The following is a 57,671-nucleotide window of genomic DNA, read 5'->3' on the forward strand; positions in this document are numbered from 1 at the left end:
GGTTAAAGAGGCGGAAGATGTTCGTCGCAGATGGACCTATTAATGAACCCGTAACATCATACAGAAGGGCTGCCGTATGCCACAATCAATCGGCGGCCTTTATGATTGGCAATGGCAATCGTTATCGGAACAAGTTCTTATCCCAAGTCAAGGACTTGTTCCGATTATGGATTAGATGATGATCTAAATCCTCATCCTTTATTTTTCGAGTACCTTAGTATCCTGTTGTACATCGTTTTGTTCTTCAAGGTATTAAAGATGCTCTTGTCAGGCTGGGTATTAATCTCTAAGACCCAGGGGTTCATTTTATTATCAATGGCTATATCAACTCCGAATGCTCGTTTACTTCTATATTTTTTACCAAGAACAATGCTTGCATCTTTCCCTAGTCTCTCCATTCTATGAATGTACTGCTTCCTTGATTCGTCCTTCAAATGTGATTTGAGTAAGGTATCTATAGGTAAGGGAGTTCCTCCAGAATGATAATTGGTTACTATTTTATTACGCTTCGCTTGTCTTCCAATAATCCCCGTAACCTCCAATGTTCCTTTTCCATTCTTTTGTACCATAACTCTAATATCGAACGGACGATCATTGTGTTTTAACAGTTCAATTCCTTGTTGAACAATATATTTATCCTTAATTAGAATTCTTTGAATTCGTGTATATAAGTCATTTAATGAGCTAAACATACGTGAATTCGAACCGGTATGCAAAATAAGACTACTTTTGCCTTTAGTGATTTTATATATCCCATGACCGCCTGTTCCCTCATCGGGTTTTAAGAAAACTGATTTATACAATCTCAGCATTATTTTAATGTTAGACAAAGTTGCTTTTCGGGTGTCTGGCAAGAATACGCTTATCAATTTATACTTCTTCATGAATTCGTGCTTTCCCAATTTCCCCATTCTATATTTTACCTTCTTCACACGTTCTACCTCCAATTACTTTGCAGAAGTCACTTGGATCATTTTGTAAGTGATAAAGTATTCGCTTCTATCTAAGAATTGACCGGCCTCCTTTATTCACATACATACGCTACAGACTTTACTCAGGACTGTGCGGATACCTATTTGTTTGCGTGTCATAGGCAATATCCGCCACTTTTTCTAGTGATCAATATAAAATAAACAGATGACAAAAGTGGGTAGATGAATGGCTAGCATTAGGGGATCGAAATCTTGAAGGCTTGGAAGACGAGACGGGGGACGTACACGTATGTCAAAGTCCGGGGGGACCCTGTCGACCACGAGTGCATTGCAGCGGAAGTTGGGTATCCGGAGCAAGCCAACCTTGGTTAGGCAAATGAATCTATCAAAACCAGCATGGCAGCCTTGTATTTTTACAAGACTGCCTTTTTCTTGCGAGGAAAATGTAATTCGAAACGCGTACCCATACCGGAACTGGATTCGATACGAATCGTTCCACCGTGGGCATCAACGATCCATTTGGCAATAGAAAGTCCAAGACCGGTTCCTCCGTCGATTCGGGAACGCGACTTGTCTCCGCGGTAAAAGCGATCGAACAGATAGGGGATCTCTTCCTTCGGTATACCTCTGCCTGTATCTAAAACAACAACCGATATGTGATGAGCGGAAGCTTTGCCAGTTACTTCAATTTTTCCGTTAGATGGTGTATATTTCAACGCATTATCTAGAAGGATGACAAGCAGTTGGCGGATACGACTTTCATCTCCCCAAAACTGCAACTGCTCCTGAAGCGTCACATCAATGTCAATTTCTTTAGTAACTGCGAGCAGACGGAATTGCTTCGTCAAATCCAACAATATGGTATCCAGCGACAGCAAGGAGCATTGCAGCTCAAGTTGCTTGGAATCGGACCGGGCTAGCGTCAACAAATCTTCGAGCAACTTGCCCATGCGTTTGCTTTCTTTCAGAATAACGGCAATATTGTCGCTTTCCCTTTCAATCGAATGACCGGGATGGTGGAGCAGCAGCTCAGTATGCGCGCGAATGATCGAAACCGGCGTTCGGAGCTCGTGCGACGCGTCTGCAACGAATTGTTGCTGCTTGTCCCAGGCTTTACGGATCGGTATCCATGCTCGACCTGCAAGGAAAAAACCAGCGACAATCGAGATGAGCACGCCAGAGCAAACACCGGTGATGATGTCCAACAGCAGGGAATGGAGTGTGCTCTCATCGTCCTCGAGACTGGTGAGAACTGCGAGCGATTCGATCTCTCCCCAAGGTGCTTGCGGAACTGGTGCAAGATAAACGCGGTAATGTTTCCCTCCGACATCAAGCGTTTCATAAGAAAACGAACCTTTACGATAGAAAAGACGGTCGATCTGGGCTTGTGTGAAAACATGAGACGGCGACTGACCTTCAATTCGTCCTTCGGCATCCCGGAAAATGTAGGTTAGTCGGTCATCTTGCTCCAAAAGGGGATGGTTCTGCCTTAGAATCGCTGACGCGTCGCGAGCGGAATCGACCTGCTTGGCCGCATTCCGTAGCATCTCGTCCGTTTCCGAATACAATCTATATCGCATGTGCAAATAGAGGACGGAACTGAGCACAACTAGGATGAGGAAGAGCACAGCGGCATTCAGTACAACTAACCTAATGCGGACGTTATTGAACATCATGTTCTCCTTTTAGCATGAACCCAATTCCCCGTATCGTTCGTACACACTGCTCGGATCCGGTGACGGCCAGTTTTTTGCGTAGGTGATGTATGTAAACGTCAACCGCCGAGATGCCGGCATTCGAATCGAATCCCCATATCCTATCAAATATTTGCTCACGCGTAAGAATTCGGTCTTTGTTGCAAACCATAAATTCCAACAACTCGTATTCGGTAGACGTAAGGGAGAGCGGCGTTTGTCCGATAAAAGCCTCACGCGTAGCCGGCGAAAGACGGTACTGGCCGTAAACCAAATCTCCCTCAGACCTGATCGTACCGCGTCGCCGCAGAACGGATCTCGAGCGCGCCAGAAGCTCCTCGACAGCGAACGGCTTCGTGATATAGTCGTCTGCGCCGGCATCTAATCCTACCACTCGGTCTTTGACCGCGTCTTTGGCCGTGAGCAGGATGATCGGAACCGTCTGACCATCGCTGCGCAGCTTTCTAACGATTTCGATGCCGTCCATACCTGGCAGCATGACATCGAGCACAATTAAATCATAAATTTCCTGCTGCGCCAGGAAATAGCCGTCGTCACCCGTTTCCGCCGTGTCGGTCTGGAACGATTCGCTTTCGAAAATACTGCGGATTGCGCCGAGCAAGGATGGATCGTCTTCCACCGCGAGAACTCGCATACCTTTTGTCAGCTCCCTTAAAATCTTATTTTCAAGTATTAGTTTACGTCTTGTTTTTTAAAAAAACTTTAAGCTTGCATCTTTATAATATGTCCTAAAGTGATCAAAGTGAAGATAAGAAACCTTACCCGAAGGAGGCCAAACGATGGCGAAAATGAACAAAAAGTGGGTGGCGTTGTGTTCGACGGCCATTGTTGCTGTCTATACCGCTGGTTATTGGACGACAGAGGCCGAAAAGCCGAACGAGTTGACGTCTCCGATTCCCCATGTCCAGGCGGCTAATAGCAATTCGGTATCAAGCCCGATATCCTCAAAGTATAACGACGGAACCTATACCGGAACCGGGAGCAATCGTCGCGGCACGATTCAGGTAAAGGTCGCCATCACGAACGACCAAATTACGGATGTCGAGATTAGTGACTTCGCTATGCACTATACGATCGATGATATTGCCGGAATGCCGAATGAGGTACTGCGAATTCAAACCGCAGACGTAAAAAACGTCTCCGGTGCGACCTACAGCACTCGTGCGTTCTCGGACGCCGTGCAGGATGCGTTGAACCTGGCGCTTCGATCTTGAGGGAGCTCCGATGAAAAAAACTAAATTATACATGGACACGGTTGTCCAAATCGAAGCTCACAGCGAAGACACGATGACGGGGGAAGAACTCGATTTTCAGATCGGAAGGGCGTTTGATGCCTTTCGGCAGGTTGAACAAGCGTGTAGTCGTTTCAATCCTCAAAGTGAATTGATGCAAGCATGTCGCAGGGCTGGGAAAGCGACGATAGTTAGCCCTTATTTGTTTGAACCTCTCAGATTCGCGCTGGAGATGGCAAAATGGACGGATGGTTCATTCGATCCCTCCATCGGTGTGCTACTAGAGAAGAGGGGGTTCAACCGCCATTATTTGACTGGCAAGAGGATGAACAGCGATGCTGACGACTCCGCCACTTATAGAGATATCGAGTTAGACGAAGTGAACCGCACCATATGTTTGCATAAACCGCTCATTCTGGATCTAGGCGCTACCGCCAAAGGCTTTGCCATCGACTTGGCGGCAAGCGAACTCATCGGTTGTACCGGATTCGTAGTGAACGCGGGCGGTGATTTGTATGCAGGCGGGACGGACGAACAAGGCGATAACTGGACAATCGGCATACGTGACCCGATGAAGGTAAACGGCCTCTTGCAATCGCTCTACATTTCCGGCGCCGCGGTGTGTACATCTGGTAGCTATGAAAGAAGAAGTGAGACGCTCGAGGGTGAGCATCATATCGTTCACCCCGCGACAGGGAGATCGCCGAACGAATGGATTAGTTGCAGTGTGATCGCTCCTTACGCCATGATGGCGGACGCTTTTTCTACAGCGGCGTTTGCGATGGGTGGGGAAGAAGGGGTTGCATTAATCACCGAGGCCGATCTGCAAGGCTTGATCTTGGACTCGAATTCACAAATCTTGAGGATCGGAGGAATTTAACATGAAAGCGAGTCAATGGATCAAATCACCCAAAGCTTATGTTCTTATTGCCATCACTTTATGCCTTTTGGTCATTTCCTTAGTGTCGCACAACATAAGCAGCCTCGAAAATGTAGCAATCGCGGTTGGTACTGCAGTTGTTGTTGACCTCTTTTTTTCACTCATCAAAAAGCGGAAACGCATACTGCCGGACGGCGCAGCCATTACGGGACTGATCGTTGCTCTGATTTTAAGCACGAATACTGTTTGGACCATTATTGCGAGTACTGCAGCTCTTGCGATCATCTCTAAGCATTTGCTCATTTATAAGAAAAAAACCATTTTTAATCCAGCGGCTTTTGGACTGTTCCTGTCCATTCCGATCTTTCACACGGAACAAAGCTGGTGGGGAGCCTTTGGTGACCTTTCCGGCTGGTATATGCCACTGCTGCTGATCGGCGGATACGTCGTAATCAATCGCGTAAATAAGTATCCGCAGGTGTTCGCATTCCTCATGACGACGTTCGCGATATTGCTGGCTATGGCGTACTTCCATATTGGCGACGCCTTCGACGCACTCCGGTCGCCGTTCATTAACGCAACCTTGTTCTTCAGTTTCTTCATGCTGACGGATCCTCCGACTTCACCAGCCAAGCCCGTGGGGCAAATCGTGTTCGGAATGCTTGCCGCTGTGGTCGGCACTGCCGTCTACGGGTTTTACGGCGGACTGATGTATCTGTTTATCGGTCTATTCGCCGGCAATCTATATCATTTGCTCCGGGTACGCTTCTCATCGAAAGGAGCCGTGAAGACACGTTCTCCGGAGACAAATCAGCGCCGAATGACGGTTTGATTTTGAACAATATTAAGACCAGAAAATCAAGGGGGAGATCAATTGATGAATGATATTCTGAATCACATGCATCCTATTCTTGTCCACTTTCCGATCGTACTGATTACCATCGGCTTGCTGTATGATTTGACCATATCTATCCGCCGGCGCGCACTACCACTTAATCAGGGGATATGGATTTGGATTATAGCCGCTTTATCCGCATGGCTATCTGTGGCTACTGGGCCCGAAGAAGATGCTCGTGGCAATACTTCACTCTTGGAGATCCATAGTACGCTAGCGGATGTCACAGCATGGCTTACCACCATTCTCGTAGTGATTAGGTTATTCATGATGCTTCGAGGCAAACAATCCTTTGTCAAATTCTCTCTTGTCATTTATCTAGCGTTTGCCGTCGCGTCATGCGCATTAGTTTTGGGTACGGGATATTATGGCGGCAAAATGGTCTACGATAACGGTATCGGGGTGAAGGTAAACGGAACTTTAGTTAATCCCCCGAAGGGACACGATTGATGGCTCGCTTTTAATATGACTAGATACAAGCAACTTTTCTGAATGTTAGGAACAGACATGGGCAGATGCTCATATACTTTCTATAAACTAACGTTTGGAGGAGACAAACTTGTATCAAATACCTTCTTACTGGGGAATTTCATACTATATGCGAGCCGAATTTGTACCGATCTGGAACACAGGATTTCCGGAAGCAGTACAAATGATAAAGGAAGCGGTACAAGGCGAGCGTAACGATGAGCTGTTCTACGATGAATTGATCAACCTGGCTCCCACAAAAGAACAGGTGGCCATCATCGAAAGCATTCGTAACGATGAGCGTGGCCACAATAAAATGTTCAGAGAGATGTATCGGGCTTTGACGGGACAAGAAATTTCAGGCATCAGTAATGAACAATATGAAAAGGTGCACTCCTATACAGAAGGTCTACAGCGCGCTTTGATGGGGGAGTTGGAAGCGGTAGAGCGATACCGTAACATCTGGTTTGGATTGCCTGCTGGGATCTATAAAGATACGGTGTACGGTATCATATTGGATGAGCTTAAACACGCTGCCAAATACAATTACCTGATTACGTTGAATCTCAAATAGTTTTTACCGAAAGCTTATTTCTTGGATCGAATGACTTCTTCAATCGCTTGCTTCATTAATGCCCCTGCCCGGTTCCAAGATAACTGAAGCATATCCTTTCTGCCTTGGCGTCCTTTTTGTTTGCAAAGTCCGGGATTTTGGTACGCTTTCCTCATGAGTTTTTTTAAGCTGCCCAGATTCGGCTCCGCCCATAGTTGTCCCTTTTGCGCGAACAGGTTGCTAAATTTTTTCGAGATGGCTCTGTTCATGCTGCTTGACGGGCTCCGAAGCTGGTATGGAATCAGGAACGAGTTGCTAGGAGTAAGAAAATCCATTTGCCCGCCCCAACTTGTAGTGATGACCGGTACGCCGCTCGCAAGCGCTTCTAGAAAAGGCAATCCAACCCCCTCGCCACGAGTCGGGAGGACGAAAACATCGCCGAGCGTATACAACCCTTTTAGCTGGCTTTCGCTAAGCTTTCGGCCGATAATGATAACGGGGGCCGTATCTTTTTGAATACCCAGTCTTTTTTTGTATTGCGATATTTTCGCCTGGATCCATCTTTCGTTCTCATGTGCCGCATATCCGTTTGTTTTGATCACAAGCACGACGTTATCTTTAGAGGAAAACTCTTCCCAATATGCCCGTAGCAGGCCCTCCGGATTTTTGCGATGCTGGAAGCCAAATACGGACACGAACGTAAACCTGCCTGCCGTACCCGGCAAAGACATCTTCTTATTGTTCGGATGAAACTCCTTTGTATTTACGCCATGAGGAATGATAAAAATCGGGACTTTCACGCCGCTGTTCCTTAGTGTTCTTTTATTATGCCTAGAGGGTACGCAAACGGCATCAAATTTGTTCATATGTGGAAGCCAGCCCTTGGGGAGCTTGCTTGTTTCCCAAACGGTATTCAAAATTATGAGATCATATATGCTGCGCTCTTTTTTCCATTGAATGCTGCTGGGAATGTGGTGATAGATCAGCACCTTTTTGCCTTGGGCACCGTTTTTGCGATGGCTTGGTGCTCCTATACTAACGGATATGCCCTGCCGCTTTAGTGATTGGGCATACGCTCTTGTGGCACGGCCAAGACCACTTGCTTTGTGTGCAGGTCCCTTCCAGACGACATGATAGGGTTTCATTTGAATTCCTTCTTCAAAGCTCCTGTCTCAATCGCTTGGATTAACACATCCATTGGATTTGTCATTTGCTCATCTCCATATATCTAATATATGGATTATCGTATGCCGGAGGAATGAAACCGGATGGGTGTAGTGAGCGTGAAAAACACACAAAAGTAAAGGTTTGTAACTGAAGAAGTGTGGAATAATTTAAAGGATTATTTCTCAAAAAATACTTAGATGAATATTAAGACAATATGCTACACGCAGGTGTTACAACTCCATAAACCTATAAGTACTGTGATAATAATAAAAAGTGCCACATTAGAGTGTATTCATTCTATGTGGTACTTTTTTTATTTGCCGGACAAAAAAACGCATTTCACGGGTTTATTTAATCACATGAAGTAATTGACGAATAATTACAAAAACGATATCCTAGTATAAAGGAGGGATTCCATAAATAAACAAATGAAAATTTAATATATGATCTGTATTGATGAACAGCTCTCTGTAGAATGCATCATTTGTCGACAACCAAAAACGTGAACTTGCCCCCGCAATACTTCTTCATTATCATCTCAATTGTATATTATTATATAAATAGGAATGATATACCATCAGGAGGAATTCGAAAATGACTGAAGCTCACGATAATAACAAAGGAATTCAAACTATTGCTAAAGGGGTCAAAATTAACACTGTTGCTTTCTATCAGCCCGATCATAAGGTTGATAATCAGTACTATATCGACCGTTACGATGCTTTAGGTGTCGATGTTCGAGGACTAATTAAAGCTCTCGGTAAAGATGTTCGATATATTGTTGATAATGAAGATGAGAATGCTGTAACTATGGCTATTATTGCTGCTAAATCTGCTCTGGATAAGGCAGGGCTCCTTGCTGAAGATATTGATATGATTCTTTTCGTATCTCAAACTCCTGAGTATCTTATTCCTACAAATGCTCTTAAGATTCATGCAGCTATCGGTGGTAAGCTTACAACATCCTGCTTCGACTTGAACGGTAACTGCTCTGGCATTCTTGTTGCCGTCGAACAAGCAAGTAGAAATATCATCGCTAATAACTATATTAATCGTGTACTGGTTGTAGGAGCCGACTACATTTCAACTCATAGTTTTGGGGAACCTATCTTCGATAGTAACTTTGCTGATTCCGCACTTGCTGTTATTGTTGAGCGAGCAGAAGGAACCGGGTTTATCGATTCTGAGTATCAAACAGACACATCTGTAATTGATAATGCGCTATTCCCTGCAAATGGGCTTTCCAGTTGGGGTAAACCTGAGGAGGGTCCCCGGATGAAGTTTAAAACGTTCGATACCAGCGCACCTGTGAAAATCGCTGTGTCTTCAATCGAAAGGTTGCTCGAGCGTAATGGACTGACAAAAGATGATATAGCTAGTTACTATTTATCTCAATTCGCTCCTGGCAACATCGAAGGTGTTGTCGAAGGTTTGGGCATTGATAAGGATAAAGCTCTATACATAGGCGACAAATACGGGTATACAGCAACTAACAGTCCCTTCACCGCTCTGTACGAGGCTATTGAAACTGGTAAAGTTTCTCGTGGCGACTATATTATCCTGTGGACAGTTGGTGCAGGCTGGCAGAACGTAAGCCTCCTGTTCCAGTACTAACATTTTTTTCATCATGCAGAAACAGGTTATAAAGAAAACATACACACACATCGGAGGTTATTAACATTATGACAACAGTTTTCAAAACAGATAGTGCTACGGTCTCATGGAATGAGAAAGCTAAGGCGGTTCATGTTGAATTCAACACTTATGTACATAGTGACCAACTACGTGCCATCTGTGATAAAGCTATGGAGCTTCAGCAAGAAAAGGGAGCACAACGGATGATTTCTGACAATCGCAAACTCAGCGTCATCAGTCAAGAAGATCAAAAATGGATCAGCACCGTACATAATCAACGTGTTCAGGATTCTGGTATCAAATTTGTAGCTATCATTATGCCAGAGAAGACCCTCGGAAAAATGAGCATGAAGCGCGTTGTTGCTTCCTCAGTAGCATTTGACGACATCAAAACTGTCTTTGAATCCTTCGAAAGTGTTGAAGAGGCTGAAGAGTGGTTGAATTCCTAATATCATGGATTGTAATCAGCAATGACAGTGTTCGCAACCTAAGGAGTAGACGCTCCAGTTCGAGAGATTGCGGATAAGGCGTTGCGTTTCCATGCGAACCTCTAACACCTCTCTGGCGCAACGTATGGCCATAAGCTGGAGGAGCCCGATTAAGAATATATAAAAGATCAGCGTTACCCTATAAAGTGGTAACGCTGATCTTTTATATTCGTTTACAAATACAAACCAATATTTTTATATGGTCTTTTAAGAGGAGGCCGGATATTGGAAATCGACTCTCAATAACATAATTGTTGCACACCTTTGAACCACACGGATTCAATTGACAAGGAATTCGAGATGTTAGTTGTCGGGTCCCCCTTTACTAATATAAGGTCAGCGCGTGAACCTTCGGTAATGCGGCCGCGATCACTAAGTCCAAAGCAACGGGCAGGTTTCGCGGTAGCCGACTGGAGCGCCTCAATCGGGGTAAACCCGGCCTTCACCAGTAATTGCATCTCATGGTGGACACTGGCTCCATGAGCAAGGCCGCCAAGGTTTGGAACGGGAACCGGTGCAACATCTGTCCCTACCAGAATATCAACTCCGGCACGGTGAAGGTCCATTACATTCTTAAAGCTGTTTTCCATATTTCCCTGGGGGAACGTATTGAAATTTGAGTTCAAAATATCGATCCAATCGGGACTTAATTTGGAATGAACACGTGGATCATTCGCCAATTCCGCTGCCGGATTCCCAATAATCGATGAATTCAAGACCAAGCACGGTATAACAAAAGCGCCTGATTCTGCTATGGATTTCACTAATTCGGACGTATTATCAGGTCTATCGATAAACAAGTGTCCCAAACCGTCGACTCCAAAATCGATGGCTTCTTTCGATGAAAGAGCTGTCAAGACGTGGGCAATGACCAGCTTATCCCATTTGTGAGCTTCTGTCACAGCTGTTTTTAAAATCTCGTCGCTTAGGAGAGGAAGACCAGGTGCACCCATGACTGTTCCTTCTTCAATCATGATTTTAATATAGTCGGCACCATTCTCCACTTGGGTACGCACGTGTTTAATTGCTTCCTCCAGCGTCGTCACTTGCGGGATTTCTTCGTGATCGTGAGCGTATCCAGCCAGCATCGCTTGCCGATCTTCCTCGGATAACTTCTCTAGTTCTTTTAGAATGAATTCAGGTATCTCATCTCCATCCGGCAATAATTCATCGGGATGTCCGCCCGGAGCAGTGATAGCTGTACCAGCAGAAAGAACGTCTGCAACATCATTCACATTTTTCAACTGAATCTCGCGTCCTCTTCTAGTAAAATCTCCGTTCATTTCAAGTTCTGTTGTAACGCCGAATTTTAAGGCATCTCGTAACCCCCCGATTGAAGTGTGCACATGTGCATCAATCAGACCAGGAATCAGAGTCCCATTGTTTCCATCGATAATTGTTGCATCGGCAGGGATGTCTCCGCCCACTGAAATAATAGATTCCCCTTTAATGACAATATGTCTAGGCGCAATAATTTGATCTCCATTAAAGATGCGTACATTTGTAATCGCAGTGACTTGTTCTAACACGGTATTTTGAATTGCCTTTTCCATTTAAATTCCTCCAAGTGATTTGTTTTATCAATTTGAATCGTAACTGTTAGTTACCTAACTGTCAATAAACTAATATTCATTTGACAAGCCTATAGGATCCCCTGTATAGTTTTGTTACTTACAATTAGATTGCTAACAATTATAGGAGGGACGATCATGCAATCCCGAAAGGATTCGCCTTATTTGGATTTATTTCAGATTATCGGTCTTAAGTTAAAAAAGAGAGCGGACGAGAGTATAAAAGAGTTCGGTTTAAACGCTCAGCAAGGAAAAGTAATTGATTATATATACCAAAATCAAGATAATCAGATTATTCAAAAAGACCTTGCAGATCGGTTTCATCTACGTGGGGCCAGCATTACAAGCATGCTTCAAGGTCTTGAACAAAAAGGGTTTATTGAGCGCAAAATCCCGGCCAATAATGAACGGCAAAAAAATATATATGTTATGCCAAAAGGGATTGAACTGATTAATGACTTTCAAGACTCATTCCAAAAGGTCGAAGAAGAAATCGTTCAAGTCCTTACCGAGGAGGAGAAGCAAGTCTTAATGAAGTTGTTGCTGAAAATCAATGAGCGCATATAGACAAGACTATCAATTATCGAGTATTAACACTTGCAACACGAACAATCGTCTATCCAAATTGAGTTCGCGCCTCCGTTAGCATCCTCCATTATTACCGTTTGTAGAAAAAGTCAGGAGAAACTTACTGCACTACAATAGGAAAGGCATTAACTGATGGGAATAATCACTTGGGATGACTGGCCACCGACATAAAGGGTCTGCTCCGCAATTTTAGACTCCACCTGCTCTGACCATACACCCGGATAATTGGTGTGGATCGAATATTGAGGAAAGTCTGAGGAAGCGATATCGATACGAATCCGTGAGCCCGTGCTGAATTTCCAGGTAATATCCCATAGATCAATGACAGCTTCTACCTTCGTCTGCGGAGTATAGGTCATCCGTGAAGGAGTCTGGCTGTTTCTGTAAGCCTGTGTCGTAATCCCCTTGCGAATATTGTACGCTTCTCCGTCAGGACGAACTTCTATCACCTTTGCCGTAAAGCAAATATCCTCAGCAGTGGATGATACCTGTAATTTAATTTTAATGGAGCCAAGGACCCGGATCTCTTCTGGGAGCGGCTCAGACAAGAAGCTAATAACATCGTCACGCCAACCGCATTCCGGTTGCTTAAGGCTTCCGATTTCTTTGGTTGTCTTAAGCAGCGATTCGGAGCCATGAGAGAGGATCGGCTTCTCGGGATCATAAATATACGACAATTCCGAGCCGTGTTCTTCCTCTAAGGTTATAAGTCCGTATGATTTGTCCTGTTGCTTAGCAGCGGCGGAGAAGTAGTAAGTTAACGTTTTATCGCTAGGGAAGGGATAAGAGGGTGCCTCCAGCCACTGGTTTCCACCAATTTCATAATAATGCACTTTGCCTTCAGGCCATTGTTTTTTTCGCAAAATGTTGTCAAACCAGATAAAGGCCGACTGTATATCACTGTGATTCATGTTCAAGCATTCCTTGCCCTCAACACATGGATTGAAGAAATGATTCCATGGCCCAATCTTGACTACACTATGCATCCTGCTCTCAGGAGAGAGCGCTTCATAGGTTTGTAAGGCGCTGGAGAGATGATGATCGAACCAACCTTCTCCGATATAGATAGGCCGTATGATGCGAGCCGGAACCTCCTTTAATATTTTCCAGTACCCGCTATTCCAGAACTCATCACTGGGATTGGTATGGGTAATTTGTTTAGCAGGTTACTGCATTTATAAGCAAAGGAACCAGGTTCTTATCCTTTTCTCAGGACAAGAATCTGGTTCCTTTGCTGATTTTATATTCATCTAAACCTATCGACTCGGCTTACCAAGGTAGCTTGCCGTATTCATCGAAGTAACCACCGGTCGGCCCCTCTTCAGAAATCGTGGCTAGATCAACGATAATTTTGGCGGCTTGGTCCGCCGAACGAAAACCAGCGTTTCCGGTTAAATCAGTGGACGTAGGGCCAGGTTCGACCGCGTTGAATTTCAAGGGCGTATTTTTAAATTCTTTTGCAAACATTAATGTTAATACATTTACTGCCGCCTTGGAGCTTGAGTAGGCAAGTAAATGAAAATCAGCAAATTGGGACGCAGCATCGTTCAATAACGTCAATGAGCCGACGCCGCTAGAAACATTGACTACTCTGCCGGCCAACGATTTAGTCAGCAAAGGAATCATTGCTTTCGTTACAGCAAACATACCGAAATAGTTTGTCTCGAAGGTTGCTTTCAGATCGGATAGCTCAAGCTGGCTTGGAAAAGTTCCCTGTTCTAATAAAACTCCCGCATTATTGATCAACACATCCAGTGATCCGAATTGTTCATCTATTGTACGGAATGCAGCATCAATCGTTGCTTGATCCGTCACGTCCAATACAATGTTGGAAGCGATAATACCTTCACTTTCCAGTTTCGCTGCAGCTTCCTTGCCTCTCTCGTCGCTGCGTGCACCAACCAATATCGTGAAGCCTAACGCACCCAACTGTTTTGCTGTTTCGTACCCGATCCCTTTGTTTGCTCCGGTAATCAGAACAGTCTTCTGCTGCATATAGTTTCCTCTTTCTATTTTTGGGGAAATCCATTATTAATTATGAATTAATAGATTACCTCATATTGATCACGTTTTTCGAATAGGTCCCAGTATACATTTGCGATTCGTTCTGGATCAAAATCAGTCCCAGCTTGAACGACACCTGAAATCGTAACTGTACCTACAAAAATGCCTTCCGGTGCCAATTCGGCAGCTAAAGTTAGGGCCAGATTTCGCATGGCTGCTTTTCCAATAGATAAAGAAGAATAATCTGGAGATGGGTGCAAAGCAATGCTGCCACCTGTAAACAGAATAGTTCCTTCTTTTCGTTTTCGTTGATCCGGAATTACTTGCAATGCACTTGTTAATGCACCAGCTACATCAACACTTAGATTGTTTAACAGTGTTTCTGGAGTCAACGTGGTTGGTTTACCAACAACAAGGGTAACAGCATTGTAGACCAACACATCGGTAACACCGTAAGTTTGTTTGATCTGATCAAACGCTTTTTCCAGTGATTCAACACACCCAGCATCGGCAGTTATACCATATGCTTCAATCCCTTCAGATCTTAGAGCATCAACATATGTGTTCAAAGAGTTCAAGCTACGAGAGATAAGAATAACGCGGAAGCCGTTTAATCCGAATTTTTTAGCAACGTGGTTTCCAACACCTGGTCCTGCACCAACGATTACGGCTAGTTTTTTACTCATAAGTGCCTCCTGAAATTCTATTTGTAGCATTCATAAAGAAAAAGTTTAATTCTCAGTCGAAAGAGATACAAATCTTGCCGAAATAATCTCCATTTTCTAAAAATTTAAAAGCATCAATTGCCTCTGCGAATGGGAATACACGGTCAATAACAGGTCGAAGGACATTATGTTCAATAGCACGGTTCATCGCCTCGAACATTTCACGATTACCCGTTCTAACGCCATGGATACGTACTTTTCTTGTGAAAATAGGCAACAGTGCCAGATTCTCAACTTCTTTGCCCGATAGAGCACCAATTAGATTAATTTGTCCATTGGGTCTTACCGCTTCAATTGAACGATTTAAGGTTGAACCGCTAACTTCTATAATCAGATCAGCGCCACGATTGTTTGTATACTCCAAAACGGCTTTCTCCCAATCAGGGTTTGTTTTATAGTTAATGGAATAATTTGCACCTAAAGCCTTGGCTTTCTCAAGTTTAACATCGCTGCTTGAAGTAATAATAACGTTAGCACCTGATATTTTTGCAAATTGCATTGCAAATAAGGATACACCACCGGTACCTTGAATAACGACAGTATCTCCAGCCTTAACCTTGCCGTCTTCAACTACTGCATGCCAGGCTGTAACTGCGGCGCAAGGTAATGAGGCTGCTTCCACGTAAGATAAATGCTCAGGAATTCGAACTAATCCCTCTTGGGGTAATACAACATATTCGGCAAGCATTCCATCTAATGATCCACCAAGTTCACCATCATTGTACTCAGATAACATTTCTCCAGTAATCCATTTTTGATTAAAAATTCCGGCAACGCGATCACCGATTTGAAATTTGTCTGCGCCATCTCCTAAAGCAAAAACCTCCCCGGCTCCATCTGATCCCGGAATGAAAGGAGCCATCGACTGATTATTAAAATAACCATGAAGTGCAGGGATATCTCTTGCATTAAGGGATATTGCTTTCATACGGATAAGAACTTCGCCTTTCCCTGGAGTAGGAATTTGAAGATCAACTTCTTTCAAATAATCAATTCCAAGTCCATCTTTTACAACATATGCTTTCATAGTAATCTCTCCTTTTATGATGATAGCCATTAGAATGGGATGAATAGGGCAAAGGGCAAGAAAAGCTAAATAAATCTGGGCTTAACTTTATCATTGACGATTCATAACGTCTAATTGATAATTATAATAAAAATAATAAATAATAATTATGAATTTCGAATATGCGGGGGAGATTATGGAGTTAACTCAACTGGAATATTTTCTTACAGTGGCACGTTATCAACACATGACAAGGGCGGCTCAGGCTCTATCCATTACGCAACCGGCGCTTAGCCAAGCTATCTCCAAACTGGAGACTGAGCTCGGCGTTCCATTGTTTGAGCGAAAAGGCAGGAATGTTCAACTGAGTAGATATGGCAGTTTGTTTTCCCAGAATGTGGAGCGGGCTTTACGGGAGTTGGAGCACGGCAAAAAAACGTTGGAAGAATGGACGAACCCTGAGACGGGCCTTATTAGCATGGCCTTTCTCAATATTTTGGGAGCTGATCTTGTACCTAAACTGGTGAGAAATTATCAGAATATCTATCCCAAAATCAAATTTGAGTTGGAGCAGGGTAACCATGAGCTTATTAATGAGGCGTTAAACCAAGGCAGGTGCGATCTGAGTATCACTTCTTTAAGGCCGACGTCCGAGGAATATCGCTGGATAACTTTAGAAACGGCTCCGCTCTACATTATCGTTTCCAACAATCATAGACTTGCTGGCGCATCATCTCTCAGTATTCATGAGCTGAAGAATGAGAACTATATCGGACTGAAAAGCAGTTGCGGTCTAAAGCTTTTGCTTGAATCCTGCATTATCCGATCTGATGCGGAGCTAACTCAAATTTATGAAGCAGAGGATTTGACTACTGTCACAGGCTTTGTTGCTGCAGGCCTCGGTGTTTCACTGGTGCCTAGAACGGCAGGAATGCGGTTAGAGGGATTGTCCTGGATTCCCATTCAAGAAAAGCATTGGAATTGGGAGGTAGGGCTGCAGTGGCGAACTTCTCAACATCTATCACCAGCAGTTAAACAATTTATTGATTATGTAAAACAGTCATGTGAAAGATTAATGAGTCACTAACTTAACCAATCGATGGAGCCGGCTACTGCTGTTACTGCAACCTTAGGAAGTAGATAGTAGAGACCACTGAAAAAGTAGCCTTTAAAAAACTAATATTATGGGGACGAACATATGTCTCCTGATACGCAAACGAGCCTTAGAATCAATTCTAGAGGCTCGTTTTTTTATTATTCTCTTCTTTAGAAAAAAGTCGAACTTCCAATTACACAGCCAACATCAAATTTGAGCTGGAGCAGGGCAACAGAATAATGCTGTGCTAATGAGTAGATACAAGTGAAGGATGAAGGATGTTAATATCCGATTTAAAAACCTTGATTAGACGTGGATGTAGTAAAGTGCTAGATTGAATCTTGTATTTATTTTGACTAAACCTGTAGGAATATTCTTGAAGGAGGAATTGCATTGGTTATTACTGTAAGCTGTCAGTTGTCCACTAGTTGAGGAAAAGACCAAAAGATGCCTATCAAATGTAAGAATGCAGGAGAAGTGTTGCCGATCTGCTCCTCACGAGTTGTACATTTTTGTTTTTATTCTTACTATATCTATGCGAATTATGAGTTTATAACAAAAGGATAAAGGGGTAAAGAAATGAAAAAAAACTTGGCTTTGTCTATAGCTTTAGTACTAGTGCTTATAATCTCCGGCTGCGGCAACAAAAACAACGAGTCTTCTAACGCTGCTAAAGAATCGCCTTTAATTGAATCTGCTTCGGCAAACTTGGAGAAGCCAATCAAAGTTAAAAAAGTTATTGTCGGTACGACAAGTAGTTTCCCACAAGTGCTCTTTTACGATAAGGATGGTAAGTTAACCGGCTATGACATTGAGCTAGTCCGCGAGATCGATAAGCGTCTCCCGGAATATGAATTTGAATTTAATGTGCTCGATTCGCTACCGAGCCTGCTTCTTAGCTTGGATACGAAGAAGATTGACATGATCGCTCAAGAAATCGAGAAAACCCCGGAGCGTGAAGAGAAGTATTTGTTCAACAAAGTGCCCTACGCTTATTGGCAAAATAAAATTGTCGTAGCAAAGGACAACAATGACCCTATCAAATCGCTGGACGATATCAAAGGCAAGAAGTTTCTTACATACCCTTCCAGTGCAGCTGAGCAAATACTTCTGAAATACAATAAGGATCATAACGATGCGATAAATCTCGTGTACACGAGCGGCGCTGCAAATGATACCGCAGAGCAAATCGCCTCGGGGCGGGTATATGGAACGCTCACTGCCGACTTCTCCTTGTCCCTAATTGATCCGCAAGGCAAATTAAAGGCAGTCGGAGAACCGCTTAGTAAGGCGGAAATCCTGTTCTTGTTCGCACAGAATGATCCCGAAAAGCAGGCACTGGCCGATGCTATTGATAAAGCGCTACTTGAAATCAAAGGCGATGGCACACTGAGCGCCCTAAGCAAGCAATGGCTCGGTCAAGACTTTACAACGGTGGAATGACACTCCCACAGCTAAAGAAGGGCAAGCTGGGATGGGATTTGTGGTCAGCTTTTGTAATATTTCCGCTTGCTTGAGAGGGTGAATTGTTTTGACTTTCGATATTTCGTTTGTGTTCGAATATGTAATTAAACTGCTTCCCTTTATTCGCATATCCTTGTTGATCGTTGCAGGTTCCTTGTTCGTAGGTTTGGGCGTCGGGTTACTCGCCGCCCTAGCTCGAATATACCGCATTCCCGTACTACAGCAGTTGTCTCAACTGTACACTTCCTTTTTTCGAGGCACACCCATACTGATTCAGCTGTTTTTGTTTTACTACGGGCTGCCGGAAGTATTGAAATTTCAAGGTATTGATCTTTCTCGGGCACCCGTGCTCTATTTTGTCATTGCGACATATGGACTGAACGCCGGGGCATTTATTTCGGAGGCTATTCGAGCAGCGGTCACCTCCGTGGATCGGGGACAGATCGAAGCCGGATATACGATCGGAATGACGGGATATCAGGTATTCTCGCGGATCGTGTTGCCGCAGGCACTGGCTATCTCCTTACCGATTTTTGCAAACGTAACGATAGGAACACTGAAGGATACGTCGCTCGCATTTACGCTCGGTGTAATGGAACTGACGGCGAAGGCGCAATCGCTCGGGAAGGTAGCCCAGCATTATATAGAGTCCTATATTGCACTAGCGGTCATTTACTTGATCATTAGCCTACTGCTTGAATGGGCGTTCCGGTACGTCGAGCACCGCATGCTCCGATACGAACGGCCGCTTTCAACTTCACAGACAGTCAAAGACGGAAAATCGTGGCTGCTTCGTCTTCTTACACCTAATGCTTCGCTTAACAAAGGAGGTACGGGCAAATGAATCTGGACCCTTCATTTATTTGGACCGCATTCATTCAACTGCTGAGCGCAGTGCCTACAACGCTGAAACTGACACTTGTGTCGATGGTTTTCGGTTTGCTTATTGGCACGGCCATCGCTTTAATTCGCATTTACCGGGTGCCAGTTTTGAATCAAGTTGCAAGTACATACGTGACCGTTATTCGCGGCACGCCGATGTTGACGCACTTGCTTCTCATTTATTACGGGCTTCCGATGCTCGTTAATGGACTGTCAGAATCACTTGGCATAGCGTTCCGTGCAGCATCCATTCCGATGATCGGCTTTGCCTATCTTTCCTTTTCGATTACGTTTGGTGCCTATCTATCTGAAGTGGTTCGCTCTGGAATACTGGCTGTGAACCGTGGACAGATCGAAGCAGCTTACGCCGTGGGTATGACGACATACCAAGCATTACGTCGCATCGTACTCCCACAGGCTTTTGTAGTCAGCTTGCCAAATTTGACGAATTCGTTGATCGGAGCTCTGCACGGCTCGACAATTGCCTTCACGGTTTCTGTTGTCGACATCAACGCCAAGGCTCAGATCATCGCTTCGACAAACTGGAATTTCTTAGAATCTTATTTAGGGGCAGCTATCTTGTTCTGGGGACTGACCGTGCTTATCGAACGGTTATCTGGTGTGCTAGAGAAACGGATCAACGTCTATAATCGCGGAGGTGTCGCATGATCAAGCTTAAAAACATAACAAAGTCATTCGGACGGCAAGCGGTGCTGAAAGGCGTAAATCTGGTCGTTGAGAAGGGGCATGTTGTGACGATCCTCGGCCCGAGCGGCTCCGGTAAAACTACGCTGCTGCGCTGTATTAATTATTTGGAACGGCCGAATGACGGTGAAATTACAATCGACGAACTTACAGTGAACTGCAAAAGTCCTTCCAAGAAGGACATTCACATGCTGCGTGGGAAGACGGCAATGGTGTTCCAGCAATACAATCTGTTCCGCCATAAGACTACGCTTGAGAACGTGATGGAAGGTCTTGTCGTTGTCCAGAAGGTGTTGAAGGAGGAGGCGCGACGCCGGAGCATCGAGCTCTTGGAAAAGGTAGGTCTCGGCAACAAGCTGGACGCCTATCCGAGTCAATTATCTGGTGGTCAGCAACAGCGCGTCGGCATAGCGAGGGCGCTGGCGCTGAACCCGGAAGTCATTCTTTTCGATGAGCCGACGTCCGCACTAGATCCTGAACTGGTTGGCGAAGTACTTGGTGTTATTCGGAAGATCGCGAAGGAAGGCATAACAATGATTATTGTCACTCATGAGATGGGGTTCGTGCAAGAAGTTTCGAACCATGTCGTATTCATGGATGAGGGTGTAATTGTGGAGGAAGGCAAGCCGAGCGATATATTTGTCTCGCCAAAGGAGGATCGTACGAAGCAGTTCTTTAAGCGCATTACACCGGAAGGCATGTACTCTATTTAAAGATAGGAGCAAATTCACATGACACTCAAATTCGGAATATTGGATCAAAGCACTGTATTTCCTGGACAAACGCCTAGGGAAGCATTAGAGAACACTACTAAATTGGCTCAGTTGGCAGAACGTCTCGGCTATGAGCGGTTCTGGGTAGCGGAGCATCACGATACTGAAACGTTCGCGGGCTCTTCACCCGAGGTGTTAATCTCTCATTTGCTCGCACACACCGAGCGTATTCGGATCGGCTCCGGCGGCGTGATGCTACAACATTACAGCCCATACAAAGTGGCTGAAAATTTCAACGTGCTGGCACTGTTGGCACCAGGCCGAGTAGATCTTGGAATCGGCCGCGCACCAGGCGGCCTTCCACGCTCGACCAAGGCGCTGCAAAAGGGGATCACCGAGGCTGACACGCTAGACGTGAAGCTGGCTGAACTGGTGCAATTTTTACACGGTTCTGCGGGCGAGGAACATCCGCTTGCTGGTCTGCAAGCAAGTCCGCTCCCGGACGTTCCAGCCGATGTCCATCTGCTCGGCGCGAGCCTGTCCAGTGCAGAGCTTGCAGCAGAACTTGGATTGCCGTACGTTTACGCACTATTCATCAATAGCGATCCAGAAGTAGCATTAAAAGCGTTCGGGACGTATCGGAGCAAGTTCAACCGGGCAAGGGGAACGGAGCCAAAGACCATTCTGGCGCTATCCGTCATCGTATCAGATACGGAAGAGGAAGCCGCCGAGCTCGCAGGCACGTTAAAGAGCATTCACGTTACGCTGGCAAGCGGCAAAACGGTTAATGTTACATCGCTTGAGCAAGCGGAAGAATTCGCAAAGCAATCGGGTGAGACATATGAGACTGAAGAACGCGACGTCGAAGTTATACAAGGGACGAAAGAAACGGTCCGCAAACGGCTCCTGGAATTAGCTGAGCGGTATGAAACAAATGAGATGATCTTCGCAACAGTTGTGCCTGATTTCGAGAAGCGGGTTCGTTCGTTCACGCTGCTCAAGGAAGCGTTTGAAGATCACACGGTATAACGCAATAGAGAACGAGTACCGTGATCCGGTTTGACTTCGCATCGATAGAGGGGAAATTGCTCGATCTGATCCAAGGAATCGTTGATGTGGGATTGTCAAATGTGATTAGAAAGCAGGTGGCAGGAATGCCGGAAAGCCGTATCGTTATCCGCTCGGGAACGTCATTGGACAGCGAAGCGATCAAGCATGTATTGCTTGACGCTAACGGACATTTAGAGAACACGCTTTCCCGGAAACAGTGGGAAAATTACAAAGCGAATATCGAAGCAGCGGCATCCGGCAAAGGCAACGCAACGAAAGCACGTCTGGTTGCCGAACTGGATGGGGAAATCGTCGGAACCGTTTTCCTGTTCGAATCGTCGGAGCTGGCCTATGGGTATGCGGGTATTCACACACCGATTATCCGCATGCTCGCAGTGGCCAAAAAAGCGCGTGGTCTGGGTGTAGCGACAGAACTCATTCGAGTCGTCGCTGCGCTGGCGCGTGAGAGTGGAGCGGAGTTAGTTCATCTTCATACATCGGATATGATGGAATCGGCCGTTCGTCTGTATGCGCGGCTGGGCTTCGAGCGGGCTTACGATTATGACACGCTCAACGGTGAAGTTCTTGCAATGTGCTATCGACTGCCTCTGAACGAGACGGAGCTGCTGAAATGTATAAATTTTAAATAGGGAGGATCTGCAATGGATATTACTGTAAGTGTTCTGGATAGCAGTCCACGACTCGAGGGAGAAACAACAGAGGAAGCACTTGCTCTCACAGTCAAGTTAGCCCAAAAAGCTGAGCAATTGGGATTTTATCGTTTTTGGGTGGCCGAGCATCACGGTATGGAACATGCAACAGGCTCATCGCCTGAAGTTTTGGTCTCTTATCTTCTGGCCAAAACAAATCGGATTCGAATTGGTGCGGGAGGAGTTATGCTTCAGCACTATAGTCCGTATAAAGTTGCAGAAAATTTTAATGTTTTGGCTGCACTTGCTTCAGGGAGAGTGGATCTTGGGATTGGTCGTGCTCCTGGAGGCCTTCCACATAGTACAAGAGCATTACAGCGAGGGGCTGCAGCAGACCCGCTGGCAATTGAGGAAAAACTCAGCGATCTGAAACATTTAGTACATGACAATCTAGGGGGAAATCACCCACTTGCTGGTCTGAAAGTAATACCAAGTCCAACGGTCGTACCAGATATTTATCTTCTGGGAGCAAGCGTCGGCAGCGCTGAACTGGCTGCAAAGCTGGGCCTGCCTTACGTGTTTTCTTACCTGATCAACAGTAATCATGAAGAAGTCCAGAAGGCTATTCATGTCTATCGCAGCAGCTTTCAATCTGAGCAGGACACAAAACCAGAGATAATTGCTAGCCTGACAGTTGAAATAGCGGAAACTGAGGAGGAAGCCCAGTCGCTCACATCTGAGCAAAAGGCATTCAGAGTTAACCTATCCAGCGGAAAGGCAGCGACACTACTTACACGAGAATCTGCCGAAGAGTTTGGTAACCAAAGTGGCGAAGACTTCACGATTGTTGAGCGTAAATTCGGGATTATTCAAGGGACGAAAGAGTCTGTCAAAGAACAGCTTCTTTCGCTGCAGAAAGAATTTAGTGTAAACGAGTTTATTATATCGAGTAATGCAACTTCGTCCAGTAAACGATTGCGCTGGCTGGAGCTACTAAGTGAGGCTTTGTCAGATAATTGATAAATTAATCAAGTCGAAGTAAATCCAATTCATAATAATTATTTATTAATTAAATTCATAAGATGAATTAGACGCTGACTATCGTCAATGATACAGTTAAGCCCAGATCAAACATTATATATTCCCTAATAGATCTTAAACGATTACAGGAGGCACAGATTCCTTATGACAGCACGTACAAAAAACATATCGATTATGGATGCCACGGGGGTAATCGATGGCGCAACACCGACAGATACGTTTCGGAATTCCGTTGACTTGGCGCAGCATGCAGAGCGTTGGGGATATCGTCGCTACTGGCTTACCGAGCATCACAATATAGCATACATCGCCAGCGCGGCTACTTCGGTCGTAATTGGCCATATAGCCGCTAACACTAGCACCATTCGTGTCGGTTCTGGTGGCATTATGCTGCCGAATCATGCGCCGCTGGCGATAGCCGAACAGTTCGGCACGCTGGAGTCGCTGTTCCCGGGCCGTATTGATCTTGGACTAGGCCGTGCACCCGGCGCCAATCAACCTGCCGCACGTGCACTGCGCCGAGGTGTGACCAGCGACGATTTCCCCGAGCAGTTGAATGAACTCCGTTCCTACATGAATCCAACGCTTGGTGGTGCGGCCCCCGGCGTGAGAGCCATTCCCGGCGAGGGACTGAATATTCCGATTATACTGCTAGGCTCCAGCAACTACGGTGCCAAGCTTGCCGCACAACTCGGATTGCCGTTCTCATTTGGAGGCCATTTCTCCCCCGACTATTTGCTGCCGGCGCTGGAGCTCTATCACCGCAATTTCCGTCCGTCGGCGATATTAGATAAACCTTACGTCATTCTGGCTATTAATGCCGTAGTAGCGCCTACCAATGAAGAGGCGGAATGGTTATTCACGACGGCTGAGCAGGAGTTTCTGAACGTCATGCGTGGTAATCAAGGAATTCTTCTACAACCTCCTACGGATATGGATGTTCTGTGGAATCAACAGGAGAAGGCGGCCATTCGCGGTAGAATGCTTCCCTACGCAGCTATTGGTAGCCCAGATACTGTGCAGCGCAGGCTAAAACGGGTTCTAGAGCAGACGAAAGCAGATGAACTGATGATAAGTGGCATGGTGTATGATCATGATGCCCGACTTCGCTCATTCGAGTTGCTAGCAGACCTATTATAAAACACACCATATAACCGAAAACCACCATCATAATCCGTGGCAGTCATTTGGGCGCACCTTGCTCAAATGGACTGCCTCTTGCTTATGTATCTGTTCAATTTCAACGATAAAAGTTTGAATATCTTAATTCATATTGGAGGTGCTTAGTTGAATATTGAAAACATAGAAGCATTTGTGTATATCAATCACTATGGCAGCTTCAACAAAGCTGCCGAAGCTCTCTTTATCTCTCAGCCTACCGTTACAACCCGTATACAATCGCTAGAGCGGGAGTTAGGTTGCCAGTTGTTCAATCGGATGGGTAAACAAATTACACTCACTGATAAGGGCCGGCAATTTATGCCGTATGCACAGCAACTTGTCGAGACCTATCAAAAAGGGAGACAGCGCCTTGTGTCCAAAAACACGATACCAAAGGAAGTACGCATCGGAAGTACGATTTCGGTTTCCAACTATCGGATGGCTCCCATGCTGGTACATTTGAGCAAACGGTTTCCGCACATCCTGTTCAATTTGACAACAGGGTCGACCCAAGTCCTGATCGACAAGTTAATGGATAAGGAGATCGATTTGGCTTTCGTTCGCAAAGTGGCTATTCCGGCAGTGTATAGCTATCGCTTTCTTGATGATCCGATAAATCTCTATGTATATGCTGACCATCCTCTAACTAAAACTAGACGTGTTTCCATAGAAGATATCAGTCATGAAAGCCTGGTCTTTTTTGAGTGCGGATCACTGGACTGGGAGCGAATTCATCGTGTATTCGACAGTATGGAACATCCCCCAAAAATCAAATTCATGGTTGATAATTCTGAAACCGCCAAGAAGCTGATCTTGAATAAGGCGGGGATTGCTTTCTTGCCCGCTACTTGCGCCGAGAAAGAGGTTAAGGAGAACAAGCTTGTACCCATAGAAATAGTAGAAACCGCAGGCGTCTCCGTACAGACTGATCTCATCTCGTTGGATGGTAACCATTTGAATATCATTGAAGCGTTACTTGAGCTGAATACGAATTGTAATGAGTGATTATTTAGTTTCACACAGCTTTATTCATTTTGGAAGAGAAAGAGCCGATCAGTTAGATGGGCTTTTTTTTATGAAACTCTATCTACAAAAGAATTGTCTTAACTGGAAACGTTTCTTTATATTGTGTTAATCTGTCTAATGGTAAGTTCAATTTAGAGAGAAGGATGTTACTTGAAAAGAAACGTATTATATATTGAAGATAATGAGAAAATAGGCAGCTTTCTAAAAGAAGAATTGGAACAACGGGGATTTTCAGTTCAGTGGTTGCTCTCTGGTGAAGGAGCGGATAAAGAAGTGCATCAGCATGAAATCGTTATTTTGGATATCATGTTACCCGGTTTAGACGGATTTACTATAGGAAAACGATTGAAAAAGTTAGCTCCTGCTGTTCCTATTTTGCTGCTATCTGCTCGAACATCGATAGATGATAAGGTGGATGGTTTACAGTTTGCTGATGACTATTTAACGAAACCATTCCATACGGATGAATTAGTTGCAAGATTAGAAGTGTTAATCCGGCGAAGTGGTGGAACACATTCCGAACGTATTTCATTAGGAAATCATATTGAGGTAGATCCAGAAGTCCAAATGGTATTTGACAAAAGCACAGGAGAAGAAATTATATTGACCGGGAAACAACATCAAATTTTAATGTACTTCATACGTCACCCTAATCGAGTTTTACCAAAAGAACAAATTTATGAAGCGATTTGGGAAGAAGCTTATCTAACGGGTGATAAAACATTAATGGTACATATCCATCGACTGCGTCAAAAGCTGGAACGTCATCCCGGTTCTCCAGAGATTATTGAAACGTTGAAGGGAATAGGCTATCGGGTGAAACTATGAGACAGACTAGATCATTATTTGGTCGTTTTCTAAAAGGACATTTTCTATTTATCTTCTTTCCTCCAATTGTGCTTCTCTTCTTCTCTACGTTCATTGGGTTTTCTATCAATGGAGAAGAGCTGAATAGGTTTAATCAATTTAAAGTTGTACTACTTCTGTTTGGTTTTATTATTGTCTTTATTGTTGTCGCTTTTGTTATAATATCTTGGATTTTCTTCTTGAGACTTCGCAAACGTCTCACCCGCTTACAGGAGGTCATGTCATTTTCAGCTAATCATAACTCATTTCCTATACCCATATCTATTCAAAGTGATCGTATGGATGAAATAGACCAGTTAGGAAGTTCATTTAATTGGATGATTCAGCAGCTTGAAGACAGTCGCAAGCGTGAATATGAAGAGGAATTGTTACGCCATCGACTCATTGCGAATTTATCTCACGACTTACGAACGCCACTTACCATTTTGCGAGGACATATCACCAGATTAAATAAAGAATCAATGAGTCTAGAAGGACAAAATTCATTAACAGAGATGAATCATACAATTACAAGAGTCGGAGATCTCATGGATGATTTACTTTCCTATACATTGCTTACATCAGGGAAACATCCTTTTGGACCCACTTCAACAGATATCGGTCGTTTAGTAAGAGCATCTGTTGCTGCGTGGTATCCTGTTTTTGAAGAAAAAGAAATTCAGATTCATGTTGATTTACCTACAGATGAGACTTTTTATTGGGAAGCAGATCCTAAATGGATAACACGGGTTCTGGATAATTTATTTCAGAATGTTGTTCGTCATGCAGCAGAGGGGAAATATGCCAACATTGTGGTTGATGTAGAAAAAGAACAGATCATAATTGCAGACAGAGGTCCAGGTATGGATAACTCTTCCTATGAGCGTGGGGCAGGAATTGGTTTATCCACTTTAAATTATATGTTGAAAAAAATGAAGCTGAAAGCTGACTTTACATCAAATGAACATGGCACAAGAGTAGTTATTGGTAGGGCTTAACCTAAAGTTAACCTAGAAGTAAACCTGATGATAACTGAGATGTAACTTTGCTTCTTTATAATTAGAACCATAACCGAAAGGATGTGTTATGGTTGCTTACAATTAATAACTTAGTCAAACATCGTGGAACTGGGGAAATCTTATCAGGTATCAGCTTTAAAGCTAGACCAGGTAGAGTAACTGGGTTTTTAGGTCCAAATGGAGCGGGTAAAAGTTCTACACTTCGTATCCTGCTTGGGTTAGATCGTGCCACCTCAGGGAGTGCACTGATTAATGGAAAGCCATTCGCAGAATTACATAATCCTCTGGCAATAGTAGGTGCTGCACTTGATGGATTTGGAGCTCATCGTATGCGAACAGGACGGGCACACTTGCGTTGGATTGCTCGTGCTGCAGGATTGTCTAACTCACGTGTCGAGGAGGTTCTGGAAATAGTAGGTCTTACTAATGCAGCTGGTAAAAGAGTTGGGAAGTATTCCCTTGGTATGGGTAGAAGACTTGGAATGGCAGCTGCACTACTTGGTGATCCCAAAATATTGGTTTTAGATGAACCTGTAAACGGGCTCGACCCAGAAGGAATTCGGTGGATTCGGACGTTTTTACGTGAACGTGCTGAGTCTGGAAACACGGTGTTATTATCCAGTCATCTATTGGGAGAGCTTGCAGAGATCGTTGACGATGTGGTGATTATTAATCATGGAGAAATCGTTGCAGATGGAACCTTGGAAGAAGTAATAGGTAACCATTCCACGCTAGAGGAAGCCTTTTTTGCCCTGACATCTGAAAATGCAGGTGATGTTGTATGAGAGCATTCAACGCGGAACTATCTAAATTGTTCTCCCTGCCGGGCATTTGTCTTGCCTTTCTTATTGGAGCATTTGCCCCAGCGGTTATTGCTGCCTTGGACAGTATAGCACAAAAAGAGGAGATTATTGCTGGAGTTAGCACACGGCTATCGGAAGTTGGCTATATTGGACTCGCTCTTGGTGTACAAGGGGTCATTATACTTGGTGTGATTGCTGTCAGCAGCGAGTATTTGACAGAGAGCAGTGAATCTGGTGGAGGAGGGCAGATTACAACAAGTTTAACTGCTGTTTCATCCCGACTTCATTTTTTGCTGGCAAAAGCAGGCGCTGTGACAGTGGTCAGCATACTGCTTTGTATTGTTGCTATTATGACAACTGTGTCAGCAACACATCTTATTCTTGGTGAATATGCCCCTGCATATGAATGGTCTAGACTTATCGGTGCAGTTTGTTACTGGACATTCACTGCTCTTTTAGCACTTGGGATTACTTTACTAACTAAGAATGGCATCATCCCGCTAACTGTGCTTATGATAAATTCATCCCTCGTATCATTTAGCGTCCTGCTTTATAAGGTTACAAAGTTGGCGTTTTACTTACCAGATAGGGCTGGCGCTGAAATGTTTATGTTTACGAGCGACACCCTGTTTACAGGCAGTTTATTTGACAGATTTCACACTCCGTACACAGGCGGTTTAATCATGTTTGCCTGGGTCGTCGTTATTTTCATTGTTGCAGCTATTGTGTTCCATAGGAGGGACGTTGCATCATGAGTGTCTCATCCAGTAGAAAAATAACACAAATCCTTGGTGCTGAACTGGATAAATTAATTACATTACCATTGATATGGCTCACTCTTATGGGGACATTCATTCTTAATTTAGTGTTAGCCGTAGCTTTTACTTCTGCTGGTCTACAAGAGGCTGCAGGAACGCAAAGTGTACTGAATGTAGGACTCGCTTCTATGGAATATCTTCAGGCAGGGTTCATTATTCTTGGTATCTTAACTACTTGTTCGGAGTATATTGGTGGACAGATTCGAACTACTTTAATTACGATACCTTGGCGTGGGATTCAATTATCCACGAAGCATTTGGCAGTGCTAATGGTAACCATTCCTGCGGCGTTTATAATTACTGCATCAGGCGTACTCTTTACTTTTATTATGATGAGAGACACAGCAGAAGTGATTGATTTAAACACAATATTTAAAGCATTGGTAGGTGCAACAGGCTATCTAACATTAACCACACTTCTCAGTGCAGCTATAGGTGGTTTAGTAAGACGAACTACTCCTGCTTTAGTGGTACTACTTGGTTATTATTTCATTGTCAGTCCATTGACGAGAGTTTTTCTACCTAGTATTAAAAAGTTTTTAAATTATTTTCCGGATACGGCAGGATATTATATGTATATGCCGCTTTCCTCAGATGAAATAAATGTCCTTACACCAATGCAAGGGACGGGTATTTCAATGTTATGGACACTGAGCTTTATTACAGCAGCTATTGTATTTTATCGGAAAAGAGATGCCTAAGTTTTCAGCCAGTATTTATGAGCATACGATCGCAATCACGTCAGACAGACCGCTGATTTTAACAGCTCAGCAATAATAGATACGAACGGACGGGACTGCGTCATTTCAGGAAAAAGATCCTGCGGACCAATTTTTTGAATCCATTATTGTTTTGGAGAACTACGAGAACTCAAATACACACTTTGATTTTACTGTATATACATCGTTGGAGAGCTTCGGTATCACCATTACGTACAACGAGGGATTTCTGCAGGACACCCCTGTTGAGAGCTATGTTGAATAGTTTATCAACAGTATTAATCTTCTCCGTGAAGCTTCAGGAATGGAGGGATTTAAGCGGCGGTGAATTCAGCTTGCATTTGTTTCAAGGAAATCATTTCTTCCTGAAAAATCGGCCATGAAAATATACGCGGGATCACACAGGAAACTCAAGAGAGGACTGAAATCCCTACTCGTCCGTCCGCCAAGATAAAACAAGCTGCCCCGATATCACGGAAGCAGCTTGTTTTTCCCTCAACCCTTATGTAAAATGCTCATCTGCTAAACAAATGCTTGTCTGATCTCCAGACGGCAGCTTATAGCTTTATTGCGTAAGCTGCTGATAGGCGCTCTCAGACAAATAGTTCTCCATGAAGCTTACATCACGGTTTTGAAGTTGGATCACTTCTCTGATTACTTTGATACGTTCTGGTTTGGCCAGTTCATAATTGGAATGCAACTGGACTTCCAACGGGGCTACGGGGATCGACATTCCTAAATAATCCTCAACTCGTCTCATTTTCCACACCTTGGAACTCAGTTCCAGATATTCATCCGAAGCGGTGTTCGCAATTTCAATGATAACCCCATCAATATTCAGTCGTAAAAACGACCATTTATTCTCTCCTTCGTTCATTGAGTAGGTCGGTGCATCCGTTGTGGATAGCCAATGCTTATTAAATATAGGAGACGGGTTTGTTTCTGGTAGGTAGTCTGTAAACAATTGGGCAATTCGCTCTACATCAGCACTTTGTTTGAGCAGGATATCCAGGCCATTCGGCTGTATATCTTCACAACCCTGGATCTTGGAAGCTACGGAGCCAACCACAATCCAATCCATATCCGTATGAATAGAAACACGGTCATATACAAGCTTTAAAATCCCATCAATTTTTGTCACAAATTCGATCTCCTATCATATTAAGTTATTAATACCTATATAATACAGTAGCATAAATTATGAGGTATTTCGATAGGAATAAAGTCATCCCTATCTCCCAATACAGCGGTCAGGTTGGAGAAGGCGTTGGGTGCTGATCGGAAAAGGCGAGTGACTACTAACAGTGCGAGCAGTTATGCTTGAGAGGGAGTTTGACGCTAAAGATAAGACCCTTAACCGGATGAACTACAGCTACTTACAGGGCAAAAGGTGGGTGTCGATACTTCCTCATTGTTCCCTGTGCACGGCTTGGTTGATGGTAAATCAGAAGGTGGATCTCTTGACGACAAATGTCGAGAGACAAGAACTTGTTCCATTTCCGAGTAGATGGATATCTAAACTTCAAGCAAGGAAGGGCGAAACGTTCTTCCTTTTCTCGCATGTAAGCTTTAGATGACAGTGTTGTAGGTGTAACGTAGATCTGCATCTGAGATGGATTGTTCGCATTGAATATGATCGCGTCCAAGCGAGCAGCTTCATCAGTTCTGTCCCCGAACCTGCTTCGGCTTGAAGAGAGGAACGGGATATCATTTACATAATCATCTGCAACAAGTATATGACACTTTTCTCGATGTACTCTCCTTCTTCATCTCTAATTTTCACGATAATCAGTAAGCTACCAATCGTGTATTGACACAAATTTATCCTAATGATAGGATGAATATATTCTAAAGTTAGGATAAATAATATTAGGATATCTAGAATTATGGTAAATTAGTTTTGATTATTACTAAGACAAAGGAAATATTAATAAAGGCAAGTAAAATATTAACTTGCTTACACACAAGGAGTTGTTAATTTATGACAAACACCTATTCAGAAAAACAAAACACAGTCGCGATTACCGGCGCGGGAAGTGGTTTGGGACGAGATATGGCCCTTGGTTTTGCCAAGAAGGGCTATCAAGTCTTTGGTACGGCACTCTTACAGGCAGAAGTTTTGGATTTGGAGCAAGCATCTGAAGGCAAAGTATCTCTTAGTGTCTGCGATATTACAGACAAAGAGGGAGTGGCCGCTTGGGTACATCAGGTATCCGATATTGTCGGCAATAGAGGATTGGATATTCTTATCAGTAACGCAGGCATACTAACTCCTGGACCACTTGAAGTGTTATCTATAGAAGCGATTAGACGTGAGTTCGAAGTTAACGTCTTTGGTGGTTTGTCTGTAATTAATGAATTCCTCCCATTATTAAGAAATGCTCGTGGACGTATCGTTCAAATTGGTGCGATGACAGGTCGTTTCCCACTTCCATTTAACGGGCCTTCGAGTGCTTCAAAGGCAACTCTTGAGGCATTTGCAGATGTTTACCGTACTGAATTGAAACCCTTTGGTGTGGAGTTCATAATGATTCAAGCAGGAAACATGGTGACAGGGGGACCCGAAAAAACAGCCAGAGCACTTAAAAAAGTGGCAGAATCAATGACTGAAGAACAACGTGAGCTCTATGGAAAATCTTTCGAGGATTTTACCCATGCTCTTAACACAATGCAAGGAAATGGGCTCGCGTCTTTAAAGGCTGCTGAGCGTATAATTCAGGTTTCCGAACAAACGCCTGCCCCAATACGAGTCGAATTGGGTGAGGATGCAGCAGAGATTCTAAGACTTGTTCGTGAAAAATCTGATGAAGAATTAGATTCACTTCGAATCAAAATTAGCGGTCTTAATTACTAATAAAAAATAAATTTTAGGAGTTGTAAACATGACAAGCTTAACAAAAACCAGCCTTGATGGCTTTCATGCAACAACAACAGCGCAAAATGCGGATCAACTTGTACGCAATTTTTTCAAAGCAGTTAATGAACAAAACTATGATGAATTCAATACTATTTTAGCACGTAACTTTTTGTCATATTCACTCGAAGGAATGACAAGTCTTACATCAACAAAGGAATATTACTCTAAACTTCACGAAACTTTTTCAAATCTAAAATTTCAAGTACATGAGAATATTGGAGTATTAGTTGAAAATGATTTAGTTGCTGTACGTACAATTGTAACTGGTACTCATACAGGAACTTATGAAGGTGTAGAAGGAACTGGGAAGGATATTCAAACCTCAGTATCTCACTTCTTCCGTTTCCGTGACGAACGGCTAGTTGAACAATGGCATTTAATGGACACTTATCGTATTCTCGTTACAATAGGTAAAATTCCAGGGGTAGCTGCAGGATTCCAACAAATGTTAGGAGTCCCAGAATCGCCAAATGGTATTTTCCAAGAAAGATTAGGGACAGATTTCGGAGCGACTCGTAGTGGCCGTCCAGCAACCCGCGAAGAATCACGTGCAATTGGTCGTCGTCTATATGACGGTGTTATTACTACAGGAAACGCCAAAGATGTAGATGCGTTAGCTGAAGGATACATGCAAAATACAGGATGGACACCTGATGGACGAGATATTTTTGGCCATGGATGGGCGGTTGGAAGAAGTGCAATGCCTGATGGACGTGCAATTCATACTCACGTTGTAGCTGAAAATGATCGTGTCGCTTCTTTAAGTGTCTGGGATGGTACAATGACTGCGAGTGGACAACCTGTTGATTTCATGACAGTTGACTTCCTGCGAATTGAAGATGGTCTTGCGGCCGAACATTGGGATACTGTTGACTACGTACGTTTGTATCAAGCGTTTGGCATGCTGCCAAAAAATATTTAACCAAGATTGAATGGTCATCTGATACGAATAAATAAAAGAATATCGAATATTGCTATATGACATGTGGTTAATCCTTAAATATAAGAAAAATCCTAATGTTAGGATATATTCAAATCATAGAAAGGAGCATTAGTTATGATTTCGAGTTTAAAAAGAATTAATGAACTGGCTGCAAAAGCACGCAATGAAGGCTTAACAATTGAAGAAACGAAAGAAAGAGCACATTTAAGGCAAGAATACTTGCGTGAAATTCGCGGACAACTATTGACGACTATGACCAGTTTAACGCTTGTAAATGAGTCAGGAGAAGACATCACGCCGACAAAGTTAATCGTCGAAAAAACAAAAAAATATAGAAGTACATTTCCATTTTAAGCTGTTAATAATAAAAACGTCTGATTAGATTGATTGGGAATAAATCATATTTCAAGGGAGGTTTTTAAATGAAAAAACATCGAATTTATCCTGAAAAAGGAATGGAAATTGGCTTATATTCAATCGGGGATCATTTAAGAAACCCGTTAACTGGTCAACGGGTTTCTGCCCAGCAGCGGATTCAAGAAATAATTGAAACAGCGAAGCTGGCAGAAGAGGCAGGTCTTGATGTATTTGCGGTAGGGGAAAGTCACCAACCTCTATTTGCGACAAAAGCACATACTGTTATTCTTGGTGCGATTGCACAGGAGACAAAAAACATTAAAATTGCTAGCTCTGCAACGGTACTTAGTACATCGGATCCAGTCCGTGTTTATGAAGACTTTGCAACGCTAGATTTAATTTCAAATGGACGTGCAGAGATTGTGGCAGGACGAGGCTCCCGACTAGGTGCATACGAATTACTTGGTTTTAATATACAGGATTATGAAGAACTTTTTGAAGAGAAACTTGAACTGCTTCTGAAAATTAACGAAGAAGAACGAATTACTTGGAATGGACAGTTCCGAACACCATTAAATAATGCAGAAATATTACCACAGCCACTTAATGGTTCAATGCCTATTTGGCGTGCAGTAGGGGGACCGGCGGCTAGTGCCATTAAGGCTGGTTACGCAGGGGTACCGATGATGCTAACTACACTTGGGGGGCCATCCAGAGCTTTTAAGCCAGCAGTAGATGGTTTTCGTGAAGCAGCCGGACAGGCAGGTTTTGATCCTGCAACATTACCAATAGCAACAACAAGCTTAATGTATGTAGCAGATGACAGTCAAACCGCGTTACGCGAATATTATCCACATCTAAATAGTGCAACAATTCAATTAAAGGGTGGAGGCTATCCTACACAACAATTTGCTGCAGCAATAGATCATCGGGATGCGTTGATGGTGGGATCTCCACAACAAATTATTGAAAAGATTTTATATCAATACGAAATGTATGGACACCAACGTTTCTTAGGTGAAATCGATGCAGGCGGTGTTACCATGGATCAAATGAGGAAAAATATTGAGCTCATTGCAACAGAAATTATGCCAGCCGTAAAAAAATATACAGCGAAGTCATAATAGGAGGTATACAAATGAATATTGAAATTATCAAACCACAAGATCAAGCTAAAGGAGAGTTTGACGGAGGGAAAATAAAAGAGCAAAAACCGATTGGCTTTTCTGGAGAAGGATCTATAATTGATCGGCTAGGTTCATTATTTTACTGGGCTTGGGCGAACTCGAATGAACCTGCAGAAATTGGCTTTCACCCACATCAAGGTTTTGAAATAATCACTTATGTGATTGAAGGTAAAGCTTATCATCGTGATACACTTGGAACGGAAAGTATTGTAGAAAAGGGTGGAGCCCAGCTAATGCAAACTGGCTCTGGGGTTCAACATGCTGAATCATTAAAAGAACCATCTGAAATTTTTCAAATTTGGTTTGAGCCACATTTAAGCCAGGCAATAAAACGTACACCTATCTATTCTCAATACCGTTCTGACGAATTTTCTGTAATCGATAAAGAAGGAATAACGATTAAGACAATACTTGGTCACGATTCACCAATGAAAATTGCAACTGATGCAAAGATGTGGGAAATCAGTATACCTACTGGTAAGGTATTTACCCATAATCTTTTAGAGAATCGAATATTAGCTGGATTAGCTATTAGAGGCGATGGAGCTGCTTCATTAGATGCAAAAGCACCCACTCGATTTGAACATAAAGATTTCATTATTGTTCAATCAGGACAGGCTGGAGAAATAGCAATTCAAGCTTTAGAAAAAGATCTGACCATCTTTTTAATTGAAGTACCGACTGAAGTAGAGTATCCTTTATACAGAAAATAACGCAATCCTAGTGGGATATTTTGTTTTAAATAGGAGGATTTAGTTTCATGTATCAGGAAGATGAACAAAGTCAGATTGATTTAAGACTTTTCCGAGTCTGGTTAAAGGCGAGCAAAACTATTTTTGATAATGTCGTAAAAAAAATAGAAAGTTACGGAATTAGTCCAGAGAATTTCATGGTTCTGGAACTTCTTTATAATAAGGGACCTCACACAATCCAAATAATTAGTGAAGTATTGTCTATTCCTAGTGGGAGCATCACTTACGTTGTAGATAAGCTTGAAAAGAAGGAATTCGTAAAAAGGGAGCCAAGTCCAACAGATCGTCGAGTTTCAAAAGTAGTTCTAACAGACAAAGGTAATGATTTATTTCAAGAGATCTTTCCTCAACAAGTTGAAGTGATTTCTAAAAATTTATCTTTTATTAGTAATGAGGAAAAGATTCAATTAACGGAACTTCTCAAAAGGCTTGGACTTGGTGCTAGAAGTTTACGTTAATAAAATTTCTTATGAAAATAAAATGATCAGTGAATATATCGATCAGTATGTTTCCAAGTTGAAAATATAATGTAAAAAGGCACACAAAAACATCATCGAATAAACCGATGGTGTTTTTCTTTTTTTGCGTACCAATCGGGAATGGGATAAAGTTCTTGTCGTCTATGACATCAAGTTCTTGTTGTCAACAACTGTAAGAAGACAAGAACCTGATCCGATTACCGATTTGATATTCGTCTAAATAGTAAAGTAGTTCAAATTTGAGTACTAAGACGTTTGGATCTCTATCAAAGAGTTTTCATGAGAATCTGGAATTCAGACTTGTTTTGTACGTTTGCCATGATGTTAGAGAACAGACAGTCGTTTACAGATTGGGAAAATCCGCAGATCACGAGCATTAACAAGGAACCTCCACATGCAAATATGCGGATTTACTCATCGGAGGCGAATGCTCTTACGCAGCAAGAAGGATTGATAGTATCCCCTTTGAGTAGATTAAAACGCGATCTTCATTCCCGGCCCCCTTAATCTTCGTGCAGATATTTATGTCGAAGAAAAAGGGGGATTTGTGTGGGTTGAACGAAATTGTGTAATGCTTTGACTTTTACTTATAACGATTATGTAATTTCTCTTGATGAGATTTAAAAATATCCTCAATACCAATGTCGTACTTGTTGGCAATTACTATGACGTTCCCAAGTACATCACCAAGTTCTTCGATTAACTCCTGCTTATTTTCAGCGTATGTCCCGACGGATTCATCTGGACGATCTCGACCAATTTCTAACGCTCTAATAGCACGTGCTACTTCTCCCGTTTCCTCCGCTAAAAAACCAATGCGAATGAAAATATCGAGTTCTGACCACCCCCGTGCTTCATAATAATCCTTTACCCATTTTTGAAATGCATTTACGTCCAAGTTAAGTACCCCCTATTTTTATTAAACGGAATTTAACTATGATTATATAATAATCTTCAGAATGAGGATAATTTTATGAATCAAATAGCTATTTTTTGTGAATCTAACCCAGGAAGTAACCAATGATGATTACTATAGCGATTAGTATGAAAGTGCTCGATGCCCTTGGAGGATAAGGATTTAGGACTTGTATAATATTCAAACTTTATTGCAATCATAGTATCAGTTCTAATCTCAATGACTTGAATTAGACGATATGAAAAGATAAACTGAAACACATATTGCTCACCTTTTACTGATATTACAAATTAAACGATGCTAATTATGCTAACGATACATACAAGGGGTTTTCTATACTTTGGAAAAGGGAGAGTGCTCGATGAATATCTTATTGGCCGAGGATGATCCACGCTTTGGGCGTCTTTTTACTCATTTGTTAAAAAATAAAGGGAAATATAAAGTGGATTGGGTTACAAATGGCGAGGACGCTTATAATTATGCGCTTGCTACTCACTATGATATTCTAATTCTGGATTGGATGATGCCAGTAGAAGATGGCGTACAAGTATGCCGGCGTTTACGGAAAGAAGGATATAATGGAGCCATTCTGCTTTTGACAGCAAAGGATTCTGTGCTAGATCGAGTGGAGGGATTAGATGCAGGGGCTGATGATTATTTGATAAAACCCTTTGAGTTTGATGAGCTCAATGCCCGATTACGTGCTCTTTCACGCCGGAATTTCGCTCCCCTGCTGGAAGAGATTATCCATATTGATAACATTACTATCAATCGTACAAGCCGTACAGTGCATAGAAAAGGACAAGAAGAAATTCAACTAACACAACGGGAGTTTCAATTATTAGATTTACTAATGCAAAATAAAGGGAAAGTCTTAACCCGCGAAGTCATACTGGATAGAATTTGGGGATATGATACTGAAGTCACAAGCAATCCAATTGATGCCACAATTAAATTATTAAGGAAAAAAATTGATACTGTAGGTGAAAATACACTGATTCAAAATATACGCGGGGTGGGTTTCAGATTTGATTAAGTTCGTGTTTGAGCGAATGCACAAGCGTCGGCAAAGCGAAGATATGTTTGTGAAAATGCGTAATCGATTAACCATTATGTATAGCGGGATGCTTGTGCTCTTTCTTCTAGTATTCATTATTATTGTTTATTCTTCACTTTTTTGGATGGTCTCTTATCAGCAGAAAAAAGAGGTTAATACTCTGGCAGATCAAAAATTACTTGAAAGCCAAAATCTTTTAAAAAGTGATATGAACGGGAATGATTCGAATGTCGATGGCATAAAGAAAATAACTCTTAATAATAATTACTTCTTTTATTATGTTTACAATCAGCAGGGTGAACTTATCGCTGCAAATGAGACTATACCAGACTTACGTCAATCCCTATTACAAATGCTCAAGGATTGGAGTGTCAAATATACAGACGTAAATAGTAAAACTGAAAACCTAACTTATTCAGAAAATGGGAATGAGTTTTGGAGGCAAAAAGATTCTAAGGATGGTAATCTCGATAATCGGGGATGGGAAAAGGATCTTCAAAATAATTGGGATAAGGATACTACCTTAACCGTTTCTTCTGGTAAAAAAATTCACATGGCCATAATGGCGCGGATCATTTATGATGGGGACCAGCGAATTGGGAAGATGTACCTTGGACAAGATACTACTTATTATTGGACTATAATAAACTGGATGCTTACGATTTTTATCGGACTAGCCATTTTATTCTTTATTATCTCTTTCTTAGTAGGTTCTTCTATGTCCAAACGGGCCATGGTCCCTATTATTAAATCATATACTCAGCAACGGCATTTTGTTGCAGATGCTTCACATGAGCTCCGAACTCCACTTAGCATACTTAATTCATCTATAGATGTTCTTGAACTTGAGGAAGGCGAAAATATTTCGGAATTTTCCCGGAATGTTCTAATGGATATGAAAGATGAAGTGAAAAGGATGGCAACTCTTGTTAATGATTTATTGTCTTTAGCTAGATCCGATGCAGGGTTAACTAATATTTCTTTTGAGACATTTGATTTTATACCCATTGTAGAACAGCTTGACCGTTCGATTCAGCCTTTGGCTGTCTCACGACATATTAAGCTGAATCTGCATACTCCTGCCGATCTTTTGGTCTCTGGAGATAAAGAAAGACTAAAGCAGCTGCTGTATATTTTACTTGATAATGCCATCAAATACACGCCTCAGCATGGAACGGTCAATCTCTTTCTTTCAATGGTTGTTAATGATGATGATGAAAGCTTACTTATTCAAGTGCAAGATACTGGCATTGGAATACAACCGGCAGATCAGAAAAAGATATTTGATCGTTTCTATCGAGTTGATAAAAATCGTACAAAAAAAATTGAAGGAACTGGAATTGGTTTAGCTATCGCAAAGTGGATTGTAGAAGAACACAAGGGTACCATACAATTATCAAGTCATTTAGGGGAGGGGAGCGTTTTTACGGTAAAAATCCCACAGATCAGCCGAAAATAACAACATGCAAAAAGCATAACCCTATTCATTTACGAATAGGGTTATGCTTTTTTTTGCGTATATACAAAATTCGGAATATGCATTTTTCATTAACTTTTCATTCTTTTACTATATTATTACCTCAGATCGAAGCACTAATTCTCAGTTTACTAAACTTGAAAGATTGGAGAGAAAACAATGAAAAAAAATAAAAGTTCTGATTTCTTACTCATTTTGTTAATTATTATTCTAGTTGGGGGTTTCATCTATTATAAAACTGATGGTCATTATCTAATGAATATCCGATCATTTAATGATCATTCCTCAATGAGTAGCAATTCAAACAATAATGATTCTTCGAATATCAGTTCCAACGAAGATCATTCTTCAATGAATATGGGTACAAATACCAGTCCTTCAATGAATGGAAATTCGAACTATATGTCTATGGATAAAAGTAATGGAATGAATATGGGATCTACAGATCCCAATGCAACACCCGTAACAAAGTTAGTGGCACAAAATTTGAACGCTCCAGTTAAAACCTTCAATATTACCGCTCAAGTAGCCAATTTAAATTTAGGTGGCGGAGCTATGGTCGAAGCATGGACATACGGCGGAAGTGCACCAGGTCCAGAGATTCGGGTCAAAGAGGGGGATAGGGTGGTAGTGAATTTGACAAACAAGCTGCCTGAGGGTGTGACCATCCATTGGCATGGTCTGAATATACCAGGGGCAGTGGATGGAGTTGCTGGTGTTACACAGGACGCTATTAAACCTGGGGAAACCTACACTTATAATTTTATAGCAGACCAGCCTGGAACGTATTGGTATCATTCTCATCAACAAAGTGAAGTACAAACGGGATTAGGACTTTTTGGAGCTGTTGTCGTAGAACCCAAAGAAGAAACCATCAAATACGATAAAGATTATACCGTGGTTCTCCATGAATGGAATATCAACGGACTCTCCAAAAAGAAAAATAAAGACAAATTCAATGATAAAGGCAGTTTCAACAGCGGTAATCTAAATAATGAACTAGTGGAAGCCATGACAGATGTGAAATACAACATGTTAACGACCAATGGGACTATTGATAGTAAACATTTCGATGCAAAACCAGGTGATCTTGTTCGTCTCCGCTTGGTCAACACAGGTAATACAACTCATTTATTAACCTTACTAGGTATTCCATTCCAAGTTGTGTCTCTTGATGGAAGGGATCTTGTTGGTGGCCAAACAACTAATCAAACGTTACTGCCAATTGGCGGAGGTAACCGTGTTGATATTAGCTTTAGAGTACCCGATAGCGGGAATGTTCAACTAGTAAACGCTGGACCGGATGCCAGTCAACCAAACAAGAAGGTATCCGTTAGTATTGGGAACCGGAACTCGACGGGTACAGCCACTTCAGATAATCCAAACAATTATAAACTGTTTGATTTTATGACATACGGTACCCCACAAAAGGGAGTATTTAATTCCGATTCTACCTTCACTCAAACAGTTGACATGGAATTGAGTTCAGGTAAAGTACCAGGCATGGATTGGGCATTTCTAATCAACGGTCAAGCCGCACCAAATATTCAGCCGCTTGTAATTAAAGAAGGCGACACCGTAAAGATAAAGTTTGTAAATGATAGTAATGTTATTCATCCTATGCACATTCATGGTCACACTCTCCAAGTCCTTACGCGCAATGGAAAGGCAGCAGAAGGAAGTCCGGTCTATTTAGATACACTGAATGTGTTACCGCATGAAACATATGAGGTTGCATTCGTGGCAGATAATCCCGGCATTTGGATGATCCATTGTCATAATTTAAAACACGCGGCAATGGGGATGAATATGATGGTTAATTACGAAGGCATATCCACTCCGTTTGTAGTTGGAGGAACATCTGGTAATCACCCTGATTAAGGTGCAAAACAATCAATTTTCATCAAAAAAAGGTGTTGGTCACGTTATGAAGAGAAATCCAATCACACGATATCGTATTGGCGTTTGGAAAGGAATTGCCCCGCTGTTGCTACTTTTGCTTATGCTGGCATCATGGGTATCCATTCCGACTCAGGCACATGCGCATGCCATCGCCGAATTGAAGGTACCGGAACCGAATACACAAATGAACGAAAGCCCCCCAAGGGTTGAAATACACTTTAATGAGCAGATTGAAATGGGTATGGGCGGGGTCCAGGTATTAGATTCCTTGTCCAAATCCGTCACTGAAGAGAAGAGTTCCACTTCGGTGGACCGCCGTATCATTTCACTTGCCTTACCCAAGCTTGACGAGGGGATCTACACCGTATCCTATTCGGTTGTATCAGCGGACGGACATCCAGTATCTGGGTCCTATATCTTTGTGGTAGGAAATCCACCTAATGCTAAAGATGCATCTGTTTTTGATCAGCACGAGCAAATAGATCATTCCAGTAATGGTACATCAACTGAGATCAGCGCCAACAAACTACTTTTATATACGAGCAGGGGGCTATACTACGCGTTTTTAATGATGAGTACCGGATTGATGTTTTGGTACGGATTATTGCGGAACAACACAGAAGCTCAGGAGAGACTTCTCTATAAATGGGGTTTATGGGTGGTTAGGGTATTTGTGATTGCTAGTATCTTCTACGTATTTATTCATGCTCGCGATTTGATGCAGGACCAGCCGAGCACGGAGTGGAGCAAGCTATTCACAACGACCGAGATTGGTATCTCCTGGCTGATATTAATTGTCCTTGTTTTTGTTGGTATCCTTGTATTAAAATCTGGAACTGCCGTCAAAATGATCTGGGCAACCGCGCTTCTGATATTGGAAGGCTTGAACGGGCATGCTGCCGTTTATGAGCCGAAATGGTACTCGCTGTTGTTGGACGTTGTGCATCTCGGGGGAGCAGCGATATGGGCAGGAGGACTATCGTTTCTACTGTTGTTATGGTTGAAGGATCGTAAAGAAGCCGGCCGCTTTGCCGTAGCGTTCTCACAAGCCGCATGGATCAGTATCATCTTGTTGACGCTGACTGGCACTTTGAGTGTTCTGTTGTTTCTCCCAAGTTTGTCGTATTTATTCTATACATCCTGGGGTGTTTTACTTCTTATTAAGACTTCGCTTGTACTGATGGTTATTGTGATCGGAGCTCTACTCAGGCTTAGAGTGCGTCGCGGCGATCTTCTGTCGGGAAATCTACTTAAACTTGATGGAAGCCTTATGGCGGCAATTTTAATTGTAGTGGGTATATTCACTTACATTAGCCCGCTTCCTGCCAATACACCATACTCCAAGCATGTGATTGAGGCGGACAAGCAAATTACCTTACGTATTACTCCGAACGTTCCGGGAGAAAACCAATTTATCGTCAAAGTCTGGCTACTGGAGAAAACCGGAGAACCAAAGCGGGTCAAACTGTTGCTCCACTCACTAGACAAGCCGAAACTGGGGGCGATTGAAATTCCCTTAAACAAATCTGAGGACAAAGACAATGATAACATTCCAGATTTTATTAAATCAACTTATCAGGCAACAGGTCAATTCATTCCATTTCCGGGTAAGTGGAAGGCTGAAATTCGAATTCTGACTCAAGAAGATAACGAAATGGTACACGAAGAAGCCTTCCGGAATTACTGAGCTGTAAAAAGAGGATGAGTCAGGAAATTAGAGTTTGCTTATTAAAACTATATGGATAGGATGTTGATTTTTATGAAAAAATGGTTGATTGCAGGATTTACCTATATGTTTTTGTTCCTGTTCGCAGGAATTGCTAGCGCCCATGTGACAGTTAAACCAATTGAGGTGAGCCAAGGATCATATGAGGTATTTACAGTTCGTGTACCCAGTGAGACGAGCGGGACAACGACCAAGCAAATTGAAATTAAAGTTCCAGACGGTGTCGAGGTGCTTCGAATTGAACCGAAATACGGCTGGACATATTCTCTAAATAAAGGTACAGGCGATAAAATTATTGGAATTGTATGGAAAGCTGAAGGTGAAGGACTGAAAGTAACTGAATTTACGGAGTTCCGTTTTCAGGGGAAAGTCGGTGTTGATGTAAAAGAACTGAACTGGAAAGCGTATCAAACCTATGCGGATGGTAGTAAGGTAGACTGGGTTGAAGCTTCTGACGGTCAATACCCTGCTTCTATAACGGTTGTTACGCCAGCGACCGGTACGGATCAAGGTCACGGGGGTAGCACTGTAGCACAGTCAGGTGCTGCTACAGGTCAGACAATTATCAGTGGAAACCAACAGCAATCGGCAGCTAACGGTTTTAATCGTGGAATGACTATTTTTGACCGTGGAATCGCTATAGCAGCATTTATACTCGGAGTCATTGCTATTGTTATTTCCTTTGTCTGCAAACCACGAAAAGGTTGAAGCGGCGGCGCCAATAATGAAGGATGCTGAAAACACGTCAACAAGAGTATAATAAAAACAAAATTGCGTCTTTTAGATCTGTCTCCTAATGTAATTAATTGGATGCTGGGAATCGATCGTGCAGATCAGCGGATTTCATGTTAGAAATTATTATTCATCTTTAGTAGATGCCAGCAATGGACCATTGCTCTTATCTCACCATGAAAGTGGAAAAACAGAGTGAAATATCAGAAAGAGACGGCAGCCTCAGGGCTGTCGTTTTTGGTGGTATATTATTCTCTTGAAGGATTAATATGGATGATGTAATATTTATATCTATATCTTCCTGAAAGGAGAGCTTTACCCCAAATGAATATACTTTTTAAAAGGGCACTTTGTATGTTTTTGGTTGTGTCCATGCTAGTTATTCCAGGTCTTACCCAAACTTCCTATGCTTCTGCAGAGGATGTTGTTGTTACCAAAGCTTTTATCCAAAGTGTAAAAACAAATCTTCCTGCTCTTTACAAAAAAGAGTACAAAGCTTTATCTAAAAATGAAGCTAAGAATCTAAACGCTTTAATGTCACTGGACCGCAAACAACTCTTGCATGCCCTTGCAGAAGTAGCAGGAGAGTCCCAAACGTCTCAAAAGATGGTCGTTGATTTCTTCTCACGTTACTTAATGAAGGATTATGTGTTATTTCTAAATGAGCTCGAGCCTCATCCTAATAGTCAAATAGCCAAGAGTGTTTCTGCGTACAAGATCCTGCTGGCTGTCACTACGCCCAAGCAACAAGCAGTCCTGGAGAAAGAATTGGCTGAGAATAAAAACTTCGGGGTTCGATGGATCATTTACAATCTTTTTGTCGATAAATACGGAGATTCAGCTGTAAATATATTTGTTAAGTTTATCCCTACAGAAAAGAATCAAGATATTCGAACCCAAATGATCGTGTTTGCATTTGAAGCCGGAGACCGGAATCCGGAACTGCTGCGCGTAATCGTACAACCTTATCTTGAAGTAGGGGGGAGTAACGCCAAGAATGTGTATCGTAATTCTATTGTCCTCATTAATCTCGATCAACATGAATACAGAGAAAAAATATGGGCTAAATACTTGATTTATAATCTCGACGATCCGGCTTCCGCCAAGTTATGGAAAGATTTAGGTTGGTCGGCAGCGGGACTTAGAGATATATTCAAGGACGATCCGGTTGTTATGAAGCGATTAGTAGAGATGGACCCTAAGATCCTGTACGAATATGATTATGTAGATGAATATGATATATACCAGGGTTAATTAGTGAGGTTAATAAAATAACATGCCCGATTAACTTAAAGGATAGCCGGCTCGTTGTGAAGCCAGCTATCCTTTTTACGTTATACTGACTTCTGGAAAATCGCAGCGCTAAAGATCCCTGCCGTTACATTATTCGTACTCGTATCCGAGTTGATATGCACGTTCCAGTAGGCCCTCAATATGCTGTGTAGATTCCGAAAGCGTATCAGTCAACAGCTCGACCCGGGATTCCTTCATTCTGGCATAGCCAGCGAGAATAACATTGAGATAGTGTGTCAGCGTTTCTTCACGCTTATATTTGGCCATGTGCTCCTGATCTCCGCCAGTCAGGCAGATCCACAGCACTTTCTTTTCTTCAACTTTCCCGAACAAGCCGAGGTTCCATACTTTATCCAAGTACCCCTTAAGCATCGAAGGTACACTATACTGCCATAATGGAAATACGAAGATAAGAGTGTCTGCAGCCAAAATTCGGTCCATTTCCTTGCGGACCTCGGGAGTGTGAGCTTTGTTCGGATTATACCAGTCTCGTTCGTCTTCCAATGTATACACAGGGTTAAATCCATCATGATGTAAATCGAGCAGATCTACCTCATGGTTATTTTTCTTCAAGCCTTCTACAAAACGCTGCATGACCTGATGTGTGAGAGAATCTTGACGAGGGTGAGTGACAGTAACTAGGGCTTTCATGAGTTAACGACCTTCCTTTGTGTCATATTTCCGGCTGCTTCTAGGTAAATCAGTAGTCCATAACCGGTTACAGATGCTATTATGGATGAAATACAACTTAACGTGAAGTATGCACTTTTAAGTGCAGTAGGTACTTCGAAGTCTATTAGTATATTTTTTATACTGTTAGTGAGATAGGAGTGTTGGTTACTTGAAGAAGTATAATAATGGTATGGATGTCGCACTGGAGATCGTCGGGGGGAAGTGGAAAAGCAGCATCTTATATCATTTGGACACCGGCAAGAAGCGAACCAATGAACTGAGAAGATTAATTCCCGCCATCACCCCTAAAATGCTAACACAGCAGCTTCGTGAGCTCGAAAAGGATGGCATTATCCATCGGATCGTACACTATGAGATTCCTCCCAAAGTGGAATATGAAATAAGCGAATATGGTTTTAGTCTAAAAACAGTGCTGGAGAGCTTTTGCTCATGGGGTGAGAGCCACATGGAGAAAACTTATGGTGACCGTTCAGTTTTCTTGGAGAAGTGACAGACGACCAAACACCTTCAAGAATGGACAGATAAATAAGTCTCAAGACTCAAGCTGGCGCCAATACTCATTGGTACCAGCTTGTTTTGGGTTTTCTTTAATTTTTTTCACATCAATCAAAATATCCTCTTATTCATCCACAATATGGTATAGTAACAAATAGTGACATAGGTCTATTAACCTATATCCTTCGAGTAAGAGTCAGCTATTAAATAGATTTGTGTATAGTAAGAAAAAGAACTGCGGGGGGAGCAAGGTGTTTTGTCATCAGTGTGGGGCCAAGAATGCCTCGGATCAGAAAATATGTGAAAATTGCGGGGCCAGATTATTAACGGAAGAAATGAGATTGGCTGTTTTGGAAATGGCGGCAGATACAGAGGTGCTTCGGCAGCCGAACACTTCAGCAGGAAAGCAAGAAGAGATTGCGTTGCAAGGGACGTCAACATCCACTCCTAGAAAAGGCAGCAGTCAGGTATTCCAGTGGGTCATTCCGTTATTGCTCGCAGGGGTCATTGGTACAGGACTTATGCTTTACTACAATCATGAATTGTCCGTGAATCAGGAGGTAATGGCTCTACAGCAGAACGCGAAGAAGGAGGCTTTGGCTGGACGTTATTCGGATGCGGTTCAACTGCTGGAGCAGGCTATTGAAAAAAGACCCAGCTACGCAGCCCTGACTCGGGACCGGGAACTGGCCGGTCAAGGCTGCTCAAATTAAGACTCGGTTGGATATTGTCCCTAATCAGTTAAAATCACAGAAACTAAATGAAGGCGAGAAATCGCTGCAAGATATTGCAAACATGATCGGCAAGCGGGAAGAACCGCTATTCGCTCCCCTTCAGAAGGGACTTGCAGAACAGCAAACGATGCTGAAAGTGCTTCGCATCAAGGGCGAATTGGATAAACTGAGTACAATTAGTGCATTGGCGGACAAGTTGGATAGTATTCGCAGTCTTAATGGCCAGGAAGCTGCAGCAGTCAAAGCACAGATTATAAACAAAATTACCGGGATTAGTTATTCATCCGCTGAGGCCAAGCTGCGAAAGAAAGACTTTGCCGGAGCGCTGGCAGAAGTGGATAATGGATTGTTTTATAATTCGGATAATGAGAAGCTGACGGCATATCGAAAGCAAATTACTGAAGCAAAACGGGAATTCGAGAAGGCTCAGGCGAAGCGAATACAACTTGCCGAGCAGAAAGCAGCGGAAGAAGATTTGAAGAACCGTACGGCAGCAGTCAATGTGTCAGATCTCCGAGTGATTCTTGATGATTACGGTGATCTCTCAATCACTGGGACGGTCACGAACACCGCCACTCGCCCAATCTATTCCATTAGCCTCAATCTGGAGATTTATAGCAGCGATTCGGGAAGCTATATTGGAAGTACATATGCTGACGTTTCACCGTATAAGCTGAATCCTGGAGAATCAGGATTGTTTTCAACCTCATACTATGGGGTGTATCAACAGGTACAGGTCTCGGCTGCCAATGCATCTTGGTATCTAGAATAGGAGTATCGAAGAACATGAGTAAAGGAATTTGGATAAGCACATTGACATGTCTGCTTCTTGTTGGTTTGGGAGGCGGGGGCGCCTACATGATTCACCGGATGGCCGAGAACCAATTGACTGGGCAACCGCTACTTGCAGTACAAGCCCCAGTGAAGACGACAACAGAGACTACCAAAACACAACCGGCAAAGACTCGGAAAGCCATCATTGATGACAGTCAGAAGCTGGTGGTCACTATCGAAAGTGGGACCGGACTCGGGTCAGGTTTTCTATATAACGATCAAGGCGACCTGTTGACGAATGCCCACGTCGTAGCTGGTTCGTCCCAAGTGACGATTCGAACACTGAATCATGAAGAATATAAAGGGAACGTCATTGGAATCGGCACGGACACGGATATTGCTGTGGTTCGTGTACAGGAGCTTAAGAAGCTCAATCCGCTCCCTTTGGCAGAGGGTTACAGGGCAGCAGTAGGGGACGAAATTCTTGCACTTGGCAGCCCGCTGGGACTGGAGAACACGGTGACAACGGGTATTATTAGCGGACTTGGTCGCAGTTTTGATATTGATCCTTATACATACAGCAATTTGTATCAAATCTCTGCACCCATTACTCACGGGAATAGCGGAGGACCACTGGTTAGCGCTGAAACGGGAGAGGTGCTGGGCATTAATTCGGCTTCCGTCACCGAGGAATCAGGATTCGGATTCAGTATACCGATCTCCAGCATTCTACAGCAGGCCAGAGAGTGGTCTAAGACCCCAATGAGCAAACTTCCAGATGTGGCTGGTACGGATGATTATGGTACGGATAACGATGGGGCCATAGTGGACGAGCGGGATATTGTCTCATTTTTCTATCAATGTCTGAACAATGGTGATTATGTTACAGCCTATTCTCTTTTGGGTAGTGAATGGCAGGGTGGAACAAGCTACGATAAGTTCCGGCAGGGATACCTGAATACCGGTTACATTACACTCGGACGCCCCTCCCTTGAAAAGCAAGCGGACAGTACTTTGGTCAAGGTTGACATTACTGCCGAAGAGCGGCGGAAGAGCGGTACCGTCTATCAAAATTACCGGGTGAGTTACACGGTGGGTTATGAAAACGGAGAGATGAAGATTCTTCACGGTAAGGGTAAGAAATTTTAGTAAGTTTAACTCATACTTTTATGAACAATCTTCATTAAACTCTTACTTTAGCAATTTGGACATGAAGGTTGAGGTAAGACCACCCAATAATCGAAGCTATCGTATGAGGCGTAGCCCCATCCTTTAAGGATGGGGCTTTTTATGTATATGGTGGGGTATTATTGAGTCTCGTAAACCCGTAGCGTCTCCTCTGCATTGAAGTCAAAATTTTCAGCAAACATTCAGTTGGCACTCATGGAGAATTAAGCCAAGAATCTTATGATACCTGTGTAATCCAAAAAAACAACACCACGGGAGGAACTTAGCATGAAGAAGAGATTTATTGTAGCAAGCGCATTGGCTCTGTCAGTAACGTTAGGTGGAGCCACATTTCTATCCGGAAATGTTCAAGCAGCCACAGTCGCCCAACCCACTAAGACCCAAAAGGTAGCTGCACAAGGTTCGGAATCCGGAAATGTAAAAGGAAAAGGCTTCGAATGGCGTGGCTTCCGTGGTAATCAGGGAAGACTGGATCAAGCAGCGATCGCTACACTTCTTGGAGCAACTGAATCGGATCTGAAGACAGCAGAGCGTGACGGGAAGTCACTGGCGGTGATTGCTGGAGAGAAAGGAGTAGCGGTGCAATCCGTTGTTGATCTTGTGACAAAAGAGCTGACAACGGCACTGGACAAGCAGTTGGCTGACGGGAAGATTACACAAGCCCAGTATGATACGAAAAAATCTGAAGTCTCCACAAAAGCATCGGAGCTTGTAAATCGCACGTTTACAGCCAAAGGTGATCATAAGAATCACGGAAAACTGGATCAGGCGGCAATCGCGACACTTCTAGGACTGTCAGAAACAGACTTGAAGACAGCTTTGCACGAGGGTAAATCGCTCGCAGCTATTGCCGGAGAGAAGGGTGTATCGGTGCAAGCAGTTGTCGACCTCCTCAGCAAGCAATTTACGATGGCCCTGGATAAACGCTTAGCTGACGGCAAGATTACACAAGCCCAGTATGATAAAGAAAAAGCTAATATAACTACAAAAGTTACAGAGATCGTGAACCGCACACATACGGATAAAGACGGACACGGCAAATTTAACCACAAGAGAGATTAGTACAGAGAGTAATTAATTTTTCATAGTAGTGCTACAAGGTCTTGTCCTTTGCTAAGGGCAGGACCTTGTTTTGTTATTCGCTTAACCAACGACTTCGATTTAAAGAACGTATGTTCCCATACCTGAAAAAGCTGACCTCTACTGCTGGGTTCATCGATTTATGTATCGTACATCGGCAATAGGTACAATCGTTGTGAAATCAAGAATAGGCTGCTCGTATTATGGCAATATAATAAAAACAGAAAGGAGAGATTCCCTTGAGAAGAACGATCGCGGATTCCATTGTGGAATCCCTTCTGAACGCCGGCGTGAAGCGGATTTACGGCATTATCGGCGATTCACTCAATGCATTGCTCGATGCGATTCGTCGTTCCGGAAAAATAGAATGGATCCACGTCCGCCACGAAGAGGTTGCAGCGTTCGCGGCTGGCGCGGATGCTACCCTCAGCGGAGCCATCGCCGTATGTGCGGGTAGCAGCGGACCAGGTAATTTGCATCTCATTAACGGATTGTACGATTGCCATAGAAACCGGGTGCCAGTACTTGCGATTGCCGCTCATATTCCGAGCAGTGAAATCGGTAGCGGATTTTTTCAAGAGACCCGTCCGGACATGTTGTTTCAAGAATGCAGCTTCTTTTGTGAGGTCGTAACCGGGCCGAAGCAAATCCCTCGAGCGGTGACGATGGCGATGCAAACCGCGACGGCAAGGTCGGGAGTATCTGTTTTAGTTCTCCCTGGTGATGTAGCCGCATTCGAATACGACGAAAGTTCGGTTCCGGAACGCGTCATCCATTCCACCCGGCCGATTGTCAGCCCTTCTACAGACGAATTGAAGACGCTTGCTGATTATTTAAATAAAGGCAAGAGGATTACCTTGCTATGCGGTGCCGGCTGCGCGGGAGCTCATGCTTCACTCATGAAGCTGTGCGAGAAGCTGCAATCCCCAATGGTCATAGCACTGCGAGGAAAAGAATATCTGGAATACGACAACCCGTATTCCGTCGGATTAACCGGCCTCATTGGATATTCTTCCGGCTACCACGCCATGATGGAATGCGATGTTTTACTCATGCTGGGTACCGATTTTCCATACCGGCAATTTTATCCGCAAGAAGCGACCATTCTTCAGGTTGACTTGGATTCCTCCCGACTAGGCCGGCGAACGCCGCTCGCATACGGGGTGTGTGGAGACGTGAAGACGACGGTCGAAACGCTGTTACCCCTGTTAAAGGAACCGCACTCCTCTAATCATCTGCAGCACTTTGTCGCACATTATGCCAAAGTCCGCGAGGAACTGGACAATCTTGCAAATCCCGGCCGAGCGCCTATTCATCCGCAATACCTCATGAAGGTAATCAGCGATCTCGCAGATGAGGATGCCGTTTTGACTTGCGATGTTGGGACGCCGACAGTGTGGGCTGCCCGATACTTGAGCATGAATGGAAAAAGAAGGCTTTTGGGCTCGTTTAGCCACGGGACAATGGCGAACGCCATGCCTCAGGCGATTGGGGCACAGGTTGCACAGCCGGGACGCCAGGTCGTATCGCTGTCAGGGGACGGGGGACTCACCATGCTGCTCGGAGATCTATTGACCCTTCGTCAGCATAAGCTCCCGATCAAGATCGTTGTCTTTAATAATGGTGCACTTGGATTCGTCGAGTTGGAAATGAAAGCAGCGGGCTTTTTAGAATTCGGAACGGAACTCGACAATCCAAACTTTGCGGTGCTGGCTAAAGCTATGGGAATCGAAGGAATCCGGGTCGAGGATCCGAATGACTTGGAAAGCGCCGTTCGCCGAGCGTTCGAACACAGCGGTCCGGTAGTGCTGGACGTCGTCGTCAATCGTCAGGAGCTGGCTATGCCGCCGAAGATCAACTTCGAGCAGGCACGCGGATTTACGATGTGGATGCTGAAAGCCGTTTTGAACGGGCAAGGCAACGAAATCATCGAACTGGCGAAAACCAATCTCCTCCGGTAATAAATAGTGCAACCCAGACGATGAGAATATACAGTTCACAAAAATCCGTCGTATGTAAAAAATGAATTTTTAAGCCGTTGATCTTATAAAAGTTCAACGGCTTTTTATTTGAATAAAAATTGGAGTTATAGCACTAATGATTTCGTCACTTTTATTCATTTATGACATAGGGTGACGTAATTAAGGTCTACAATGGAGGGGTAGATTAACGGGAGGAGTTACGAATGTATGGGAAGAAGAATCATTTTAGATTTAGCCGTGACTTTAGATAGTTTTATTGAAGGGAAAAATGGTGAAATTGATTGGTGTATTATGGACGCTGAGATGGATTTTACTCATTTTTTAAATCAAGTGGATACCATTTTGTATGGAAGAAAAAGTTATGATTTATGGGGACAATTTACCCCGGAAATAGAACATACGAATTCAGAAAAAGAATTCTGGGAATTGGTTCATAGTAAAGAGAAGTACGTGTTTTCCAGGACGCAAACGGGGACAGATGATAAAGCAATATTCATAAATGATAGTATTGTTGAGGAAGTAGAAACATTGAAGAATAAGCCTGGTAAAGACATCTGGTTATATGGCGGAGCAAGTCTGATCACAACTTTTATCCATTTAGGACTTGTTGATGAATTTAGATTATCTGCTCACCCTGTTGTATTAGGGGAAGGTAAACCACTATTTGTGGATATCAAACAAAGGTTGAATTTGAAATTGGTTAATACAAGACCATTTTCTTCAGGTGTTGTACAATTAATTTATCACTTTGATGGGAAATAAGAATGTTACCTTTTTTTGCATGGGGGATGATGGTGTATGGGGCACAGCCGGGTAGAGGGTCTGGTCTGGCAATGGGATCATATTTGGGAGAAGGAAGAATGGATCGTTCCGGTGTCTACCGTGTTGGAGGGCATACCAGCGGCGGCAGCCGCATGGACACCACAAGGGGGAGGTAACTCGATCTGGGAGACGCTCTTACATATGAATTTTCATAATGAACGCAGGCTGCTTCGGCTGAATGGAGCCCAGCTCGGACCGCCGGCTATCTCCAATGAGAAGACGTTCCAAGGCAGTATAGATCCAGAAGATGAGGCGGAATGGAAAGCGTTGGTGAATCGAGCGAAGCGCGTGGCCTCGGAGCTGCGTGATGCGCTTGACCGTTTGACGGAAGAGCAGCTGGATGCACCATATGCCAAAACCGAAATTACGCTCGGGCAAGAATTGCTCAATTGGATCATGCACGATGTGTATCACGCAGGACAGATCGTTCTGATTCGGAAGCAGCTAGGGGTATGGCGTAAATCTTAATGATCAGCGCTTTCTGATAAATTGTTTGTCAGAATGCGGAGGGGTTCGGTCACTATCCGAAGACAGTTCATAGGCAGTACATAAAGCCATCCATTAACCTGGGTGGCTTTTCGCATCTGTAATAATCTTTTGCCGAACAACACATCATAACTAGGAGGAAAAGGAAAGTACTTAGGAGGAACTTAGGAGCCAACTATGAAAAAACCGATTGAAATGATCACTCACCCTCCATTCAACCCCATTCACGATAAAGTTTATCAACCATTGGAATTGCTTAAACACTTTGACCCGGACAATGCGCTGAGTGTAACGGCTACGCCCGATTTTCAGAACTATGTATATTTTCAGCAACAAGGACGTACTACCATCTTGGACCCTTACGCTGCGATGATGGAAGCGTTACATGACGCTTCAGTTGTGCGGGGAATGAATGCATTCCTGGCAGCGGAGGTGCAGACAGGGCGGCGTCCTGTCGGAATCATGGGAGGGACCCGGGAGCCACGTGGCAGCAAGACATATCGCGAGATTGCGCGAATTGCTCAGTTGCTTTCTGAATCCGGCTTTATCGTCGCCAGCGGCGGCGGCCCGGGCTGTATGGAGGCAGCCCATCTTGGTGCACTTTACGCGGGACGTTCCGCAGACTCGCTTACTTCCGCCATTGATAGATTGGCAGATGGATCATTTACCGAATTGCCGCAGAACATGGAGAATGTCCTCGTTAAAGAAAAAGAAGGGACGACGTGGGCAATCGATGAAGATATTGCACGTGAACTTCACGCATGGATGCTTCCCGCTTGGAAAATTGCTAAAGAGCTGGAGGGTCAACTCACACCAATCAATTACAGTTTGGCAGTGCCGACTTGGCATTTCGGTCATGAACCTTTTACGCCGCTTACGACCCATGTTGCGAAATATTTTCTTAATAGCATAAGGGAGGATGTCCTCCTGACGCTGGCTTCATGCGGTATCGTTTTTTCTGAAGGGCGGGGAGGCACAATCCAGGAAGTGTTTCAGCGGGCGGAACAAATCTATTACCGCGACAAGAAAAATAACGCTCCGATTACCTCAATGGTGTTCCTTGACAGCAAATTTTGGACACTGCCAGAAGCCCCAGATGGCAAGGTCCACATGCCAGTAACGGATTTACTTCAGCAACTCTTCGTTGGTACGAAGAACATGACAATGAGGGAATACAACCGCTATGTTCGCTTTGTCGATGATGTTGATGAAGTAGTGAACATCATTATTGAAAATGCGCCGTCTGATGACCAGGTGGTGCAAAAACTCACCAAGATCGGCATCAACTGTATCGACCCTGAGCTCATGGCCTGAAGGGCTAAACACTTTTATTGTAGAAGAAGCCGCTCTCTCCTGATTGGAGGGATCGGCTTTTTTATTACAACGGATCAAGTTTTAGTTCAGAAACACAAGCTATGCAGTATATATAATGAATGACTCACGTATAAGGAGGGGAGATGAGTAAGAGGAACTACCGTGTCAACTGTACGTTAATTTCTTAGATCGATAAAATTTAGAAGAGGTGATTGGTTTGTCACAAGCGAACATCCCGAACATTACACCTACGATTAGTCTCACAATTGACCAGACGGTAGCCTTACTGTTAGGCTCCATAGCACTTGAAGAGCTGGCCCTCGCCCATATCATAAATGCTGAGGCAGAGAAGATCCAATTCGTACTGGGAACACTAAAGCCTGGTGTCACCTCACATGCTACCTTAGCTGATTTGTTGGCAATTGATAATAGTGTTCGCAAGACGCTACAGGAAGTGGTCCGAAAAGAAGTTCTGCTACAGCAGAAGTTGGAAGGGGTTTTACCGCTTGTGCCTGTAGTTTAAAAATAAATTATGAATGAACGTGGTAGGGATACTGATGCGGACTAGTCCCTACCACGTTTTTTATGACTTCATTTTTGGAAAAGCTCATGGATAAAATACCCTGTACATATACATCATTGTACATTAGGAAAACAGGTTCTACTCTTCAAGTCAACAGAAAGGGGTAAAACCTCGCAAGAAGCTATACGCACGGTAAGAATACTGTTAAGGACTATATCGAATAGAGAGGAATGAACAAGATGAGTATGCCGAATGTTCCGGATATCAAGCCGGAGATCGTTCTGAAGAGACCGGAGGTTGTTAATCTTCTCCTCACTTCTATCGCTCTGGAGGAGATCAGCCTGTCACATATTGTGAATGCGGAAGCAGAGAAGCTGCAGAAGGTGATCCAGGAGCATTGCTTCAGTCTGCAAGATGCGCTTGCAATCAATGACAGTGCCGAGCGGACATTAAGGACGGTAATCAAGAATCAGATGCTGCTGCATTTCAAGCTGGAAGATGTAGTGAGGTTGGAGGAACAGCGTGTGTTTATAGAGGAATTCATCGAAGAATAATAAAGTTTTTTGAATTTTCAGTTCAGTTGATCAAGCCATGCAGCATATAAAAATTAACAGAACGAAGAGGAAGAGCAATACTGCTCACTACAGTATTATCTTCCTGTCGTTAGTAATGAAGTTTCACCAAAAAAATGAATGAGGTGATTAGTTTGTCACAAGCGAACATCCCGAACATTACACCTACGATTAGTCTCACAATTAACCAGACGGTAGCCTTACTGTTAGGCTCCATAGCACTTGAAGAGCTGGCCCTCGCCCACATCATTAATGCTGAGGCAGAGAAGATCCAATTCGTACTGGGAACATTGGGGCCTGGTCTTACCCCGCCAGCTACGTTATCTAATCTGTTGACCATTGATGATAGTGTGCGTAAAACACTACAAGAAGTTGTGCGTAAGGAAATTCTACTGCTGCAGAAACTGGAAGGCGTCGTGCCGCTTGTGCCAGTAACTACGACAACACCTTAAAAGTCAGAAAAGTGGATTGGAAGAGCGTGATGAGTGCTGATGAGAATCAGACCCGCCACGCTTTTTTTTTATGATTTTTTTCGGAAAAGCTCATGGATGGAACGACTCGTACATAGATATGATTGTATAATACCCGCCCGGCTTAGTAACCATCATATGCAGATGCAGCCGTTTCGTGCATCCGGCATCATGACGGGAGTGATAGTAGCAGAAAGGGATGAACAAGATGAGTATGCCGAATATTCCGGATATTAAGCCTGAGATTATTTTAAATAGGCCCGAGGTTATCAATCTTCTCCTTACGTCCATTGCTCTGGAGGAGATCAGTCTGTCACACATTGTCAATGCAGAAGCAGAGAAGCTGCAGAAAGTGATTCAAGAGCACTGTTTCAGCCTGCAAGATGCACTTCAGATTAATGACAGTGCCGAACGGACATTAAGGACGGTAATCAAGAATCAGATACTGCTGCATTTCAAGCTGGAAGATGTGGTGAGGCTGGAAGAACAGGTTGTGTGTGTGAAGGAGTGCATGGAAGAATAGGGGTGAAGGAGGAGAAGCATGGAGATCAAAGGAATCACGTCAATCCGCTCTGTTCCTGCAAAGGACGAAGCTGTATCTCATCTGATTGAATCCATTGCATCCGAAGAAAAAGCCCTATCAAGACTGCTGGAGACGAAAGCGGAGCAGATCCGTGTCTTCTCCAAGCAAAATCAGGACCAGAAGAGCAGTTCTACAGCAGCAGATACCATTCAATTCAACAAATCGATTACCCAGTTCATGGACTCTGTTGTGATGTCTGAATGGATGCTGCTCAAAAAGCTGGAGACTGTGCTTCAACTGGATCAGGAAAAATGGAAAGGTTATTCTCAGGAAAAAAGCCGTAAAGAACTGAGAAATTTAGAGGATATGCAAGATATATATTGGGAAGACGGGTGTATTTTCGATGATGATTGGAAGTAGCATGC

General features: G+C 43.4%; 63 protein-coding genes and 1 pseudogene (2 of these 64 cut by a window edge). 52 read left to right on the forward strand and 12 right to left on the reverse strand.

Features of this window, described 5'->3' with window-relative positions; translation table 11 throughout:
- Positions 1-43: the 3' portion of an NAD(P)H-dependent flavin oxidoreductase gene (locus AC3Y23_RS09965; protein ID WP_379198203.1), read on the forward strand. 917 nt of this gene lie to the left of the window's left edge; 43 of the gene's 960 nt are visible here — the last part of the coding sequence; its start codon lies off the left edge, out of view; it ends in the stop codon at positions 41-43.
- A 148-nt stretch (positions 44-191) separates the two neighbouring features.
- On the opposite strand, the gene AC3Y23_RS09970 is transcribed toward AC3Y23_RS09965, so the two are convergent.
- The 3 genes from AC3Y23_RS09970 to AC3Y23_RS09980 all read right to left on the reverse strand — a co-directional run bounded on the left by AC3Y23_RS09970 (position 192) and on the right by AC3Y23_RS09980 (position 3,281).
- Positions 192-932 (reverse strand): YheC/YheD family protein, encoded by a 741-nt coding sequence (locus AC3Y23_RS09970; RefSeq protein ID WP_379198205.1) that lies wholly within the window; start codon positions 930-932, stop codon positions 192-194.
- Positions 933-1,345: 413 nt separating this feature from the next.
- The gene (locus AC3Y23_RS09975; protein ID WP_379198207.1) at positions 1,346-2,605 is read right to left on the reverse strand and encodes a sensor histidine kinase; all 1,260 of its coding nucleotides are present in this window, start codon (positions 2,603-2,605) and stop codon (positions 1,346-1,348) included.
- The gene (locus tag AC3Y23_RS09980; protein WP_379198209.1) at positions 2,595-3,281 is read right to left on the reverse strand and encodes a response regulator transcription factor; all 687 of its coding nucleotides are present in this window, start codon (positions 3,279-3,281) and stop codon (positions 2,595-2,597) included. The genes AC3Y23_RS09975 and AC3Y23_RS09980 overlap by 11 nt, the downstream gene beginning before the upstream one ends.
- A 145-nt stretch (positions 3,282-3,426) precedes the next feature.
- Between AC3Y23_RS09980 and AC3Y23_RS09985 the strand changes: the two genes are divergently transcribed.
- From AC3Y23_RS09985 to AC3Y23_RS10005, 5 genes are all read left to right on the forward strand, one after another.
- On the forward strand, positions 3,427-3,861 hold the full coding sequence (locus AC3Y23_RS09985) for an FMN-binding protein (RefSeq protein ID WP_379198211.1): 435 nt from the start codon (positions 3,427-3,429) through the stop codon (positions 3,859-3,861).
- Between the two features lie 73 nt (positions 3,862-3,934).
- The gene (locus tag AC3Y23_RS09990) at positions 3,935-4,759 is read left to right on the forward strand and encodes an FAD:protein FMN transferase (protein WP_379198596.1); all 825 of its coding nucleotides are present in this window, start codon (positions 3,935-3,937) and stop codon (positions 4,757-4,759) included.
- Between the two features lies 1 nt (position 4,760).
- On the forward strand, positions 4,761-5,591 hold the full coding sequence (locus AC3Y23_RS09995; protein WP_379198213.1) for an RnfABCDGE type electron transport complex subunit D: 831 nt from the start codon (positions 4,761-4,763) through the stop codon (positions 5,589-5,591).
- A 45-nt stretch (positions 5,592-5,636) separates the two neighbouring features.
- Positions 5,637-6,104, forward strand: a complete 468-nt coding sequence (locus tag AC3Y23_RS10000) for a DUF2231 domain-containing protein (RefSeq protein WP_379198598.1) — start codon at positions 5,637-5,639, stop codon at positions 6,102-6,104.
- A gap of 148 nt (positions 6,105-6,252) precedes the next feature.
- The gene (locus AC3Y23_RS10005; protein WP_379198600.1) at positions 6,253-6,696 is read left to right on the forward strand and encodes a ferritin-like domain-containing protein; all 444 of its coding nucleotides are present in this window, start codon (positions 6,253-6,255) and stop codon (positions 6,694-6,696) included.
- Positions 6,697-6,710: 14 nt separating this feature from the next.
- Here AC3Y23_RS10005 and AC3Y23_RS10010 read toward each other — a convergent pair whose 3' ends face one another.
- Positions 6,711-7,820: a glycosyltransferase family 4 protein gene (locus tag AC3Y23_RS10010; protein ID WP_379198215.1), complete on the reverse strand. Its 1,110-nt coding sequence runs from the start codon at positions 7,818-7,820 to the stop codon at positions 6,711-6,713.
- A 616-nt stretch (positions 7,821-8,436) separates the two neighbouring features.
- Here AC3Y23_RS10010 and AC3Y23_RS10015 point away from each other — a divergent pair.
- Positions 8,437-9,456: a 3-oxoacyl-[acyl-carrier-protein] synthase III C-terminal domain-containing protein gene (locus tag AC3Y23_RS10015; protein ID WP_379198217.1), complete on the forward strand. Its 1,020-nt coding sequence runs from the start codon at positions 8,437-8,439 to the stop codon at positions 9,454-9,456.
- Positions 9,457-9,524: 68 nt separating this feature from the next.
- Positions 9,525-9,926, forward strand: a complete 402-nt coding sequence (locus tag AC3Y23_RS10020) for a hypothetical protein (RefSeq protein ID WP_379198219.1) — start codon at positions 9,525-9,527, stop codon at positions 9,924-9,926.
- A 278-nt stretch (positions 9,927-10,204) separates the two neighbouring features.
- On the opposite strand, the gene AC3Y23_RS10025 is transcribed toward AC3Y23_RS10020, so the two are convergent.
- Positions 10,205-11,518, reverse strand: coding sequence for an amidohydrolase family protein (locus AC3Y23_RS10025; RefSeq protein ID WP_379198221.1), 1,314 nt, complete (start codon positions 11,516-11,518; stop codon positions 10,205-10,207).
- Between the two features lie 156 nt (positions 11,519-11,674).
- Between AC3Y23_RS10025 and AC3Y23_RS10030 the strand changes: the two genes are divergently transcribed.
- Positions 11,675-12,103, forward strand: a complete 429-nt coding sequence (locus AC3Y23_RS10030; RefSeq protein WP_379198223.1) for a MarR family winged helix-turn-helix transcriptional regulator — start codon at positions 11,675-11,677, stop codon at positions 12,101-12,103.
- Positions 12,104-12,249: 146 nt separating this feature from the next.
- Here AC3Y23_RS10030 and AC3Y23_RS10035 read toward each other — a convergent pair whose 3' ends face one another.
- The 4 genes from AC3Y23_RS10035 to AC3Y23_RS10050 form a co-directional block, all read right to left on the reverse strand.
- Positions 12,250-13,278 (reverse strand): CocE/NonD family hydrolase, encoded by a 1,029-nt coding sequence (locus AC3Y23_RS10035; RefSeq protein ID WP_379198602.1) that lies wholly within the window; start codon positions 13,276-13,278, stop codon positions 12,250-12,252.
- Positions 13,279-13,393: 115 nt separating this feature from the next.
- Positions 13,394-14,119, reverse strand: a complete 726-nt coding sequence (locus AC3Y23_RS10040; protein ID WP_379198225.1) for an SDR family oxidoreductase — start codon at positions 14,117-14,119, stop codon at positions 13,394-13,396.
- A gap of 47 nt (positions 14,120-14,166) precedes the next feature.
- Complete coding sequence (locus AC3Y23_RS10045) at positions 14,167-14,814, reverse strand: SDR family NAD(P)-dependent oxidoreductase (RefSeq protein WP_379198227.1); 648 nt, start codon at positions 14,812-14,814, stop codon at positions 14,167-14,169.
- 52 nt (positions 14,815-14,866) lie between these two features.
- The gene (locus AC3Y23_RS10050; RefSeq protein WP_379198229.1) at positions 14,867-15,880 is read right to left on the reverse strand and encodes a zinc-dependent alcohol dehydrogenase family protein; all 1,014 of its coding nucleotides are present in this window, start codon (positions 15,878-15,880) and stop codon (positions 14,867-14,869) included.
- A gap of 175 nt (positions 15,881-16,055) precedes the next feature.
- On the opposite strand from AC3Y23_RS10050, the gene AC3Y23_RS10055 reads away from it, so the two are divergent.
- The 15 genes from AC3Y23_RS10055 to AC3Y23_RS10125 all read left to right on the forward strand — a co-directional run bounded on the left by AC3Y23_RS10055 (position 16,056) and on the right by AC3Y23_RS10125 (position 29,834).
- On the forward strand, positions 16,056-16,946 hold the full coding sequence (locus AC3Y23_RS10055) for a LysR family transcriptional regulator (RefSeq protein ID WP_379198231.1): 891 nt from the start codon (positions 16,056-16,058) through the stop codon (positions 16,944-16,946).
- A 588-nt stretch (positions 16,947-17,534) separates the two neighbouring features.
- Positions 17,535-18,398: a transporter substrate-binding domain-containing protein gene (locus AC3Y23_RS10060; RefSeq protein ID WP_379198233.1), complete on the forward strand. Its 864-nt coding sequence runs from the start codon at positions 17,535-17,537 to the stop codon at positions 18,396-18,398.
- A gap of 109 nt (positions 18,399-18,507) precedes the next feature.
- Positions 18,508-19,263 (forward strand): amino acid ABC transporter permease, encoded by a 756-nt coding sequence (locus AC3Y23_RS10065; RefSeq protein ID WP_379198235.1) that lies wholly within the window; start codon positions 18,508-18,510, stop codon positions 19,261-19,263.
- Positions 19,260-19,970, forward strand: coding sequence for an amino acid ABC transporter permease (locus AC3Y23_RS10070; RefSeq protein WP_379198237.1), 711 nt, complete (start codon positions 19,260-19,262; stop codon positions 19,968-19,970). Before AC3Y23_RS10065 ends, AC3Y23_RS10070 begins: the two co-directional genes overlap by 4 nt.
- On the forward strand, positions 19,967-20,719 hold the full coding sequence (locus AC3Y23_RS10075) for an amino acid ABC transporter ATP-binding protein (protein ID WP_379198239.1): 753 nt from the start codon (positions 19,967-19,969) through the stop codon (positions 20,717-20,719). The genes AC3Y23_RS10070 and AC3Y23_RS10075 overlap by 4 nt, the downstream gene beginning before the upstream one ends.
- Before the next feature lie 18 nt (positions 20,720-20,737).
- On the forward strand, positions 20,738-21,748 hold the full coding sequence (locus AC3Y23_RS10080; protein ID WP_379198241.1) for an LLM class flavin-dependent oxidoreductase: 1,011 nt from the start codon (positions 20,738-20,740) through the stop codon (positions 21,746-21,748).
- A gap of 20 nt (positions 21,749-21,768) precedes the next feature.
- Positions 21,769-22,419 (forward strand): GNAT family N-acetyltransferase, encoded by a 651-nt coding sequence (locus AC3Y23_RS10085; RefSeq protein ID WP_379198243.1) that lies wholly within the window; start codon positions 21,769-21,771, stop codon positions 22,417-22,419.
- A gap of 12 nt (positions 22,420-22,431) precedes the next feature.
- Positions 22,432-23,439, forward strand: a complete 1,008-nt coding sequence (locus AC3Y23_RS10090; RefSeq protein WP_379198245.1) for an LLM class flavin-dependent oxidoreductase — start codon at positions 22,432-22,434, stop codon at positions 23,437-23,439.
- 165 nt (positions 23,440-23,604) lie between these two features.
- Positions 23,605-24,600, forward strand: coding sequence for an LLM class flavin-dependent oxidoreductase (locus AC3Y23_RS10095; RefSeq protein WP_379198247.1), 996 nt, complete (start codon positions 23,605-23,607; stop codon positions 24,598-24,600).
- 147 nt (positions 24,601-24,747) lie between these two features.
- Positions 24,748-25,626: a LysR family transcriptional regulator gene (locus AC3Y23_RS10100; protein ID WP_379198249.1), complete on the forward strand. Its 879-nt coding sequence runs from the start codon at positions 24,748-24,750 to the stop codon at positions 25,624-25,626.
- Between the two features lie 171 nt (positions 25,627-25,797).
- Complete coding sequence (locus AC3Y23_RS10105) at positions 25,798-26,475, forward strand: response regulator transcription factor (RefSeq protein ID WP_379198251.1); 678 nt, start codon at positions 25,798-25,800, stop codon at positions 26,473-26,475.
- Positions 26,472-27,491, forward strand: a complete 1,020-nt coding sequence (locus AC3Y23_RS10110) for a sensor histidine kinase (protein WP_379198253.1) — start codon at positions 26,472-26,474, stop codon at positions 27,489-27,491. Before AC3Y23_RS10105 ends, AC3Y23_RS10110 begins: the two co-directional genes overlap by 4 nt.
- An 83-nt stretch (positions 27,492-27,574) precedes the next feature.
- A complete protein-coding gene (locus AC3Y23_RS10115; protein ID WP_483874847.1) occupies positions 27,575-28,297 on the forward strand; it encodes an ABC transporter ATP-binding protein in 723 nt (240 codons plus the stop codon).
- Positions 28,294-29,070: an ABC transporter permease gene (locus AC3Y23_RS10120; protein ID WP_379198257.1), complete on the forward strand. Its 777-nt coding sequence runs from the start codon at positions 28,294-28,296 to the stop codon at positions 29,068-29,070. Before AC3Y23_RS10115 ends, AC3Y23_RS10120 begins: the two co-directional genes overlap by 4 nt.
- Entirely contained in the window at positions 29,067-29,834 is a 768-nt protein-coding gene (locus tag AC3Y23_RS10125; protein ID WP_379198258.1) for an ABC transporter permease, read from the forward strand. The genes AC3Y23_RS10120 and AC3Y23_RS10125 overlap by 4 nt, the downstream gene beginning before the upstream one ends.
- Positions 29,835-30,417: 583 nt before the next feature.
- Here AC3Y23_RS10125 and AC3Y23_RS10130 read toward each other — a convergent pair.
- Positions 30,418-30,993, reverse strand: coding sequence for a hypothetical protein (locus tag AC3Y23_RS10130; RefSeq protein ID WP_379198260.1), 576 nt, complete (start codon positions 30,991-30,993; stop codon positions 30,418-30,420).
- 840 nt (positions 30,994-31,833) lie between these two features.
- Between AC3Y23_RS10130 and AC3Y23_RS10135 the strand changes: the two genes are divergently transcribed.
- The 6 genes from AC3Y23_RS10135 (at position 31,834) to AC3Y23_RS10160 (ending at position 36,466) form a co-directional block, all read left to right on the forward strand.
- Complete coding sequence (locus AC3Y23_RS10135; protein WP_379198262.1) at positions 31,834-32,706, forward strand: SDR family NAD(P)-dependent oxidoreductase; 873 nt, start codon at positions 31,834-31,836, stop codon at positions 32,704-32,706.
- Positions 32,707-32,734: 28 nt separating this feature from the next.
- Positions 32,735-33,691: an ester cyclase gene (locus AC3Y23_RS10140; RefSeq protein WP_379198264.1), complete on the forward strand. Its 957-nt coding sequence runs from the start codon at positions 32,735-32,737 to the stop codon at positions 33,689-33,691.
- 135 nt (positions 33,692-33,826) lie between these two features.
- The gene (locus AC3Y23_RS10145) at positions 33,827-34,066 is read left to right on the forward strand and encodes a DUF896 domain-containing protein (protein WP_379198266.1); all 240 of its coding nucleotides are present in this window, start codon (positions 33,827-33,829) and stop codon (positions 34,064-34,066) included.
- A gap of 68 nt (positions 34,067-34,134) precedes the next feature.
- Positions 34,135-35,193, forward strand: a complete 1,059-nt coding sequence (locus tag AC3Y23_RS10150; RefSeq protein WP_379198268.1) for an LLM class flavin-dependent oxidoreductase — start codon at positions 34,135-34,137, stop codon at positions 35,191-35,193.
- A gap of 14 nt (positions 35,194-35,207) precedes the next feature.
- Positions 35,208-35,969, forward strand: coding sequence for a pirin family protein (locus AC3Y23_RS10155; protein WP_379198270.1), 762 nt, complete (start codon positions 35,208-35,210; stop codon positions 35,967-35,969).
- Positions 35,970-36,016: 47 nt separating this feature from the next.
- On the forward strand, positions 36,017-36,466 hold the full coding sequence (locus AC3Y23_RS10160) for a MarR family winged helix-turn-helix transcriptional regulator (RefSeq protein WP_379198272.1): 450 nt from the start codon (positions 36,017-36,019) through the stop codon (positions 36,464-36,466).
- A 604-nt stretch (positions 36,467-37,070) separates the two neighbouring features.
- Here the strand turns inward: AC3Y23_RS10160 and AC3Y23_RS10165 are convergent.
- Positions 37,071-37,385 carry a MazG nucleotide pyrophosphohydrolase domain-containing protein gene (locus AC3Y23_RS10165; RefSeq protein ID WP_379198274.1) on the reverse strand — a complete coding sequence of 105 codons (315 nt, stop codon included), beginning with the start codon at positions 37,383-37,385 and terminating at the stop codon, positions 37,071-37,073.
- 379 nt (positions 37,386-37,764) lie between these two features.
- On the opposite strand from AC3Y23_RS10165, the gene AC3Y23_RS10170 reads away from it, so the two are divergent.
- The 6 genes from AC3Y23_RS10170 (at position 37,765) to AC3Y23_RS10195 (ending at position 45,551) form a co-directional block, all read left to right on the forward strand.
- Positions 37,765-38,439, forward strand: coding sequence for a response regulator transcription factor (locus tag AC3Y23_RS10170; RefSeq protein ID WP_379198276.1), 675 nt, complete (start codon positions 37,765-37,767; stop codon positions 38,437-38,439).
- A complete protein-coding gene (locus AC3Y23_RS10175; RefSeq protein ID WP_379198278.1) occupies positions 38,432-39,919 on the forward strand; it encodes a sensor histidine kinase in 1,488 nt (495 codons plus the stop codon). The genes AC3Y23_RS10170 and AC3Y23_RS10175 overlap by 8 nt, the downstream gene beginning before the upstream one ends.
- Before the next feature lie 177 nt (positions 39,920-40,096).
- Complete coding sequence (locus tag AC3Y23_RS10180) at positions 40,097-41,818, forward strand: multicopper oxidase family protein (RefSeq protein WP_379198280.1); 1,722 nt, start codon at positions 40,097-40,099, stop codon at positions 41,816-41,818.
- Between the two features lie 46 nt (positions 41,819-41,864).
- Complete coding sequence (locus AC3Y23_RS10185; protein WP_379198282.1) at positions 41,865-43,526, forward strand: copper resistance CopC/CopD family protein; 1,662 nt, start codon at positions 41,865-41,867, stop codon at positions 43,524-43,526.
- Positions 43,527-43,598: 72 nt separating this feature from the next.
- Complete coding sequence (locus AC3Y23_RS10190; RefSeq protein WP_379198284.1) at positions 43,599-44,273, forward strand: YcnI family copper-binding membrane protein; 675 nt, start codon at positions 43,599-43,601, stop codon at positions 44,271-44,273.
- Positions 44,274-44,669: 396 nt separating this feature from the next.
- Entirely contained in the window at positions 44,670-45,551 is an 882-nt protein-coding gene (locus AC3Y23_RS10195; protein ID WP_379198286.1) for a hypothetical protein, read from the forward strand.
- A gap of 129 nt (positions 45,552-45,680) precedes the next feature.
- On the opposite strand, the gene AC3Y23_RS10200 is transcribed toward AC3Y23_RS10195, so the two are convergent.
- A complete protein-coding gene (locus AC3Y23_RS10200; RefSeq protein ID WP_379198288.1) occupies positions 45,681-46,241 on the reverse strand; it encodes an NAD(P)H oxidoreductase in 561 nt (186 codons plus the stop codon).
- Positions 46,242-46,452: 211 nt separating this feature from the next.
- Between AC3Y23_RS10200 and AC3Y23_RS10205 the strand changes: the two genes are divergently transcribed.
- The 16 genes and pseudogenes from AC3Y23_RS10205 to AC3Y23_RS10280 form a co-directional block, all read left to right on the forward strand.
- Positions 46,453-46,773, forward strand: a complete 321-nt coding sequence (locus tag AC3Y23_RS10205; protein ID WP_379198604.1) for a winged helix-turn-helix transcriptional regulator — start codon at positions 46,453-46,455, stop codon at positions 46,771-46,773.
- Between the two features lie 256 nt (positions 46,774-47,029).
- Positions 47,030-47,095, forward strand: a pseudogene (locus AC3Y23_RS10210) (zinc-ribbon domain-containing protein); the annotation flags it as partial.
- 18 nt (positions 47,096-47,113) lie between these two features.
- On the forward strand, positions 47,114-47,491 hold the full coding sequence (locus AC3Y23_RS10215; RefSeq protein WP_379198616.1) for a hypothetical protein: 378 nt from the start codon (positions 47,114-47,116) through the stop codon (positions 47,489-47,491).
- An 82-nt stretch (positions 47,492-47,573) separates the two neighbouring features.
- On the forward strand, positions 47,574-48,284 hold the full coding sequence (locus AC3Y23_RS10220; RefSeq protein ID WP_379198290.1) for an FxLYD domain-containing protein: 711 nt from the start codon (positions 47,574-47,576) through the stop codon (positions 48,282-48,284).
- Positions 48,285-48,298: 14 nt separating this feature from the next.
- Entirely contained in the window at positions 48,299-49,435 is a 1,137-nt protein-coding gene (locus AC3Y23_RS10225) for a S1C family serine protease (RefSeq protein ID WP_379198292.1), read from the forward strand.
- Positions 49,436-49,741: 306 nt separating this feature from the next.
- A complete protein-coding gene (locus tag AC3Y23_RS10230) occupies positions 49,742-50,536 on the forward strand; it encodes a hypothetical protein (protein WP_379198294.1) in 795 nt (264 codons plus the stop codon).
- Between the two features lie 257 nt (positions 50,537-50,793).
- The gene (gene poxB, locus AC3Y23_RS10235) at positions 50,794-52,515 is read left to right on the forward strand and encodes a ubiquinone-dependent pyruvate dehydrogenase (protein WP_379198296.1); all 1,722 of its coding nucleotides are present in this window, start codon (positions 50,794-50,796) and stop codon (positions 52,513-52,515) included.
- 228 nt (positions 52,516-52,743) lie between these two features.
- Positions 52,744-53,298 (forward strand): dihydrofolate reductase family protein, encoded by a 555-nt coding sequence (locus AC3Y23_RS10240; RefSeq protein WP_379198298.1) that lies wholly within the window; start codon positions 52,744-52,746, stop codon positions 53,296-53,298.
- Positions 53,299-53,334: 36 nt separating this feature from the next.
- On the forward strand, positions 53,335-53,826 hold the full coding sequence (locus tag AC3Y23_RS10245; RefSeq protein WP_379198300.1) for a DinB family protein: 492 nt from the start codon (positions 53,335-53,337) through the stop codon (positions 53,824-53,826).
- A 195-nt stretch (positions 53,827-54,021) separates the two neighbouring features.
- Complete coding sequence (locus AC3Y23_RS10250) at positions 54,022-55,158, forward strand: hypothetical protein (RefSeq protein ID WP_379198302.1); 1,137 nt, start codon at positions 54,022-54,024, stop codon at positions 55,156-55,158.
- A gap of 217 nt (positions 55,159-55,375) precedes the next feature.
- Entirely contained in the window at positions 55,376-55,681 is a 306-nt protein-coding gene (locus AC3Y23_RS10255) for an alpha-helical endospore appendage domain-containing protein (RefSeq protein ID WP_379198304.1), read from the forward strand.
- A gap of 239 nt (positions 55,682-55,920) precedes the next feature.
- Entirely contained in the window at positions 55,921-56,235 is a 315-nt protein-coding gene (locus AC3Y23_RS10260; protein ID WP_379198306.1) for an alpha-helical endospore appendage domain-containing protein, read from the forward strand.
- A gap of 152 nt (positions 56,236-56,387) precedes the next feature.
- The gene (locus tag AC3Y23_RS10265) at positions 56,388-56,705 is read left to right on the forward strand and encodes an alpha-helical endospore appendage domain-containing protein (protein ID WP_379198308.1); all 318 of its coding nucleotides are present in this window, start codon (positions 56,388-56,390) and stop codon (positions 56,703-56,705) included.
- Positions 56,706-56,931: 226 nt separating this feature from the next.
- Complete coding sequence (locus AC3Y23_RS10270) at positions 56,932-57,246, forward strand: alpha-helical endospore appendage domain-containing protein (protein WP_379198310.1); 315 nt, start codon at positions 56,932-56,934, stop codon at positions 57,244-57,246.
- 18 nt (positions 57,247-57,264) lie between these two features.
- The gene (locus tag AC3Y23_RS10275; protein WP_379198312.1) at positions 57,265-57,666 is read left to right on the forward strand and encodes an alpha-helical endospore appendage domain-containing protein; all 402 of its coding nucleotides are present in this window, start codon (positions 57,265-57,267) and stop codon (positions 57,664-57,666) included.
- Positions 57,657-57,671, forward strand: the start of a protein-coding gene (locus tag AC3Y23_RS10280) for a hypothetical protein (protein ID WP_379198314.1). 834 nt of this gene lie beyond the right edge of the window; the window shows 15 of its 849 coding nt (coding positions 1-15); its start codon is at positions 57,657-57,659; the stop codon falls past the right edge of the window. Before AC3Y23_RS10275 ends, AC3Y23_RS10280 begins: the two co-directional genes overlap by 10 nt.

The sequence above is a fragment of the Paenibacillus sp. MAHUQ-45 genome, from assembly GCF_058133325.1.

Bases quoted from the DNA above. Each gene is read 5' to 3' on its own strand.
- AC3Y23_RS10215 (WP_379198616.1), top strand. From the start codon at position 47,114: ATGAGATTGGCTGTTTTGGAAATGGCGGCAGATACAGAGGTGCTTCGG.
- AC3Y23_RS10150 (WP_379198268.1), top strand. From the start codon at position 34,135: ATGAAAAAACATCGAATTTATCCTGAAAAAGGAATGGAAATTGGCTTA.
- AC3Y23_RS09995 (WP_379198213.1), top strand. From the start codon at position 4,761: ATGAAAGCGAGTCAATGGATCAAATCACCCAAAGCTTATGTTCTTATT.
- AC3Y23_RS10155 (WP_379198270.1), top strand. From the start codon at position 35,208: ATGAATATTGAAATTATCAAACCACAAGATCAAGCTAAAGGAGAGTTT.
- AC3Y23_RS10010 (WP_379198215.1), bottom strand. From the start codon at position 7,820: ATGAAACCCTATCATGTCGTCTGGAAGGGACCTGCACACAAAGCAAGT.
- AC3Y23_RS10090 (WP_379198245.1), top strand. From the start codon at position 22,432: ATGGATATTACTGTAAGTGTTCTGGATAGCAGTCCACGACTCGAGGGA.
- AC3Y23_RS10145 (WP_379198266.1), top strand. From the start codon at position 33,827: ATGATTTCGAGTTTAAAAAGAATTAATGAACTGGCTGCAAAAGCACGC.
- AC3Y23_RS09980 (WP_379198209.1), bottom strand. From the start codon at position 3,281: ATGCGAGTTCTCGCGGTGGAAGACGATCCATCCTTGCTCGGCGCAATC.
- AC3Y23_RS09985 (WP_379198211.1), top strand. From the start codon at position 3,427: ATGGCGAAAATGAACAAAAAGTGGGTGGCGTTGTGTTCGACGGCCATT.
- AC3Y23_RS10180 (WP_379198280.1), top strand. From the start codon at position 40,097: ATGAAAAAAAATAAAAGTTCTGATTTCTTACTCATTTTGTTAATTATT.
- AC3Y23_RS10055 (WP_379198231.1), top strand. From the start codon at position 16,056: ATGGAGTTAACTCAACTGGAATATTTTCTTACAGTGGCACGTTATCAA.
- AC3Y23_RS10160 (WP_379198272.1), top strand. From the start codon at position 36,017: ATGTATCAGGAAGATGAACAAAGTCAGATTGATTTAAGACTTTTCCGA.
- AC3Y23_RS10250 (WP_379198302.1), top strand. From the start codon at position 54,022: ATGAAAAAACCGATTGAAATGATCACTCACCCTCCATTCAACCCCATT.
- AC3Y23_RS10050 (WP_379198229.1), bottom strand. From the start codon at position 15,880: ATGAAAGCATATGTTGTAAAAGATGGACTTGGAATTGATTATTTGAAA.
- AC3Y23_RS10070 (WP_379198237.1), top strand. From the start codon at position 19,260: ATGAATCTGGACCCTTCATTTATTTGGACCGCATTCATTCAACTGCTG.
- AC3Y23_RS10015 (WP_379198217.1), top strand. From the start codon at position 8,437: ATGACTGAAGCTCACGATAATAACAAAGGAATTCAAACTATTGCTAAA.
- AC3Y23_RS10270 (WP_379198310.1), top strand. From the start codon at position 56,932: ATGAGTATGCCGAATATTCCGGATATTAAGCCTGAGATTATTTTAAAT.
- AC3Y23_RS10185 (WP_379198282.1), top strand. From the start codon at position 41,865: ATGAAGAGAAATCCAATCACACGATATCGTATTGGCGTTTGGAAAGGA.
- AC3Y23_RS10135 (WP_379198262.1), top strand. From the start codon at position 31,834: ATGACAAACACCTATTCAGAAAAACAAAACACAGTCGCGATTACCGGC.
- AC3Y23_RS10170 (WP_379198276.1), top strand. From the start codon at position 37,765: ATGAATATCTTATTGGCCGAGGATGATCCACGCTTTGGGCGTCTTTTT.
- AC3Y23_RS10000 (WP_379198598.1), top strand. From the start codon at position 5,637: ATGAATGATATTCTGAATCACATGCATCCTATTCTTGTCCACTTTCCG.
- AC3Y23_RS10230 (WP_379198294.1), top strand. From the start codon at position 49,742: ATGAAGAAGAGATTTATTGTAGCAAGCGCATTGGCTCTGTCAGTAACG.
- AC3Y23_RS10020 (WP_379198219.1), top strand. From the start codon at position 9,525: ATGACAACAGTTTTCAAAACAGATAGTGCTACGGTCTCATGGAATGAG.
- AC3Y23_RS10205 (WP_379198604.1), top strand. From the start codon at position 46,453: ATGGATGTCGCACTGGAGATCGTCGGGGGGAAGTGGAAAAGCAGCATC.
- AC3Y23_RS10225 (WP_379198292.1), top strand. From the start codon at position 48,299: ATGAGTAAAGGAATTTGGATAAGCACATTGACATGTCTGCTTCTTGTT.
- AC3Y23_RS10030 (WP_379198223.1), top strand. From the start codon at position 11,675: ATGCAATCCCGAAAGGATTCGCCTTATTTGGATTTATTTCAGATTATC.
- AC3Y23_RS10110 (WP_379198253.1), top strand. From the start codon at position 26,472: ATGAGACAGACTAGATCATTATTTGGTCGTTTTCTAAAAGGACATTTT.
- AC3Y23_RS10045 (WP_379198227.1), bottom strand. From the start codon at position 14,814: ATGAGTAAAAAACTAGCCGTAATCGTTGGTGCAGGACCAGGTGTTGGA.
- AC3Y23_RS10060 (WP_379198233.1), top strand. From the start codon at position 17,535: ATGAAAAAAAACTTGGCTTTGTCTATAGCTTTAGTACTAGTGCTTATA.
- AC3Y23_RS10275 (WP_379198312.1), top strand. From the start codon at position 57,265: ATGGAGATCAAAGGAATCACGTCAATCCGCTCTGTTCCTGCAAAGGAC.
- AC3Y23_RS10040 (WP_379198225.1), bottom strand. From the start codon at position 14,119: ATGCAGCAGAAGACTGTTCTGATTACCGGAGCAAACAAAGGGATCGGG.
- AC3Y23_RS10220 (WP_379198290.1), top strand. From the start codon at position 47,574: ATGATCGGCAAGCGGGAAGAACCGCTATTCGCTCCCCTTCAGAAGGGA.
- AC3Y23_RS10120 (WP_379198257.1), top strand. From the start codon at position 28,294: ATGAGAGCATTCAACGCGGAACTATCTAAATTGTTCTCCCTGCCGGGC.
- AC3Y23_RS10080 (WP_379198241.1), top strand. From the start codon at position 20,738: ATGACACTCAAATTCGGAATATTGGATCAAAGCACTGTATTTCCTGGA.
- AC3Y23_RS10240 (WP_379198298.1), top strand. From the start codon at position 52,744: ATGGGAAGAAGAATCATTTTAGATTTAGCCGTGACTTTAGATAGTTTT.
- AC3Y23_RS10260 (WP_379198306.1), top strand. From the start codon at position 55,921: ATGAGTATGCCGAATGTTCCGGATATCAAGCCGGAGATCGTTCTGAAG.
- AC3Y23_RS10195 (WP_379198286.1), top strand. From the start codon at position 44,670: ATGCTAGTTATTCCAGGTCTTACCCAAACTTCCTATGCTTCTGCAGAG.
- AC3Y23_RS10200 (WP_379198288.1), bottom strand. From the start codon at position 46,241: ATGAAAGCCCTAGTTACTGTCACTCACCCTCGTCAAGATTCTCTCACA.
- AC3Y23_RS09990 (WP_379198596.1), top strand. From the start codon at position 3,935: ATGACGGGGGAAGAACTCGATTTTCAGATCGGAAGGGCGTTTGATGCC.
- AC3Y23_RS09975 (WP_379198207.1), bottom strand. From the start codon at position 2,605: ATGTTCAATAACGTCCGCATTAGGTTAGTTGTACTGAATGCCGCTGTG.
- AC3Y23_RS10140 (WP_379198264.1), top strand. From the start codon at position 32,735: ATGACAAGCTTAACAAAAACCAGCCTTGATGGCTTTCATGCAACAACA.
- AC3Y23_RS10095 (WP_379198247.1), top strand. From the start codon at position 23,605: ATGACAGCACGTACAAAAAACATATCGATTATGGATGCCACGGGGGTA.
- AC3Y23_RS10125 (WP_379198258.1), top strand. From the start codon at position 29,067: ATGAGTGTCTCATCCAGTAGAAAAATAACACAAATCCTTGGTGCTGAA.
- AC3Y23_RS10190 (WP_379198284.1), top strand. From the start codon at position 43,599: ATGAAAAAATGGTTGATTGCAGGATTTACCTATATGTTTTTGTTCCTG.
- AC3Y23_RS10025 (WP_379198221.1), bottom strand. From the start codon at position 11,518: ATGGAAAAGGCAATTCAAAATACCGTGTTAGAACAAGTCACTGCGATT.
- AC3Y23_RS10075 (WP_379198239.1), top strand. From the start codon at position 19,967: ATGATCAAGCTTAAAAACATAACAAAGTCATTCGGACGGCAAGCGGTG.
- AC3Y23_RS10245 (WP_379198300.1), top strand. From the start codon at position 53,335: ATGGGGCACAGCCGGGTAGAGGGTCTGGTCTGGCAATGGGATCATATT.
- AC3Y23_RS10005 (WP_379198600.1), top strand. From the start codon at position 6,253: ATGCGAGCCGAATTTGTACCGATCTGGAACACAGGATTTCCGGAAGCA.